Here is a 56,436-nt window from a genome sequence, read left to right as displayed (position 1 = left end):
CCTTCCCGTTCCCGTTCCAGATGATGCCGCAGCAGCAGCGCCGCACGGTGGAGGCCCGGGGCTCGGGCTTCATCATCTCGGCGGACGGGTTCGTCGTGACCAACAACCATGTGGTCAAGGGCGCGACCAAGGTGACGGTGACGCTCGATGACGGCACCACACTGCCCGCCAAGATCATCGGCCGCGACCCCAAGACCGACCTGGCGCTGCTGAAGGTTTCGACCCAGAGCAAGCTGCGCTTCATCGAACTGGGCGATTCCGACAAGGTGGAGCCCGGCGAATGGGTGGTCGCGGTCGGCAATCCGTTCGGGCTGGGCGGCACGGTGACGGCGGGCATCGTCTCGGCACGGGGCCGCGATATCGGCGACGGGCCCTATGATTCGTTCATCCAGGTCGATGCGCCGATCAATCGCGGCAATTCGGGTGGGCCGCTCTTTACCCAGGACGGCAAGGTGGTGGGCGTGAACACCGCCATCCTGTCGCCCTCGGGCGGGTCGATCGGCATCGGGTTCGCCATTCCCTCCGACGTGGTCAAGAATGTCGTCTTCCAGTTGCAGAAGACCGGTCATGTCACGCGCGGCTATCTGGGCGTTGTCGCGCAGGTGATCACGCCGGCCATGGCCAAGGCGCTGGGCCTGAAGCCGGCCACCGACGGCGCCCCGCCCAGCGGCGCGCTGGTGGCCAGCGTCAGCAACAGCAGCCCGGCCGAGAAGGCGGGGCTGAAGGCAGGCGACGTGATCACCACCCTGAACGGCCAGAAGATCGACAGCCCGCATGATTTGGCGGTCAAGGTTGCGTCTCTGCCGCCGGGCACGTCGGCGACGATCGCGTATCTGCGCGGCAATGCGGCGCAGACCGCCACGGTGAAGATCGCCAACCTGTCCAGCGCGTCGTCGCCCGACGGCTCGGTGGGCGACAAGAGCGATGTCGGCGGGCCGCGGCTGGGGGTTTCGCTGTCGCCGCTGACCTCTGACCTGCGCCAGCAGCTTGGGCTGGGGGCTTCGGTGCGCGGTGTCGTCGTCAGCGATGTCCAGGCGGGTTCGGTGGCCGAGCAGGCGGGGATTCACGCCGGCGACGTGATCCAGGCCGTCGGCAACAGCCCGGTCGATAATCCCGGTGCCACGGTCACGGCCGTTCGCGCGGCCCTGAAAGCCAACCAGTCGGTGCTGCTGCGCGTGCTGCGCAACGGGCAGAGCATCTTCGTGGCCGTGACCCCGGGGGCGCCGGATGACAGCGGCGCGTCGGGTGGTGACGACGATAACGATTGACGGGTGAGTGGCGCCGTTCCTTTTTGGGGCGGCGCCATGTCTTCTTTTGTCTTACGAAAAAGAAGCAAGAAGACTTTTGATCCGTAAACGCCTGAACGAATCAAGGTTTTTTGGTTCTTTTTTTCAAAAAAGAACGGAAACGCTTCCTACACTTCCGACAATGTCTCCAGCAGCGCATCGACATCCGCGATGCGGGTATAATAGCTGGTGACCAGCCGGATGACGGTGCCGTCCACGCCGTGCGGCGTGTGCCAGTCGTGGAAGGCGAAGCCTGCGGCGCGCAGGTGGGCGATGGCCCGGTCGGGCAGGACGACGAAGATCTCGTTGGCCTGGGTTTCGTAGAGCAGTCGCGCGCCGGGGTGGCGGAACAGGCCGCCGGCCAGGCGTTGCGCCATGGCGTTGGCGTGGCGGGCGTTGTTCAGCCACAGATCGTCTTCCAGGCATGCCAGGACCTGCGCGCTGAGGAATCGCTGCTTGGACCAGTCATGGCCGGCGCGCTTGCGGCGGCGGGCGAACTGTTCGGCCTGGGCGGGGTTGAAGAAGACCACCGCCTCGGCGGCCATGGCGCCGTTCTTGGTCATGCCCAGCGACAGCACGTCGATGCCGGCCTTCCATGTCGCCTCGGCCGGGGTGCAGCCCAGATGGGCGATGGCGTTGGCCAGGCGGGCGCCGTCCATATGCACCGCGAGGCTGCGGCTGCGGGCCCGGGTCGTCAGGTCCGCGATGCGGGCGGGTGTGTAGACGGTGCCCCATTCGGTGGCCTGCGTCAGGCTGAGTGCCGTCGGCAGCGGGTTGTGCACGTCGTCGGCGGGCAGGCGGTCGAGCATGTAGGACAGGGCGTCCGGCGCCATGCGCCCGTCCTCGGACGGGATGGTGACGAGGCGGGCGCCGCCGGTGAAGAAATCGGGCGCGCCGCATTCGGACTGGACGATATGCGCGCTGTCGTCGCACAGGATCGCGGCGTAGGGCGGGGCGATGGCGGCCAGGGCCAGCGCGTTGGCCGCCGTACCGGTGGCGACGGGAAAGACCTTGACCGGGCGTTCGAAAATATCGGACGCCACGTTGCCCAGGCGGGCCGTCCAGGCGTCGGCGCCATAGGCGGGGGCGGCGTCGGCGTTGGCGGCGACCAGGGCCGACATCACGGCGGGACAGGCCGGAACGACGTTGTCGCTGCTGAAGTTCTTGCGTATCTGCTCTACCACGCTATTCCCCTGCTTTTTTCCGTTCCAATTGTCCGGAGTGCCGCATGACCGAGCCAGCTTCCGCCGAAACCGCGTCCGTTCGCAACCCGTCCGCGCGCCTGATCGACGGCAAGGCGTTCGCGGCGAACCTGACGCAGACGATCGCACACGAGGTCCGGGCGTTCCATGACCGCCATCAGGTCACGCCCGGCCTGGCGGTGGTGCTGGTGGGCAACGATCCGGCCAGCGAGGTCTATGTGCGCAACAAGGCGTTGCAGACCCATCGCGCGGGCATGCGCTCGTTCATGCACATGCTGCCCGAAACCACGTCGCAGGCCGAGTTGCTGGCGCTGATCGGGCGGCTGAATCACGACCCGGAAATCCACGGCATCCTGGTGCAGCTGCCGCTGCCGGCCGGGCTGGACCCGGTGGCGATCACCAATGCCATCCATCCCGACAAGGATGTGGACGGGCTGGGCGAGGTCAATGCCGGCCGGCTGGCGCTGGGCCAGCCGGGCATCGTGCCCTGCACGCCGCTGGGCTGCCTGATGCTGCTGAAGGCGGAGCTGGGCGAACTGCGCGGGCTGCATGCGGTGATCATCGGCGCGTCGAACCTGGTGGGGCGGCCGATGGCGCGCCTGCTGCTGGCGGAAGGCTGCACGGTGACGATCGCGCATATCGACACGCGCGACCCCGCCGCCCTGGCGCGGCAGGGGGATATTCTGGTGGTGGCGACCGGGTGCAACGGGCTGGTGCGCGGCGACTGGATCAAGCCCGGTGCCGCCGTGATCGACGTGGGCATCACGCGGATCGCGCTGCCCAACGGCAAGACGCGCCTGGTGGGCGACGTGGCGTTCGACGAGGCGGTGACCCGGGCCGGGCGGATTACGCCGGTGCCGGGGGGCGTGGGGCCGATGACGATTGCCTGCCTGCTGAACAATACCCTGGCGGCCGCCCGGCGCATCGTCGGCGCGGCCTGAGGGCGGCGGGGCGATGACGACGCGCCTGTCGGTCGAGCTGATTCCGCGCGATGCGGAGGCCCTGCTGCGCGATGCGGGGCAGGTTCGCGACCATTTCCCGCTGGCCGACACGCTGAACGTGCCCAGCCTGATGCGCTTTCCGATGCAGGGGTGGGACGCGGTGCCGCTGCTCCAGCCCATCGTGCCGCGCGTGGTGCCGCATATCCGGGCCATCGACATCGACCCGGACGGCCCGCTGCCGGGGGCGGATGTGGCGGGGCTGACGGAAATCCTGGTGGTGCGGGGCGATCCGCCGGCCGATCTCAGCCGCCGGACCTTTCCCAATTCCTCGGAAAGCGTGATCCGCCGCTATCGGCGCGAGGCCCCGCACCTGACGGTCTATGCGGCCTTCGACCCATGGCGCCATGCGCCCTGGCGCGAGATGGAGGCGGTGGCGCGCAAGAAGGAGGCCGGGGCCGCCGGCTTCTTTACCCAGCCGGTATTCGACATGCGGATGCTGGACCTGTGCATGGGCTGGCTGGAGGGCGAGACCGTGTTCTGGGGGATTTCGCCGGTCATCGGCCCGAAATCGCGCTCGTACTGGGAGACGACGAACCATGTCGTCTTTCCCCGTGGGTTCGACCTGACGCTGGAGGCCAACATCGCCTTCGCGGTGCGGGCGATCCGCGCCGTGCGGGCGGCCGGCGGGCATGTGTACCTGATGCCGCTGCGGGTGAACCTGGCCGCCTATCTGGGGCCGATCCAGCAGGCGCTGGGCTGATACGGCACGGGTGGGGACGGGTTACGTCGGCCCCGCAATTCCGTTAGCCTTGGGGAAAGAGTCCGTTTCCCCGAGAGGTTATGATCGTGCCTTATCATCGTCCATGTCCACGCCAGCCCGTCGGGCCAGGGTTTCAGTCGGGGATCGCCGGCTCCATGACCGCGATCGGGCTTGTGCTGGGCGCTGCCATGCTGGTCGTGGGCGGCACGACGCCCGCGCGCGCCGAAGAGGGCACGGCTGCCCCCGCGCCCGTCGCGGCCCCCGCCATGCCGGCGCCCGATCCGGCCCGTATCTTCGCCCCGCTGGCCTATCCGATGCCGGCGGGCGCGACCCGTTCGGCCGGTGGCGTGCCGGGTGGCGCGTACTGGCAGAACAGTGTCGATTACGAGATCAAGGCGGCGATCGACCCCACCAACCGCCTGCTTTCGGGCAGCGAAATCATCACCTATGCCAATAACAGCCCCGATGCGCTGGACGTGCTGTGGGTGCAGCTGGACCAGAATATCTATCGCGACGGCTCGCGCGGGAATTTCGTCTATCCGCTGCGCCATGCCGAGCACACGGATGGCGATGTGATCGAGAGCGTGTCGATCGAGCAGGACGGCAAGAGCATCCCGGTCACGCCCGTCATTTCCGACGCGCGGATGCAGGTGCCGCTGCCGACGGCGCTGGAGGGCAAGGGCGGCAAGATCCGGCTGAAGATCGTCTGGCACTACACGATCCCCGGGACCTGGGGCGGGCGCACCGCCGTCAGCTCCACCCGCAACGGCGATGTCTACGAGGTCGCGCAATGGTTTCCGCGCATGGCCGTCTATGACGATGTGCGCGGGTGGGATACCGCGCCCTATCTGGGGCAGGAATTCTTCCTGGATTACGGCGACATCGATTACAGCGTGACGGTGCCGTGGAACTTCACCGTGGTCGGGTCGGGCGCGCTGATCAACCAGGCCGAGGTCCTGACCCAGACCGAGCGCGACCGGCTGGCCCAGGCGGCGAAGAGCGACGAGCGGGTGATGATCCGCACCGAGGTCGATATCCACGACCCCAAGAGCCATGTGGCCCAGACCGGCACCAAGACCTGGCATTTCCGCATGAACAACACGCGCGACGTGGCGTTTGCGGCCTCGCCGGCCTTTCTGTGGGATGCGGCGCGGCTGGACCTGCCGCCGGTGGTGGTGGAACCGGGCCGTGCGCCGGTGCCGCGCCTGGCGATGTCGGCCTATCCGGTGGAAGCGGTGGGGCCGCATCAGTGGGACCGGTCCACGTCGTATGTGAAATACGCGATCGAGTATTTCTCGCGCCGCTGGTACCCCTATCCGTGGCCGAACGCGATCAACCTGGGCGGGTATGGCGCGGCGATGGAATATCCGGGCATCGTCTTCGACGGCATGCACGACAAGGACCCCGAACTGTTCTGGATCACGGCGCATGAGCTGGGCCATGGCTGGTTCCCGATGATCGTGGGCTCCAACGAGCGGCGGCATGCCTTCATGGATGAAGGGTTCAATACCTTCATCGATACCTATGCCTCGGACGATTTCAATTCCGGCGAGTTCGCGCCCAAGCGCGACAGCGAGTTCGCCCCCGAGACCGGAAAGCCGGCCGACGATATCCTGTCGGTGCTGCGCGACCCGGCGGCGCCGCGCCTGATGACGCCTTCGGACCTGATTTCGGAGCGTTACCGGCATCCGGTGAGCTACTTCAAGGCGGCCTACGGGCTGAAACTGCTGCGCGAGCAGATCCTGGGCCCGGAGCGGTTCGACCGCGCCTTCCGCCACTACATCGCGACGTGGGCCTTTCGCCACCCGACGCCCTCGGACTTCTTCCGCCTGATGGACAGCGAGGCGGGCGAGGATCTGTCATGGTTCTGGCGGGGCTGGTATTTCAACAACTGGGCGCCGGACTATGCGGTGAAATCCGCCACCCCGACCGGCGAGGGCGCGGAGCACGGGCTGCTGGTGACGGTCGACAACAAGGGCTGGCTGCCGCTGCCGGTGACGTTGCAGGTGAGCTACACCGACGGCACCAGTTCGCGCCTGACCATCCCGACCGAGGCCTGGTACCTGCGCAACGAGATCGAGCTGACGATCCCGGGCTCGCGCACGCCGCAGGCGGTGACGCTGGACCCCGGGCACGACATCCCGGACCTGAACCGCGCCGACAACACGCTGACCCTGGCCCCGGCCGCCCAGCCGGCGGCATCGCCGGCGCATTGAGGGACGGCTGTCCGGGAAGGGGGCCGCCGGCCGCCATTCCCGGACCGGCCTCTATAGCCAGCCGCGCGCGCGGATCAGGGCCAGCGCGGCCAGCGTGACCATGCAGGTGATCTCGCCCTCGCGGATCATCCGCTCCATTTCGGCCAGAGGCATCGTGTGACTGGTCAGGTCCGCCTCGGTCGCCTCGGGCCGGGGGGTGCCCTGCGTCAGGCCGGTTGCCAGGTAGACATGGCCGCGCTGGGTCGAATAGCCGGCCCCCTGGTAGAGGGCGCCGGCATGGCGCAGATGCTCGGCGCGAAGGCCGGTTTCCTCCTCCAGCTCGCCCCGCGCCACCGTTTCGGGGGCTGCGTCGGGCCGGTGTTCCCACATGCCCATCGGCAGTTCCCACAGCCGTGCGCGTATCGGGTAGCGGTACTGGCGCACCAGCGTGACGGTGGGGCCGTCCGGGCCCTGGCCCAGCGGCAGGATGACAACGAATTCCCCGCGTTCCACCACGCCGTAGAGCCCTTCGCCGCCATCGGGACGGCGGATGATGTCCTCGCGCACGCGGGTCCATGGGTTTTCGTAGGTGATCCGCGAGGAGAGGGTGACGAAACCGCCCGAATCCTCGGGGCCGGATGCTGGGGAGTCGGGGGACATGGGGGAGTCCTTCTCGTAGTGTGGCTTTTGTCATCATGGCGCATGGTCCGCATGCTTGGCGAAGGGCGGGGTGCGCCCCTATGCTGTGCGGATAACGGAGTGTGCGCCTCGTCATGACTGTCTTACGGAGCGGGCCGGCCAACCCGACGCTGCGAATCCTCGCCGTCGTTCTGTTCAACCTGATCTGTTACGTCGATATCGGCCTGCCGCTGGCGGTGATCCCGCTCTTCGTGCACGGCACGCTCGGCTATAACACGGTCATGGCCGGGCTGGCGGTGTCGCTGCAATATCTGGCTACCTTTGCCTCGCGGGCCCAGGCGGGCCGGTTCGTGGACGAGCGGGGCGCGAAGCCGGCGGTGGTGATCGGGCTTGCGATCTGCGTGCTGGCGGGGCTGGCGCTGATGCTGTCCGGGCTGTTCGCGCACCGGGCGGGGCTGGCGGTGCTGCTGCTGGTCGCGAGCCGCATCCTGATGGGGGTGGGCGAAAGCTGGACCGCGACCGGGGCCATCCTGTGGAATATCGGCCGGGTGGGGGCGGAGCGCACGGCGCAGGTGATTTCGTGGAACGGCATTACCTCCTATGGCGGCATCGCCTTCGGGGCGCCGGTGGGTGCGCTGCTGGCGCAGGCCCATGGCGCGCTGGGCGGGCTGGCCGGGGTCGGGCTGCTCTCGGCGCTGCTGCCCGCGCTGGGGCTGGGGCTGGCCGTGCGCTATGCCGCCGTGCCGCCGATCGCCAAGGGGGGCGAGGTCATGCCGTTCTCGCAGGTTTTCTGGCGCGTGCTGCCCTATGGCATCGTGCTGGCCTGCGGGTCGGTGGGATTCGGGGCCATTTCGGCCTGCCTGTCGCTGTATTTCGCCGACCGCCACTGGGATGGCGCGGCGCTGGGGCTGATGGTGTTCGGCCTGGTCTTCGTGCTGGTGCGGCTGCTGTTCTCGCGCCAGATCGGCCTGCGGGGCGGGATGAAGGTGGCGGTGGTGTCGCTGCTGGTCGAGGTCGGGGGGTTGCTGCTGCTGTGGCGGAGTGCCGACGTGCCGTCGGCCGACCTGGGGGCGGCGCTGACGGGGGCGGGGTTCTCGCTGGTCTTTCCCGCGCTGGGGGTGGAGGCGGTGTCGCGCGCCGGGCCGCAGAACCGGGGGGCGGCGCTGGGGGCCTTCAGCGTCTTTCTGGATATTGGGATCGGGCTTTCCGGCCCGATGCTGGGGCTGGTGATCCACAGCCTGGGCTATGGTCCGATGTTTCTGGTCTCGGCCCTGTTTACCGGGGCGGGGGTCGGTGCCACCCTGCTGCTGCGGGAGCAGTCCCGCCCGGATGCCGCCTGACGGCAGCCGCCTTCGCGGGGTCGGGCGGGCCCGGCCGCGCGCATGACCCATCTTCAGGAGGATAATGATCCATGTCCGTTGCTGCCGTCGCTGTATTCTGCGGGTCGCGTTTCGGGGCCCGGCCCGTGTTCCACGAGGCCGCGCGCGAGATGGGGCACCGGCTTGGCCAGGCGGGCATGCGGCTGGTCTATGGCGGTGGGGATGTCGGGCTGATGGGTGCGGTGGCGGATGCGACGCTGGCGGCCGGCGGCACCGTGTCGGGGGTGATTCCCACCTTTCTGCAAGCGCGGGAGGTGATGCACCAGGGCGTGACCGACCTGACGGTGACGGACTCCATGCACAGTCGCAAACAGTTGATGTTCGCGCGGGCCGATGCGTTCGTCGTGCTGCCCGGCGGGCTGGGCACGTTCGACGAGACCATGGAGATCATCACCTGGCGGCAGCTGAAGCTGCATGACAAGCCGATCTTCATCGTCAACGTCGCCGGCTGGGCGGACCCGATGCTGGGCATGTTGCGGGCGGCGGTGGAGAACGGCTTCGCGGAGCCTGCGGCGCTGGACCTGTTCGAGGTCGTGCCCGACGTGGCCGCCACGATGGCGCGGCTGGGCAGCGTGATCCGCACCCCGGTCGTGGCGGATTCCAGCCGGTTGTAGGATCGGCGCGGGGGCGGGATAGGACGGCGGCATGACAAAAAAGGGCGGCTCGGGCGAATAGTTGGCGCGGGGACCCTTGCGGAGAGGCAGGAGGGGATGTATAGCCCCCACACGAGTTCGGAGTGTAGCTCAGCCTGGTAGAGCACTGTGTTCGGGACGCAGGGGCCGGAGGTTCGAATCCTCTCACTCCGACCAGATTTTCCCCGATGTCGGGCGGTATAGGCCGCCGCGGGGCGGTGATATGACCGCCTTGTTCCGGTGCCGTACCGCGCCGGGATGCCGCTTTTTCCGTGCCCGTCGGGGCCCGGCCATCGTGATGTTTCATGATCCCCGATCGCGCCGGCTGGCTGTTCCGGCGAGGGCGATGTCCCTGCCTGCGATGCGCATCTCTGCGCCGCTGGGCGGCGGGGACCTTATTTTATCCCCAGATCGTATTTGATCCGGTCGAGGCGGGAGAGTTTGTTCTCGTCTCCCCTCTTGCGCAGGATGGTCAGATATTCGTCGGCGTCGTCTGTGCTCATGAGGTCGGAGATCCAGGTTTCCACCTCCCAGAAATCGAACCGGTGCCGGTAGACGAGGTCTTTCTTGAAAAGGGGCGAGCCCAGCGCCGCGGGGAAATAATAGGCCCCCGCATGGATGGGTGACGTGACGTTTATCAGTTCGACGGCTTTGGTCGCCACGGATTCGTAGGGTTCCTTCTCGTCGATTTCGAAGATCAGGTCGCGCCAGGGGCGGGGAAGCTGGAACGGTTTTTCGCGAATGGGCAGGTGCGTGTTCAGCAGTTCCTTATAAAGCGCGGAGACGGAATATATGACGTGGGTGTCGCGTGCCGCGTTCAACATGGCCTGGGACAGTTTTTTCTCGCCATATTCGATGGCGTAGATCCGGTTGTTGATCGGGATATAGTCTTTCCAGAATTGCCGGAAGCTTCGGGAGTTGAAGACATGGCCGGAGACGGAGAGGCAGAAGGACTGGAGATGGTGATGTTCGGAGCCGCTCCAGTTTTCATAGGCCGCGATGACGTCCTCGGGGCCGAGCAGCCTGCGGATCATCTGCTTCAGGCCGGCGGGTGAGAAGAACACGCTGTCGTTCATGATGATCAGCCGGGATACCGGTTTCCGCAGAGACTGTATCGCGTCCTTGTAGGCGCCGAAATCGAAACCCTGATTGCCCCTGAAGACGATCGTGGCGCAGTTGTTTTGGAAAAAATCCTTTTGTTCTGGCGTCATTTCATGGTTGCACACCAGAATTGTGTTTATGTTGTTTTCCCTGAGTTCAAGAATGACCCGTTTTACGCTGGCGGATACGTCTTCCCGCTGCTCGTAATAAACGAATATGCAATAGACATCGGATTCCAGCGGCGCGGCGTCGACGATGTCCTTTATGTTCGTGGTGTATGATTTCAGGCGGTCCTTTTGCGCCATGACGTTCAGATCCAGGAAGATCCTGCGGAAAAGGAACCGCGAAACAAAATTCGCCGCATGGTAATATTCTTCATATATCGATCTGAGCAATGGCATTGTTTGTTCCGTTTTCTTATGGAAATGATTGTGTCTGAACAAAGCAATGACACAACGCATGAATATGGTTCCGGTGCGGAAAAAAGACGGATCGATTTCGTTAAAATTTCGTTATTGGAACCCGTGGGCAGTGCAACGAGAAATCATATTCACCTATCTGTATTGGGTGCAAAGCGAATTACACTTTCATAGATTGGGTTACGTTTCGGCAGCCCCGGATACAATTGCCGAAAGTTCCACTCATCCCCGAATTCTCTGATAACGAACGGTTTTCCAAAGGGCTTCGCCTTTTGGTGGGTCAAGGGCAAAGCCCTTGAAAGGCGCCGGCGAGGGCGGCGCCCCTTAAGGGCTGATCAACCTCTTGCCCTCATGCTGGTGCCTGTCCTGCATGCGGTTTCCGGCACGATCATGGTTTTTTCGCTGCTGCGGCATCTGCGCCGCCCCCGACATCCGCCCGGCCGCGTGCTGCTGGCGGACATTGCCGAATCTTCGGTGCTGCTGGAATCCTGCCCGGCGCGAGCCGCGCGCTTTGCGCCGGCGGACGCGCGGCGCGAGGGCGCGGCCAACCCGTTTCTGGACTGGGTCAGCACGCCCGTCGGACTGACGGCCCATATCCTGCGCGATGTCGTGTACGACGTGGACAGTCGGGTGCTGTTGAAGGGGGGGAAGCTGGTCGTGGAGACCTGTTACCTCCAGCCGCCCGAGATGCTGGCGGAATTGCGGGTCGATTCCGCGCGCCTGATCGGTCATGCGGGGCCGGGGATGGCGGTGCCATGCAGCGACCATTGGCCGGGCAATTACTATCACTGGATGACGCATGCGCTGCCGGTGATGGCGGCGCTGTCGGACCGGCCCGACATCCGGCGCCGGGGGCGGCTGCGCTGGCTGCTGCCCGAGCTGCTGCCGTGGCAGCGCCAGACGCTGGACCTGCTGGGGACGGAGCGGGGCGGGGGGCCGGCCCTGGCGGCCGGGCGGCAGTATCGGCTGGATCGGGCCGTCTATTGCACGATCGTGGCCGGGGCGGCCGATTTTGCGCTGTCGCGGCTGAGCCAGTCGGTCTTTCCGCGCATGGCGGCGCGGGTGCCGGTCATGCGCCGGCGCGGGCTGCGGCTGTATGTCGATCGGGGCGGGGCGGGCAATCGGGCGATTCCGAACGAGGCGGCGCTGGCGGCGGCGCTGGCGGCGGAAGGGTTCTGCGTGGTGCGGCCCGAGCGGATGGGGGTCGCCGAGCAGATCGACCTGTTTCGGGCGGCGGCGATGGTGGTGGGGCCGCTGGGGGCCGGAATGACCAATATCGGGTTCTGCCGGCCCGGTACGCTGGTCTACGAGCTGGTGCCCGACCACCATGCCAATCCGTGCTTCCTGGCAATGGCGATGCGCGGGCATCTGAACTACTGGGCGGATGTCTATCCGACCGGGGCGACGGGACAGGACCATGTCGCCCGCTGGGAGGTGGGGATCGATGTGGCGCGGGTGCTGCGCCGGGTGTCGGGCCTGTGGTCGCGCGGGACGCGGCCCGTGCTGGTGTCGGACGGCGCCGCGTAGGCCGCGCCGCCCGACGGCCGGGTCAGGCGGCGGTGGCGCCCTTGCGGCTGCGGCCGGGGACCAGCAGGCTGACGATGACCACGGTGCCGATATTGACCAGCAGCGCCAGCAGGCCGGTGGAGACGAGCTGGTGCATGCCGCCGATCGACAGCATGTGGGTGGGCTTGAGCCCGTCATGGAAGCAGACATAGGTGCCGTAGAGCGTGCCCACGGCCCAGCCCGTCAGCATCGCCGCGGCGGAGAAGCGCAGCTTCGTGATGCCCAGCACCAGTGCCGGGAAGGTCTGCAGGATCCACAGGCCGCCCAGCAGTTGCAGGTCGATGGCGAAATGGGCGTTGAGGAACAGCACGCAGGCCAGCGCGCCCAGCTTGACCACGAGGGCGACGAGGCGCGAGGCGCGGACATTGTTGCGCAGGCCGGGGGAGATGTTGCTGGTCACGAGGTTTGCGGCGCCGATCGCCATGACGGCGGCGGGGACCAGCGCGCCCACGGCGATGGCCGCGAAGCAGAAGCCGGTGAACCAGTCGGGGAATATCGCCAGGAACAGGTTGGGGACGATCGACGAGGTGTTGGTGGTCACGACCCCGGCGGCGTGGGCCATCAGGCCCAGCATCGCGATCAGGCCCAGCAGCAGCGTATAGGCCGGCAGCATGACCGCGTTCTTGCGGATGGTGTCGGCCGAGCGGGCGGCCAGCACGCCGGTGAGCGTATGCGGGTAGAGGAAGGCCGCCAGTGCCGACGACAGGGCGAGCGTGGCATAGGGCACGCTCTGGCCCGGCATCAGCGCATGGCCTTCGGGCGGGTGGGGCAGGTGCTGCGCCGCCGTGGCGAACATGGCGCCGTAGCCGCCCAGGTGCAGCGGAATGACCGTGACCGCGGCCAGGACCGCGATATAGATCATGATGTCCTTGATGAAGGCGGTGAGCGCCGGCGCGTGCAGGCCGCCCAGCCAGGTGTAGGCGGCCAGCGAGAGGAAGGCGACGATCAGCGGGATTTCGCCCGGCAGGCCCAGGGCCTCGATGACGGTGCGGATGCCGATGAGCTGCAGCGCGATATAGGGCATGACCGCGATCAGCCCGCTGGCGGCGATGGCCAGTTCCAGCGCGCGGCTGCCGAAGCGGGCGCGGACGATGTCGGCCGCCGTCGCGTGCCTGCCGTCATGGGCGATCTGCCACAGGATGGGCATGACCAGGAACACGAACGGATAGACGATGATGGTATAGGGCAGTGCGAAGAAGCCGAACGCGCCGGTCGCGTAGACCAGGGCGGGCACCGCGATGACGGTATAGGCGGTATAGAAGTCGCCGCCGACCAGGAACCACGTGACCCAGGTGCCGAACTGGCGGCCGCCCAGGCCCCAGTCCTCGGACCCGTGGGCGTCGGGCTGTGCGGCCCGGCTGCGCCCGCGCCCGCGCCACCACGATACCGTGCTGCCCAGCAGGATGGTCATGGCGAAGAACAGGATGAAGACGACCAGTGCGGGGGCGGAAGGAACGTGCGATGTCATCAGCGTGCGTCCCGCTTCCAGACGACCCACACCAGCAGGGACGTCGCCGGCACCCAGGCGAGCTGGTACCAGTAAAAGAAAGGGAAACCCAGCAGGGTCGGTTCCGTTCGGTCATAGAACGGAAGCCAGAGCAACCCGACAAAGGGCAGCAGCAGAGCCAGGTACAGCTTTTTCATCCCGATTGTGGCCTTATTTTCTTGATTGATTGCGGGCATCGAACGATGAGGTTGCCTATCCCGGTGGGCATGTCAACCGGCAGCTTTCGTGGGGCTTGGGTGGATCGGCTGCGTGAAAAAGGATCGTAATTGATGCGCCTTCCGGCTAGAAGGGCCCGGTGGGGGCCGGACTGACTACACCAAGAACAAACAAGATGAGTATGCGGCGTCGGGCCAGGAGATGTTCACGTTCCACAGTAGAATGGGCGGGACAGAGGAGAGAGCTATGACAAAGTGGGTCTATAGTTTCGGTGGCAGCGCGAATGAAGGCGGTGCCGGCATGCGCGACTTGCTCGGTGGCAAGGGAGCCAATCTGGCGGAAATGGCGGCGATCGGCCTGCCCGTGCCGCCCGGCTTTACCATCACCACCGAGGTGTGTACCGCGTTCTACGACAATGGCCGCGCCTATCCCGAGGACCTGCGCACGCAGGTCGCGGCGGCGCTGGCCGGGATCGAGGGTGCGCTGGACCTGCGCTTCGGCGATCCGGCGGCACCGCTGCTGGTCTCGGTCCGCTCGGGCGCGCGGGTGTCGATGCCGGGCATGATGGATACCGTGCTGAACCTGGGCCTGAACGACGAGACGGTCGAGGGCCTGGCAGCCAATTCCGGCGATGCGCGCTTCGCCTGGGACAGCTATCGCCGCTTTATCCAGATGTATGGCTCGGTCGTGCTGGGCGTGTCCCACCACCGCTTCGAGGACCTGATCGAGGAGACCAAGCGCGGCGCCGGCGTGCAGGACGACACCCAGCTGACCGACCAGGACTGGCGGGACGTGGTGACGGGCTACAAGGAGATCGTGCAGCGCGAGACCGGCGCGCCGTTCCCCATGGACCCGCACGAGCAGCTGTGGGGCGCCATCGGCGCGGTGTTCGGGTCGTGGATGAACCCGCGCGCCAATACCTATCGCCGCCTGCATGACATTCCCGCGAGCTGGGGCACCGCCGTCAACGTGCAGGCGATGGTCTTCGGCAACATGGGCCAGGATTGCGCCACCGGCGTCTGCTTTACCCGCGACCCCTCGACCGGCGAGAATGTCTTCTACGGCGAATACCTGATCAACGCGCAGGGCGAGGACGTGGTGGCGGGCATCCGCACGCCGCAGCCGATGTCCCAGCAGCGGGCCCGCGAGGGCGAGCTGTCGATGGAGCGCGCGCTGCCCGAGGCCTATGCCGAGCTGCTGTCGGTGCGCGATATCCTGGAGCGTCACTATCGTGACATGCAGGACATCGAATTCACCGTCCAGAACAACCGCCTGTACATGCTGCAGACCCGCACCGGCAAGCGCACGGCGGCCGCCGCCCTGCGCATCGCCATCGCGATGGCCGAGGAAGGGCTGATCTCGCACGAGGCGGCGATCCGCCGCGTGCCGCCCTCGTCGCTCGACCAGCTTCTGCACCCGACGCTGGACCCGAACGCGCCGCGCACGATGCTGAGCCGGGGCCTGCCGGCCTCGCCGGGTGCCGCGGCCGGGGCGATCGTCTTCAGTGCCGAAGAGGTCGAGATCCGCGCCGCGCGGGGCGAGGACGTGATCCTGGTCCGTATCGAGACCTCGCCCGAGGACGTGCACGGCATGCACGCCGCCCGTGGCGTGCTGACCACCCGTGGCGGCATGACCTCGCACGCCGCCGTGGTGGCGCGCGGCATGGGGCGCGTGTGCGTGGCCGGTGCCGGCGGCATCCATGTCGACTACAAGGCCAAGACGCTGTCGGTCGGCGCCACGGTGCTGCACGAGGGCGAGTGGATCACCCTGGATGGCGGCACGGGCGAGGTCTTCGCCGGCCGGGTGGCGACCATCGAGCCGACCCTGTCGGGCGATTTCTCCACCCTGATGGGCTGGGCCGACAATGTGCGCCGGATGAAGATCCGCGCCAATGCCGAGACGCCGGAGGACGCGCAGACCGCGCGCCATTTCGGGGCCGAGGGCATCGGCCTGTGCCGGACCGAGCACATGTTCTTCGCGCCGGACCGGATCGGGTTCGTGCGGCAGATGATCATGGCCGGCGACGCGGCGACGCGCGTGCGCGCCATCGACGCGCTGCTGCCCTTCCAGCGCCAGGATTTCCAGGACCTGTTCCGCATCATGGCGGGGCTGCCGGTGACGATCCGCCTGCTGGATCCGCCGCTGCACGAGTTCCTGCCGCATGGCGAGGCGGAGCTGGCCGAAGTCGCGGCCGCCATGGGCGAGAGCCTGGAAGCGGTGGCGATGCGCAAGGCGGCGCTGTCGGAATCCAACCCGATGCTGGGCCATCGCGGGTGCCGGCTGGGGCTGACCTATCCGGAACTCTACGCCATGCAGACCCGGGCGATCATCGAGGCGGCGATTGCCGTGTCGGCCGAAACCGGCCAGGCGGTGGTGCCGGAGATCATGATCCCGCTGGTGGGCATGGAAAGCGAGCTGCGCCGGACCCGGACCATCGTCGAACAGGCGGCGACCGAGGTGCTGGCCGCGACGGGCGCCACGCTGGAATACAGCATCGGCACCATGATCGAGCTGCCGCGCGCGGCGCTGACGGCCGACAAGATCGCGCAGCAGGCCGATTTCTTCTCGTTCGGGACCAACGACCTGACGCAGACGACCTTCGGCTTCTCGCGCGACGATGTGGGCACGTTCCTGCCGTTCTATCTGGAGCATGACCTGATCCCCCGCGATCCGTTCATTTCGATCGACCAGGAAGGGGTGGGCCAGCTTGTCTCCCTGGGGGCCGAGAAGGGGCGCAGCGTCAAGCCGGGCCTGAAGCTGGGCGTGTGCGGCGAGCATGGCGGCGATCCGGCGTCGATCGGGTTCTTCGAAACCGTCGGGCTCGACTACGTGTCCTGCTCGCCGTTCCGGGTGCCGATCGCCCGTCTGGCGGCGGCGCAGGCCGCGCTGGCGGCGCGCGAGGCCCTGGCACCGGCCGCGCAGGTGCGCTGACCACGGCATCGGTCCCGCCCTGCCCGCATCGCGCGGGCAGGGCGGGGCTGTCTGCCTGACTTGTCTTGTTTCCTCGGATTTTATTCCCCCGGGTGGCTCGTGCCGCCCGGGGCGATGGCGGAGCCCGGTTGCGCCCATGTCGCCTCACATCGTGCTGCATCTGGTGTCGGATGCGACGGGACAGACGTTGGATTCCGTCGTCCGGGCCTCGATCGCCCAGTTCAGCCATGCCGAAGTTACCTGCCATCGCTGGAACCTGATCCGTACCCGGTCGCAGTTGCGGCGGGTGCTGGAGGCCATCGAGCAGGATCGGGGGCCGGTCCTGTCCTCGGTGGTCGACCAGCGGTTGCAGCATGAGCTCACGATCGGCTGTGCGCATATGAAGGTGCGGCTGATCAACGTGCTGGACCCGGTGACGGCCGTGTTGCAGGACGAGTTGGGCGAGAAGGCGATCGGCCGGCCGGGCGGCCAGTATGTGATGGACGATGCCTATTTCCGCCGGATCGACGCCATGCATTTCGTGCTGGCGCATGATGACGGGCAGGAGATTGGCGGCCTGTCGCACGCCGATGTCGTGCTGGTGGGCATCTCGCGTGCCTCGAAGACGCCGACATCGTTCTATCTGGCCAATTGCGGGGTCAAGGCGGCGAACGTGCCGCTGATTCCCGACCTGCCGCTGCCCGACGAGCTGCTGCATGTGCAGCGCCCGATCGTGGGGCTGACCATCGACCCCGACGTGCTGATCAGCATCCGCCGCCATCGCCTGGACGTGATGGGCGACCGCCGTTCCGAGATGCTGCTGCTGGCGGACAATCCCTATATCGATCCCGAGCGGGTCGAGGAGGAAGTGCGCTGGGCCCGGCGCCTGTGCGCCCGGCATGGCTGGCCGCTGGTCGATGTCAGCCGGCGTTCGATCGAGGAGACGTCGGCCGCGATCATGGGCCTGATGGCCGACTGGGAAGAGCGCCGCGCTACCGCCCATCCGGCCTGAGGAGCATCGGGCCGCCCGTTTCGTGCCTTGCCGGACCCGATCGTGGCCGTGCGGGAGCGTTTTCCGAGTGGTATGAAGGCGTTACACATCGATACGTCCCCCCTCTGAAAAAGACCATCTTTCATGCCTATATGGGCTGGAAACGCGGGAGAGTTCGGCACATGCGGCGATTTCTGATGTTAGGGGCGGCCACGGTCATGCTGGGCGTGGCGATGGCGCCGGCCGGAGCCCTGGCTCAGCATGGCGGCGGTGGCGGCGGCGGCCATGGGGGCGGCGGTGGTGGCGGCCACGGGTTCGGCGGCGGTGGCGGTGGTTACCGTGGCGGCGGTGGTGGTGGCTGGCACGGTGGCGGGTATGGAGGCGGCTACCGGGGCGGCGGTGGTTATTATCGCGGCGGTGGCGGCTATTATCGTGGGTATGGCGGTTACGGCGGTTGGGGTGGCGGCTGGGGTGGCTGGGGCTATCCGGGCTGGGGTGGATATTACGGCGGCTGGGGCTGGCCGCTGGCGTTCGGCACGATGTTCGGCATGGCTGCCGGGGCGGCGGCCTATGGCGCGTATGACGATGGGTACGCGGATGACGGGTACGGGGCGGATTACGACGATTATCCGCCGCCGGCCTATCAGGGAGGCGCCTATCCGCCCGCGGGATATGGCTATCCCGCCCAGCCTTATCCGACACAGCCCTACCCGGCGCAGCCTTATCCCAATCAGGCCTATGTGCCGCAGCCTTATGTGCAGCCCACGCCTCCCCAGCAGGCGCCCTCGCCTACCGTGGCCTGCACCGGCGGACGGTTCTTCAATCCGCTGACCGAAAGCTGCGACAGCCCGTAAGCGCTGACGTCACGGGAATGACATAGTATGTCTGAAGACTGATGTCGGCGGGGGCGGATGGGTGTTTCCATCCGCTACCCGCCATTGGAGCATGGACAGGACTGATGAAGAAGATCCAGACGCGCGGCATGGCGATGCTGCTGACTGCCGGCCTGATGTCGGCCGGCCTGGTGGCCGGAGCGCATGCGGAACCGGGCGGATGCCTGAAATATGGCGCGGTCGGTGCGGTCGGCGGGCATGTGGCCAACCATCATGCCGTGCTGGGGGCGGTCGGGGGCTGTGCCGCCGGCATGTATACCCGCCACGAATACCGCAAGACATTGCGGGAGAAGGCGGCCCTGTACGACAAGGAACATCCGGTCGACCCGCATCTGAGCATGCTGGAGCGGTATCGCCAGAGCAAGACGGACGAGCAGAAGGCCACGCTGTGGGATGCGGAACATCCGCAGGCCCCCAACACGCATTGAACCGGGCCGCAGAGGCCCGTGCGGCATCGGGGTCGCCCATTGGGCGACCCCGATCCGTGGTCAGGCCGGCTGGGCCGGCAGCCAGCCGGCGAGTTCCTGCCGGGTCAGGGCCTCCAGCAGGTCGATGGCGGCCGGGGCGGCATTCAGGCACGGGATGAGGGCGAAATCGGTGCCGCCGGCGGCGAGGAATTCCGACCGGACCTCGTTGCCGATTTCGTCCAGCGTTTCGATGCAGTCGGCCATGAAGCCGGGCATGATGACCGCGACGCGCGTGACGCCCTGGGCCGGCAGGCCGGCGATCAGCGGCGCGGTATAGGGTTCCAGCCAACGGGCGGGGCCGAAGCGGGACTGGTAGGTCAGCGGCATGGTCGTTTCGTCCATGTCCAAGGCCTGCCGCAGCGCCGCCATGGTGCGGGTGCATTCCTCGGCATAGGTGTCGCCGCGCTCGACATAGGCGCGGGGCAGGCCGTGGAACGAGGCCACGATCCGCTGGGGGGCGAAGGGCAGGCCGGCCAGCGTCTCCCGCACCGAGCGGGCCAGGGCCGCGATATAGAGCGGATGATCGGGGAAGGGCGGTACGGTGCGCACGGCCGGCTGGTTGCGCAGGCGCATCAGGGCGCGGAAGGCCTGGTCGTTGGCGGTCGCGGTCGTGGTGGCGCTGTATTGCGGGTAGAGCGGCAGCAGCAGCACCCGGTCGCAGCCCCGGCGCAGCAGGGCGGCGATGCCCGACGCGATCGAGGGCGTGCCGTAGCGCATGGCCCATTCCACCGCCACGCCGTCGGGCTCCAGGCGCTCGGCCAGGGCTTCGCCCTGCGCGCGGGTGTAGGTGCGCAGGGGGCTCTCGTCGCGCTCCCGGTTCCAGATGCGGCGATAGGCGCTGCCGGTGCGGCGGGGGCGCAGGGTCAGGATCGGCCCGCGCAGGATGGGCTGCCAGAGGGCCGGATGGGCTTCGATGATCCGCCGGTCGGACAGGAATTCGGCCAGATAGCGCCGCACCGCGCCATAGCCGGTGTCATCGGGCGTGCCGAGATTGGTCAGCAGGACGCCGATACGGGACGGGGCGAGGGAATCGCCCGGACGGACGGTAAGGAAGGTCATCGGTCCGGGATGCTACAGGACCCGCCGGAGACTGGCAAAACGGGCAGGCCGGCAAAACGGATCGGGGCGGAACCGGACGCGACGGGGCGCGTATTCAGCGGCGGCGCGAACGGACGCGGACGGGAACCGGCTGGGGCGCAGGGGCGTTGCGCCATGCGGCCAGCGCGGCACAGCCCATGGCGAGGCACAGGCCCAGAACCGGCAGGGATGACGACAGAAACGCGGTAATGACGGTCATCATGCTCTCCATCCCCTCCGGAAACGACGGGCCGCCGAGGGATTCTGGCGGTTTTCGCTTGCAGGAAGGCATTCGCGGCGGGACCGGACCTGGGAAGCAGGCCATCCGGACCGCGCAATCAGTCAAGCTTGTCGCTTTACGAATCGTCAAGAAAAAATGACGGAAGCATGACGGAACGGCGTGCGACCGAGCCCTGCGCCCCGTTCAGGGCTCGGGCCATGCCATGGCCACGCATTTGCGCATCAGCGACGGCAGGGCCAGCGTGTCGAGGTCGGCGTGCGTCACAGCCATTCCGCCGATGCGGGCCACGCTGTTGGGGAAATGCGCGACCTGGGCGGCGTAGACATCCACATGCAATGTGAAATGGGTGAAGACGTGGGTGACGCGGCCCGCCGGGCGCCAGTCGGCGTGGGCCGGGGCGTGGGGCAGGGCCTCGGCCTCGGGCCAGGGGGTGGTGCGCCATTCGGTGCCCGGCAGTTCCAGCATGCCGCCCAGCAGCCCTTTTTCCGGCCGGCGGCGGAGCAGGATATGGCCGGCGGCATCGGCCAGCAGGAAATGCGCGCCGTGGCGCACCGGGCGGGCGGTGCGGGGCGCCTTGGCCGGCAGGCCGGCGGCGATGCCCTGGCGGAGGCCGGCGCAGGGCTCGCGCCATGGGCACAGGGCGCAGGCCGGCTGGCGCGGCGTGCAGATGCCCGCCCCGAGATCGAACAGCGCCTGCGCGAAATCGGAGGGGCGGGCCTGGGCTTCGGGCGAGGCGTTCAGGGTGGCGGCGTGGCGGGCGATGGCCTTGCGGGCGCCGGGCAGCGGGTCGGTCAGGGCGAAGAGCCGGCTGGTCACGCGCTCCACATTGCCGTCGACCGGCACCACCGGCAGGCCGAACGCGATGGCGGCGATGGCGGCGGCGGTGTAGGTGCCCACGCCGGGCAGCGCCAGCAGGCCTGCCACGTCGCGCGGAAAGCCGCCGGCGGCCGCCACGGCCTGCGCGCAGGCGTGCAGGTTGCGGGCCCGCGCATAGTAGCCGAGGCCCGCCCATGCGGCCATAACCGTGTCGGATTCGGCCCGTGCCAGGTCGCCCACCGTGGGAAACAGGTCGAGGAAACGATGGTAATAGGGGATGACCGCCGCCACCGTCGTCTGTTGCAGCATGATTTCGCTGAGCCAGACGTGATAGGGATCGGCTGTCCGGCCGGGCAGGGCCCGCCAGGGCAGGGTCCGGCGATGGCGGTCGTACCAGCGCAGCAGGGCGGCGGAAGAAGGAGGCACGGGGCGCTTATGGCGAAGGATCGGACCGACGGCAAGCGCGTGGGCCTTGCCGCGCCCCCGCCCGAACCGCGGCGCGCATTGACGATGCGCAGCCTCGGGGCGTTGATCCCGGCTGTCTCCCGCCCCGCCTTCCGCCGGCATCCGGCGGCGCTGGCGCAGGTGATGACCGACTGGGCGGAGATCGTGGGGCCCGACCTGGCCCGCTGCACCGTGCCGCGCCGGCTGTCGGCCGGAGTGCTGACGCTGGGCTGCGCCGGGCCGGTGGCGATGGAGTTGCAGCATCTGGCGCCGGAACTGATCGCGCGCGTCAACCGGTCCTGCGGGCCCGGCACCGTGCGGTCGCTGAAGCTGGTGCAGGACATGGTGGCCGGTGCCGCCCCGCCGCCCCGCCCGGTGCGGCGCGACCCGCCCCCGCCGGTGCCGATTGCCGACATGCAGGACGGGCCGCTGAAGGATGCGCTGGCGGCCCTGGGTGCGCGCATCCGCGAGCGTGACGGTCGGCGGTGAGAGGTGGCGCGATTGCCACAAAAAGGCCGGGATCGGGGTGCCGGATGGGCTGTGTACCGACAGGAAGGCGGACTGCGATCCCGTGATCGTGCATGCCGGACGGGTTTACCATCCCGCCTGTTCTGCCGACATGATGACGTGACGATGTGTTCCTGCTGGGAAGGGAGAATTCCGATGCGCAAGATGGCTTTCCTGCTGGCGGCGGCGTTGGCTGCGGCGGGGCCGCTATCCTCGAGTGCGGCCATGGCCCGGGGTGGCTGGGGCTGGGGCGGCGGCGGCGGATGGGGACGCGGCGGCTGGGGCGGCGGTTGGGGCCGCGGAGGCTGGGGTGGCGGCTGGGGGCCGCGCTGGGGCTGGGGCTGGGGCGGCTTCGGGGTCGGCGCGCTGGCCGGCGCGGCGCTGGCGGCGCCCTATTACGGATACGGATACCGGTATCGCTATTATCCGCCGGCCTATCCGGGATACGCCTACCCGGTCTATGCCTATCCCGGTTATGCCTATCCGTATCCCGTGTACGGCTACCCGTACGGTTATCGGCGCTGGTGAGGGCCCTGCCGGGCCGCCTGGATGAAGCGTGCGATCAGGCGCGCATCCTTGCGGCCCGGTGCGCTTTCCACGCCCGATGACACATCGACCGCCGGCGCGCCGCTGAGCGCGATGGCCTGGGCCACGGTCTCGGGCGTCAGGCCGCCCGCCAGCATCCACGGGACGGGGGATTGCCAGCCCTTGGTCATCGCCCAGTCGATCGGCTGCGCGTTGCCGCCCGGCCGGTCGGCGCCCGCCGGGGGGCGGGATTCGATCACCAGCCCGTCCAGCGTGCTTGCCGTGGGCAGGTCGCCGGCCGTGGCGACGCCGTGGGCCTGCCAGACCGGCAGGCCGAAGGTCTGGCGGATTTCCAGCGCGCGCGCCGGGGGGGCGTAGATCTGCAATCCGTCCAGCGCGACCGCATCGAGGGTTGCCGCGATCGTGTCGTCGTCCGGAGCGACGAACAGGCCGATGCGGCGTGGGCCACCGGGCGGCACGCGGGCTGCCAGCGGCGCGGCCTGGGCCGGGGTGACGGCGCGGGGCGAGCGGGCAAAGAAGACGAAGCCCACCCAGTCGGCGCCATGGGCGATTGCGGCGTCCAGCCCTTCGGGCTCGGTCAGGCCGCAGATCTTGATGGCGACGGGGTGGGTCACGGGGTCAGTCGGCCAGTTCCGCCGCCACGGCGGCGGCGGCGGCGGCAGGGTCGGCGGCGGTGGTGATCGGGCGGCCGACCACGATCCAGTCGGCGCCGGCGCGGCGGGCCTGGGCCGGGGTCATGACCCGCTTCTGGTCCCCAGTCTCGGCGCCGGCGGGGCGGATGCCGGGCACCACCAGCACCGGCGCGTCGCCCAGCCGGTCGCGCAGGGGGATGATTTCGTGCGGCGAGCAGATCAGCCCGTCGGCGCCGGCCGCGATGGCCAGCGCGCCCAGGCGCAGCACCTGCTGGCATGGGTCGTCGTTGACGCCGATTTCGCGCAGGGCCTCGGCATCCATGCTGGTCAGCACCGTGACCGCCAGCAGCAGGGGGCGGGCGTCGGGCGGAAAGGCGCGGTCGACGGCGGTGCGGGCCGCCGCGATCATGGCGCTGCCGCCCTGGGCGTGGATCGTCAGCATCGCGGGCCGGGTTTCAGCCAGGCTGCCGACGGCCGAGCCGACGGTGTTGGGGATGTCGTGCAGCTTGAGGTCCAGGAACAGCCCGTGCCCGTCCGCCACCCGGCGCACCGCGTCCAGCCCCCGTGCGTAGGTGAATTCCAGCCCCAGCTTGATCGCGTCGGCGCTGCCGGCGGTCTGGTCGCGCCAGCGGGTGGCCTGGGCCTCGTCCTTGGTGTCCAGCGCCACGATCAGGCGCGTGCGGCGGGTGGTCATGGCAGGGGGGCCTCGTGCGATGCCGGCAGGGCGGCGGGCACCGGCGCGGGGGGTGGGTTAAAGGTTTCGGCCTGCTGGCGGCGCAGGTCGGCCACCTGTTCCTCCAGCGCGCGGACCTGCTGTTCTGCCCGGCGGGCGCGGCCGCGCTGGCGCAGTTCCGCGAACCATACCGCGACCGCGCCGAGGAGGAAGAACGCGGCGGCGACGACCAGCGTCAGCACGCCGACCGAGGATTTCCACCCCCAGTCCAGGAACCACATCTGGATCGGGTCCTGGTTGCAGGCGCTGAAGACGATCAGTCCCAGCAGGAAAGGCAAGGTGACGAGTAGACGCAGCATGGGCAGCCTCCTACCGTTTCGCGCGATGTCCGGCAAGGAACGCGGGACAGAGCGGTGCGGCGAGCCGACGCCCGCAGATCGGCCTTGATTCCCACCGCGCCGGCATGGTGTCGTTGCCGGATCGGGGCGGAGCGGGCTCTTGAGTGAAATCATCGCGTTTCAGCGCACCGGGCGCAAGGATGACATGGTCTGGGCCGTTGTCGCGACCGTCGGCCGGGCCCTGCGGATCGCGGAGATCTATCCCGCCCGCCCGGCCGCGATGGCCGACCGCGACTGGCGGGAGCAGCAGGTCCGGGCCTATGCGGCCTTCCTGCGCCAGAGCCGCCAGCCTGTCCCCCGCTATAGCGTGCAGCCCATCCGCCGGGCCGACCTGCCGCGGGCTTGGCGGCCGCTGCCGGCGCTGGGATTCCTGCGTGGACAGTTCATCTGAGAGCCTCGCTGGTTCCGGGCCGATAAAAATGGCGTCGCATAAACGCCGCGTTCACTTTGCCTGCTGCACAATCGGGTTTCACGATCCGGAGTACGCGAGCGCGATGCATGATGGAGACGCCACCGCCACGGTTGCCGGGGCGGCGGAAGGAGTGGCCGCGCCGCACGCCGAGATCGTCAGCCAGTATGTCAAGTCGGTGCGTCTGGCGGTGCCCGGTGCGCCGGCTGTCCATGCCGCGCCGAAGGAGCGGCCGCGCCTGCATCTGGACCTGGATGTGGATGCGCGGCAGGTCGCGGACGGGGCGCCGCTGTTCGAGGTCGCGCTGGTGGTGCGCTGCCAGGGAAGGACGCCGGACGAGCAGGTGCTGTTCGAGGCCGAGCTGGCCTATGCCGCGCTGGTCAGCCTGCGCGCTGCCGGGGGGATGGCCGCGCCTTCGGTGCTGGAGCCGCTGTTGCTGGTGGAGGTCCCGGCGCTGATGTTTCCGGCCGCGCGCAACCTGCTGGCGGACCTGACGCGGGATGCCGGGTTTCCGCCGGTCTGGATGCAGGCGGTGGATTTTGCTGCCTTGCAGCGGAGCCGGAGGGCGGCGGCTTGATGTTCTTTTTTGCAAAAAAGAACCAAAAAACTCTGATTCGGTCGGGAGCCTTGGGCTGGGGGCGGACGAGGTTCCTGAACGGATAGACGTCTTTCTGCTGCCTTTTCTTCAGAAAAAGAAGAACCTTCGCCGCGCATTGCATTTCCCGCGTCCTGTTCGCACATTCCCGACTGACTCGCGGCGCCTGCCGCATTCGATCGAGGATGGATGAGATGACGAACGGACGTGACCTGGCGCCGGTGCTGGACAGGGTGGACCGCACGCTGGAGGCCAGCCTGGAGCGGCTGTTCGATTTCCTGCGCATTCCCAGCATTTCCGCCCAGCCTGCCCATGCCGGCGATTGCCGCCGTGCGGCGGAGTGGCTGCGTGACGAGCTGGCGGCGATCGGGCTGGAGGCCTCGGTGCGCGAGACGGCGGGCCATCCGATGGTGGTGGCGCATGACCGGACCGCCGATAAGTCGGCTGGGCGGCTGCCGCATGTGCTGTTCTATGGCCATTACGACGTGCAGCCGGTCGATCCGCTGGAATTGTGGGAGACGTCGCCCTTCGATCCGCGCGTGGTCCGCGACGAGGCGGGGGCGCGGATCGTTGCGCGCGGTGCGTCGGACGACAAGGGGCAGGTGATGACCTTTGTCGAGGCGCTGCGCGCGCTGAAGGCCGAATATGGCGCGCTGCCGCTGCGCGTGTCGCTGGTGATCGAGGGCGAGGAGGAGAGCGGGGGGGCCAACCTGCTGCCGTTCCTGAAGGCAAATCGGGACGAATTGCGTGCCGATGTCGCGTTGATCTGCGATACCGGGATGCTGGATGGGGGCGTGCCCGCCATCACCACCGCGCTGCGCGGCATGGTCGGCGAGGAAATTACGATCCATTGCGCCAATCGCGACCTGCATTCCGGCATCTATGGCAATGCCGCGCGTAACCCGCTGGAATTGCTGAGCTGGATCCTGGCCTCGGTGCGCGACCATGACAGCGGGCGGGTGGTGCTGCCCGGTTTCTATGACGGGGTACAGGACCCGCCGGCCGAGGTGCGCGACCAGTGGCGGGCCATTGCGCCCTCCGACGCCGAATTCCTGGGGCCGGTCGGCCTGTCGGTGCCGGCGGGCGAGCGCGGCTATACCGCCGTGGAGCAGACCTGGTGCCGGCCGACCTTCGAGATCAACGGCATCAGCGGCGGCTATGCCGGCGACGGGTTCAAGACCGTGCTGCCGGCCCAGGCCTCGGCCAAGGTGTCGTTCCGGCTGGTGTCGGGGCAGGATCCGGTGCGCATCCGCGAGGCGTTCCGCGCCCATGTGCGGGCCATGCTGCCGGCCGACTGCACGGTGGAGTTTGTCGGCCATGGCGGGTCGTCGGCCAGTGTGGTGCCGGCGGACGGGCCGGGGCTGGGGGCCACGCTGGCGGCGCTGGGCGAGGAATGGGGCCGCCCGGCGGTGACGATCGGCAGCGGCGGGTCGATCCCGGTCGTGTCGGAAGTGCGGCAGGCGCTGGACATGGATTCGCTGCTGGTCGGCTTTGCGCGGGATGACGACCGCATCCATTCGCCCAACGAGAAATACGACCTGGTCTCGTTCCACAAGGGCATCCGCTCCTGGGTTCGGGTGCTGGAGGCGCTGGCGCGCGACCGCCGGTTCGCCGGCTGACATGGCGGCCGGGGTGGGGCGGGTGCTGGCCCTGACCATGGGCGATCCGGCCGGGATCGGGCCGGAGCTGACGGTGGCGGCGTGGCGCGCGCTGCGCGCGGACGGGCCCGCCTTTGTCGTGCTGGGGGACCCGGCGCTGTATCCCGGCGTGCCGGTGCGGGTGGTGGCGGATGCTGCGCAGGCGGCGGCGGTTTTTGCCGAGGCGCTGCCTGTGCTGCCGGTCGGGCTGGCGGGTCCGGCGCGGGCCGGGCAGCCCGACATGGCCAATGCGCCGGCGGTGATCGGCAGTATTGCCCGCGCGGTGGAACTGGCGCTGGCGGGGCAGGTCGGGGCGGTGGTGACCAACCCGATCAGCAAGCTGGTGCTGAAGCAGGCGGGCTTCGCCCACCCGGGCCATACCGAATATCTGGCCGAACTCTGCGCCGTGCCGGGCCGGGAAGTGATGATGCTGGCCTGCCCCGAGCTGCGGGTGGTGCCGGTGACGATCCATGTGTCGCTGCGGCGCGCGCTGGACAGCCTGACGACGGACGGGATCGTGCGGTGCGGACGGACGACGGCGGCCGCCCTGCGGCGCGATTTCGGGATTGCGGCGCCCCGCCTGGCCGTGGCCGGGCTGAACCCGCATGCGGGTGAGGGCGGGGTGATGGGGGGGGAGGAGGAGGTTGTCATCGCCCCCGCCATTGCCGCGTTGCGGGGTGAGGGGATCGACGTGACGGGGCCCTGGCCGCCGGACACGATGTTTACCCCGCCGGCGCGGGCCCGATACGACGCGGCGCTGTGCATGTATCACGACCAGGCGCTGATTCCGCTGAAGACGATCGACATGGCGGGCGGGGTCAATGTCACGCTCGGGCTGCCGATCGTGCGGACTTCGCCGGACCATGGCACCGCCTTCGATATCGCCGGGCGGGGCGTGGCCGATCCGTCCAGCCTGATCGCCGCCCTGAGACTGGCCCGCGACATGACCCGCAACCGGAGCGCCGCATGACCCTCTCCCCCGCTTTCCCCGTGCGGGCCCTGCGCCTGGGGGTGAATATCGACCATGTCGCCACCGTGCGGAATGCGCGCGGGGGCACGCATCCGGACCCGGTGGCGGCCGCCATGGCCGCCGTCGCGGCCGGGGCGGACGGGATTACCGCGCATCTGCGCGAGGATCGGCGCCATATCCGCGATGCCGACCTGGCGCGGCTGCGTGCCGAGATCGCGGCGCCGCTGAACATGGAAATGGCCGCGACGGACGAGATGGTGGCCATTGCGCTGGACCTGCGCCCGCATGCCTGCTGCATCGTGCCCGAGCGGCGGGCCGAGGTTACGACCGAGGGCGGGCTGGACGTGGCCGGGCAGGCGGCGGCGCTGGCGCCGCGCGTGCGCGCGCTGCGCGAGGCGGGGATCCGGGTTTCGCTGTTCGTCGACCCGGACCCGGCGCAGATCGCGGCGTCGGCCGAGATCGGCGCGGCGGTGGTGGAACTGCATACCGGTGCCTATGCCGAGGGGCGCGTTGGGGAATATGAGCGCCTGCGCCGGGCCGCCGCCCAGGCCGATGCGGCCGGGCTGGAAGTGCATGCCGGCCATGGGCTGACCTACGGCAATGTGGGGCCAATTGCGGCCCTGCCGCAGGTGGTGGAGCTGAATATCGGACATTTCCTGATCGGGCAGGCAATTTTCGACGGGCTGGCCGCGACCATCGGGCGGATGCGCGCCTGCATGGACGCGGCCAGGAACGGGGCGGATTGATTTTTCCCTAGAAGGACACGCCGGTTTCGAAATCCAGGATCAGCGGGTTCTTGTAGCGGTTGGTGCCGCCGGTGCTCCAGATATATTGCGCGCCGGGGCGGATCAGCAGCCAGGGGGCGGGGTGCCAGCCGTAATTGAGTTCGATCGCGTGTTCCTGCGTGGGTTTGTACAGGCCAGTATCTCCCTCTTTTTGTAGTTGTGCCACGTAGTTTGTCAGTTTGGCGTTGACCCACAGATATTTCATGCCGAGGCTGACCGTGTCGTCGGGGCGGCTGGCGAAGGTGCCCTTGCGCGTGATGCCCCAGTCCACGAAATAGGGGAAGACGGCCGTCCTGGGGTCGCCCCAGGTGAAGGATGCGAAGAAGGATGTGCCCCGGTGGGGGGCGTAGGTGTCGCGCTGGAGCAGGCGGTCGAACTGGAGCCAGCCGCCGAAGCGGCCCCGGACGGTGGAGGTGGGGGCGCCCACGAGATATTGCGACGGGATCTGGAACATGCCCAGTTTGGAATAGACGTCGCTGACCTGCGACGTGTCCCAGTAGCCGCCGACCTTGACGTTGGTTTGCAGGGGGCCGCTGTAATCGTCCTTGCCGCCCTGGTGCCAGACGAGCTGGAAGGGCAGGAAGGTGCCGGTGGCGCCGTGGAGGTTCAGCTTCCATCCGTTATGCGTGTTGGCGATCGTGGGGTCGACGGAATAGGCACCGAACTGGATGGAATAATGGTTGTTGCCGGCAGGGTAGAACTTGACCCATGCGCCGGGATGGGCCGTGGGGTAGTAGCTGTAGCCGGAATTGTAGGCGATGGATTGCGGCATGCCGCAGATGGCGTTGGTCTGGAACTGGCAGTAATTGTTCATGCCCCAGTAATAGGACCAGGTTTCGAAATCGGTCTCGGCGTTGATCTCGCCGACCGTGGTGGCGACGTATTTGTTCCACGGCATTTCCCACGACAGCAGCGAGAGGCGCACGGTGGGCGAGCCATAGATTTCCTGCGGGCTGTCCAGCGCCGGCAGCTTGGCCCCCAGCCCCTGGCCGGCGCGGGAGGTGACGATGAAATGGAACAGGCCGATATTCATGCTGGTGAGTTTCTTGAGATCGAAATCGACGTTGATGCCGATTTCATGCGCGTAGCGGACGTTCTGCGACTGTCCGCCCATCGGGTTTCCCGCACTGTCCTGGAAATAATGGCCGGTGATGGTGACGCCGCGATCGACCAGCCATGTCCGCCTGCCGCCCCAGTTGCCGGTCAGGGTCGCCTGGGTCATCCAGTCGTGAAAACTGGCGGGGAAGAAAGCGTGTTCGGTGGTATCGGACAGTTCCTGCCTTTTGGTGTTTCCGAGATCCTCCGCTTCCGGCGGGAGGAGGACGGGTTGCGGCTGGACCGACACGATGGGCGTGTGGATGCTCTTTGCCGCCGGGTGCGGGGGCGTGGGGGCCGGCACCGTATGCGGCTTGGGGGTGATGCGGGAAACGGACTGGGCCAGCCCCTGGGACAGCCCGCCGGGCAGGCAGGAGAGGAGGGTGAAGCCGGCTGCGAGGGAATGGGTCCATCTTGTTGCATGGATCTTCATTTTTCTGTTTCTCCCTGCACGCGTGCCCGCATTGTTTTCCTTGCCCGAACGAAGGCTCATGCTTGCGGCACAGTGGCGTTGGTCGATTTGTTACACGTTCACATTTCTGGTTTCGCGTGATCCGTTACTGGTACGGGCATGATGATATTTTAACGTTCGGCAGTCCGTACACGCCGATCCGCCTTCAGCATTTACCTGCTCTGGCGGATCGGTGATTCGTCTTCGGTAAAGCCGGCGCGAATATTGGTCGTCTATCGCGCCGGTTTGTCCGGGGCGCCGTTGCTAGGCGTTGCCCCGGATCAGGTCGGCTGCCCGCTCGGCGATCATGATGGTCGGGGCGTTGGTGTTGGAGCCGATGATGGAGGGCATGATCGAACTGTCGCAGATCCGGATACCTTCCAGACCGTGGATGCGCAGTTGCGGATCGACCACCGACATGGCGTCGCGGCCCATCTTGCAGGTGCAGGTGGGGTGGTAGGAGGTGCGGCCGTGCTGGCGGGCATAGGCTTCGAACCCCGAGCGGGTGGTGGGGGTGCGGTCGAAACCGGCGACCCGGCGGACATATTTGCGCAGCGACGGGCGCGAGAAGAGATCGACGCTGAGGCGCACGCCTTCCGCCGAAATGCGCAGGTCGTCGGGGTCGGCCAGGAAGTTGGGATCGACCAGCGGGGCCTCGCGCGGGTCGGAGGAGCGCAGGGTGACGGAGCCGCGCGACTTGGGGCGCAACGCGTAGCTGTTGAGCGTCACGCCCGACATGCCCTTGTCCACCGAGGCCACGCCGGCCTCGGCCCCCGCGCCGGCCAGGAAATGGAATTGCAGGTCGGGGCAGGGGGCCTGGCGGTCGGAATACCAGAAGGCCCCGGCCTCGACCACGTTCGACGTCACCGGGCCGGATTTGAACAGGGCGTATTGCAGGCCCGCATAGAGCATCCAGTGGGGCTTGCGGTATTTGTCGAGACTGTCGTGCGTGTTGAGTTCCGCCACCACGTCGACGCCGAAATGATCCTGCAGGTTCTGGCCCACGCCGGGCAGGTCCTGCACCACGGAGATGTCGTGCTGGCGCAGGTGGGCGGCGGGGCCCACGCCGGAGAGCATCAGCAGCTTGGGCGTGCCGATGGCGCCCGAGGTGACGATGACCTCGCGGTCGGCGCGGGCGATGCGGCTTGTGCCGTCGCGCGTGAGATATTCCACGCCGGCGGCATGGCGGCCCTCGAAGACGATGCGCTGCACCTGCACGCCGGTGACGACATGCAGGTTGGGCCGCCCCAGCGCCGGGCGCAGATAGCCGACGGCGGCGGAGCAGCGGCGGTTGTTGCGGATGGTCATCTGGTAGATGCCCGCGCCCTCCTGCACCGCGCCGTTGAAATCGGGGTTGTAGGGCATGCCCATCTCCTGGCAGCTCTGCACGAAGGCGCGGCTGACCGGATTGGGCTCGGACAGGTTGGACACGCCCAGCGGGCCGTCGGTGCCGTGCCAGGGGCCCGAGAGCATCGTATTGCCCTCGGAGCGGATCATGTATTTCTGGATATCACGAAAACCCCAGCCCTCGGCGCCTTCCTCGACCCAGCGGTCGTAGTCGGAAGGGTGGCCGCGGGTGAAGACTTCGGCATTGATCGACGAGCCGCCGCCCAGCACCCGGGCCTGCACATAGGGGATCTGCCGGTTGTTGGCGTGTTTCTGCGGCGTGGTGGTCAGGCCCCATGTCATGGGGCCCGTCGTCATCCTGGCGAAGCCGATCGGCATGTGGATCAGCGGGTTGGTGTCGCGCTTGCCGGCTTCGAAAAGACAGACGCGGGAGGACGGGTTTTCGGACAGCAGCGCCGCCAGGACGCAGCCGGCCGAGCCGCCGCCGACGATGATATAGTCGAATCCCTGCGTCATGATGCGATCCAGTGCGTGCGGCCGCCGGTTTCGATATGCACCGATTTGACTTGGGTATATTCCTCGACGCCCAGCAGGCCGGATTCCCGACCCCAGCCCGACTGCTTGAAGCCGCCGATGGGGGTTTCCGGCCCGCCGGCCATGATGGTGTTGACCCAGAAGCGGCCGGCGCGCACGCGGCGGGTGACGGTCAGCGCCCTGTCGATGTCGCGCGTCCACAGCGAGGCCGCGAGGCCGTAGACCGTGTCGTTGGCCAGCGCGATCGCCTGCTCCGTCGTGTCGAAATGGAAGGAGGACAGAACGGGGCCGAAGATTTCCTCCCGCCCGACCGCCATGGAGGGGGTGAGGTCGGAGAAGAGGGTCGGCTGGATGAAATGGCCGCGCCCCAGATCCAGCGCCCGGCCGCCGAACAGCAGCTTCGCACCCTCTTTCTGGCCCTGGGCGATATAGCCCATGATGGTGTCGTTCTGGGCCTGGGTGGTTATGGCGCCGATCTGGGTTTGCGGATCGAACGGGTCGCCGACACGGATCTTCGCCATCTTGTCGGCCAGGATGGTTTCGAATTCGCGCGCCACCGACCGTTCCACGATCAGGCGGCTGGAGGAGACGCAGCACTGGCCGGTGTTGAAGCCGATGCCGAAGGCCACGGCATCGGCGGCGTCGTGCAGGTTGGCGTCGGCGAAGACGACGATCGGGTTCTTGCCGCCGAGTTCCAGCCCCAGCTTCTTGAGGTTGCTGTCGGCCGAGGCGTGGACGCAGGAGCGGCCGACGGCGGTGGAGCCGGTGAAGGACAGCATGTCCACGTCCGGATGGTCCGCCAGTGCCTGGCCGATGGTGCGGCCCGCGCCCGTGACCACGTTGTAGACGCCGCCCGGCAGGCCGGCCTCGGCAAGGATATCGGCCAGGATCAGGGTGGTGGCGCTGGTGACTTCGGCGGGCTTGACGACCAGCGTGCAGCCCGAGGCGAGGATGAAGGGCACGCGCTCGCACAGGATCAGGAACGGAAAGTTCCATGGCGTGATCAGGCCGACGACGCCGATGGGCTCGCGCAGCGTCAGGCCCAGCAGGCTATCGCCCAGATTGTTGAAACTGTCGCCGTGCATCAGGCGGGCCGCGCCGGCCGCGACCTCGAAACACGCGATGCAATGGTCGATCTCGCCGCGTGCCTGGGTCAGGGGCTTGCCGTTTTCCAGCACTTCCCAATAGGCGATTTCGTCGCGGCGACGGCGCAGGCCCTCGGCGGTGCGCAGCAGGATGCCGGCGCGCTCGGCGCCGGGCAGGCCGGCCCAGCTCCGGTTCTCGAACGCGCGGCGGGCGGCGGCGACGGCGGCATCCAGATCGTCCGTCGTGCAGCGGGCGATGCGCGTGACCGGAATGTCGTGGCTGGGGGATGTGCGCGTGAACCAGTCATGGCCGGCGCGCCATGCACCATCGACGAAAAAACCGAATTCACGCGGGGTTTCAGGCAGGAGCGCCCCATATGCCATGTCGTTCATCGACGAACTGTCCTCCCTGGTTGGGTGGTCGGGCGTGGTTGGGTGGTCGGGCGCATGTCGCGAAGTCGCGAGGCGATGCGTGAAACGGTGTGACGCGACGCGGGCGCGGGTGCGCCCGTGGGTCGGTCAACCGTTGGAAGGCCGGTTGGTTCGTTTGCGCGCAGGCGGCGACTGGGGGCGCGCGGAGGTGGCGCCTGCCTTGCCTGTCGGTTGCCTGGTTCCGGCTTTCATCATCTTTCGGCGTCCTGTTTTTATTATGCCTGGTGTCGCATTTTTGCGACGGCACCTGTTTTTCTAGAACGACTTCGCCCAAACGCACCGTCTGGTTACATACTGATAGACCGGCGGCTCGGGCGGGGTAACTCAATTTGCCGTGATAGGCGGGGGAGCCGGCGGGAAGGGGTTTGTGCCGGGTTCGTGAAAAATGCTGTTGAAAACAACAGGGATTCGGATGTTCCATGCCGTGTGCGATCGGGGCCGGCGGGTCGCTGGGGCCTGCGATTGCGATCCTTTGCGTGGAATCGGGGGAATGTGACGGGGGTGGCGGCTGCTTTGTCCTTGATCGGGCCTCTGCCCGGATGTATGTAACCAGTTAGTTCATATTTGAGCGGGAATGCCGGAATGTATCTGAACGAGACACAGGAACAGGTGCGCGAGACAGTCCAGGCCTTCGCCGACGAGGTGATTCGCCCCGCTGCCGAGGCGCTGGACCGCGAGGAGCGGTTCCCTTCCGAAATTTACGACCAGATGGCGGAACTGGGCCTGTTCGGCATCGGCGTTCCCGAGGCGCTGGGCGGGCCGGGATTCGACACGCTGACCTATGCCGTGGTGATGGAGGAGCTTTCGCGCGGGTACGCCAGCGTGGCGGACCAGTGCGGGCTGGTGGAGCTGATCTCGACCCTGCTGGTGCGGCATGGCACCGGGCGGCAGCAGGCGATGCTGCCCGATATCCTGGGCATGCGGCGCAAGGTGGCGTACTGCATCACCGAGCCCGAGGCCGGGACCGATGTATCGGGGATCCGCACCACCGCCGAGAAGGATGGCGATGGCTGGGTGCTGAATGGCGGGAAGATCTGGATCCATAATGCCCCGGTCGCGGATACCGGCTTCGTGCTGGCGCGGACCGACAGGGAAGCGGGCACCCGGGGCATGTCGATCTTTATCGTCGACCTGCATGCGCAGGGGGTGGAGCGCGGGCCCAAGGAACACAAGATGGGGCAGCGGGCCAGCCAGGTGGGGGGACTGAACTTCTCGGACGTGCGGCTGGGGCGCGATGCGCTGCTGGGCGAGGCCGGGCGCGGGTTCCACATGATGATGAGCGTGCTGGACAAGGGGCGCGTGGGCATTGCGGCGCTGGCCGTGGGCATTGCCCAGGCGGGGCTGGAAGCCGCCGTGGATTATGCGGGCACCCGCAAGCAGTTCGGCAAGCATATCGCGGAATTCCAGGGCGTGCAGTGGCTGCTGGCCGACATGGCGAAGGATATCGAGGCGGCGCGGCTGCTGGTGCATTCCGCCGCCGTGAAGATCGACCGGGGGCTGGACGCCACGCGTGCGTGCTCGATGGCCAAATGCTTCGCCGGGGATGCCGCCGTCGCCCGGACGGCGGATGCGGTGCAGGTGTTCGGGGGCTCGGGCTATATCCGGGGTTTCGAGGTCGAGCGGCTGTATCGCGATGCCAAGATCACGCAGATCTATGAAGGGACCAACCAGATCCAGCGCATGATCATCGCCCGCGAGCTGATGAAGAAGGGCGCGCGGGCATGAGACAGGTTGCGCTGGTCACCGGGTCCTCGCGCGGGATCGGGCTGGCGGCCGCCGAGGCGCTGGCGCGGGCCGGCTTTGCGGTGGCGATCAACGGGCCCGTCGCGGACGCCGAACTGCACGCGGCGGTGGCGCGGGTGGAGGCGCTGGGCGTGCCGGTGATGGCGGCACCCTTCGACGTGGGCGACACCGCCGCGCACGCGCCCTGGCTGGCGCGGATCGAGGACACGCTGGGGCCGCTGACGACGCTGGTGAACAATGCCGGCGTCGGCGTGCTGCACCGGGGCGACCTGCTGGATGTCAGCGAGGAAAGCTGGGACCGCTGCCTGACGGTCAATGCACGGGCGGCGTTCTTTCTGTCGCAGGCCTTTGCGCGGCGGCTGCTGGCGCGGGCGCGGCCGGAGGCGCTGTTTCATGCGGTGGTGAACGTGACCTCGTCCAACGCCGTGGCCGTGGCGGTGCAGCGGGCGGAATATTGCGTGTCGAAGGCGGCGGCCGCGATGGTGTCGAAGGCGCTGGCCGTGCGGCTGGGGCCGGAGAATATCGCCGTTTACGACGTGCAGCCCGGGTTGGTGGCCACCGACATGACGGCGCCGGTGATCGAGGCCTATCGCAAACGCGCCGCCGACGGGCTGACGCTGATGCCGCGCGTGGGGGAGCCCGGGGAGATCGGGACCATCATCGCGACGCTTGCCTGCGGAAAGCTTCCTTATACCACCGGGCAGGTCATTTCGGCCGATGCCGGCATGCTCGTGCCCCGTTTTTGAGAATGGCCATGAAAATCGCACTTCCCGACGAAACGGGCCGGATGACGGATCATGTCATGACCGGCACGCCCCTGCCGCATGCGGTATTGCCGCGCGACCCTGCGCGGATCGTTTATTCGGCCGCGCATGTGGTGGCCGATCCGTTCACCGCCGCCGATCCTTCCGGACCGGCCGCCGTGGACTGGGAGAAGACACTCGAGTTCCGCCGGTATCTGGCCGGGCTGGGGCTGGGCATTGCCGAGGCCATGGATACGGCGCAGCGCGGCATGGGGATGGACTGGCCGCGCTCGCTGGAGCTGATCCGGCGCACGCGGGCGGAACTGCCCGATGCGCTGATCGGCAATGGCTGCGGGACGGACCAGTTGGACCCGCTTCATGCCCGCTCGGTCGACCAGGTGATCGGCGCCTATTTGGAACAGGTGGAGGCGATCCAGGCCGTCGGCGGCCGGCTGATCCTGATGGCCAGCCGGGCGCTGGTGCGCGTGGCGCAGAGCGGCAAGGATTACGAGCGCGTCTATCGCACGGTACTGGCGCAGTGCGAGCAGCCGGTGATCCTGCACTGGCTGGGCGAGATGTTCGACCCGGAACTGGCGGGATATTGGGGCAGCCGCGATTTCGACGGGGCGCTGGAGACGGTGCTGGCGATCATCGAGGAGAACCGGTCGCGCATCGACGGGATCAAGATCTCGCTGCTGGACAAGGAGAAGGAGATCATCCTGCGGCGCCGCCTGCCGGAAGGCGTGCGGATGTATACGGGGGACGATTTCAACTATCCCGAACTGATCGCGGGGGATGGGCAGGGGTTCAGCCACGCGCTGCTGGGGATCTTCGACCCGCTGGCCGCCGCTGCGTCCTACGCCGTGGCGAAGCTGGGGGAGGGGGATGTGGCGGCCTTCCATGCCGTGCTGGACCCGACCGTGCCGCTGGCGCGGCTGATCTTTCGCGCGCCGACGCGGTTCTACAAGACGGGTGTGGTCTTTCTGGCGTGGCTGAATGGTTTTCAGGACCATTTCGTCATGGTCAACGGGGCGCAGGCGATGCGGCCATTGCCTTATTTTACCGGGATCTTTCGCCTTGCCGACGGGTGCGGGCTGCTGCGCGACCCCGAGCGCGCGGCCAGCCGCATGAAATCGCTGCTTGCGCTCTACGGGGCATGAGATGCGCGATTTTCGTCACGACCTTACGGCGCTGGCGCTGAATACCGCGACGCTGGGCCATAATGTCCCCGGTGCCGGGGCAGGGTGGTCGCCGGAGCGGACCATCGATGCCTGCGCGGAGCGCGGGATCGGCGGGATCGTGTTCTGGCGGCGGGAGATTGCGGGCCGGGCTGCGGTCATCGGTGCCCATGCGCGTGCCGCCGGGGTGAGCGTGGCGGGGCTGTGCCGCGCGCCCTTTCTGGTCGGCCCGCTGGCGCCGCGCGGGACGGTGGAAATCCGGGACGATTTCCGGCTGGCGATCGACGAGGCCGCGGCCCTGGGCGCGCCGGTGCTGACGATCGTGACCGGCGGGGTGGAGGCCGGGACGAAGGGGGTGGCCGAGAGCCTGAAGATCGTGGCCGAGCGGGTGGCCGCGGTGCTGCCCCATGCTGCCGCCTGTGGCGTGCAGCTGGCGCTGGAGCCGCTGCACCCGGTCTATGCCGGGGACCGGTCCTGCCTGACCACGGCGCGGGATGCGCTGGATCTGTGCGACCTGATCGGCGCCGAAGGTCTGGGGGTGGCGATCGATGTCTATCATGTGTGGTGGGATACCGACCTGCCGCGCCAGCTTGTGCGGGCGGGGCGGCGCATTCTGGGGTTTCATCTGTGCGACTGGCTGGTGCCGACGACGGATGTGCTGCTGGATCGCGGCATGATGGGCGATGGGGTGGCCGATCTGCGGGGCCTGCGCGCGGCCGTGGAGGCTGCCGGGTACCGGGGATTCTGCGAGGTGGAAATCTTCTCCGCGAATAATTGGTGGAAGCGCGACCCGGCGGAGGTCCTGGACACGATGGTCGAGCGCTTTCGGTCCGTCTGTTGAACATGCCGAGGAAATCATGAAGATTCTTGTCCCTGTCAAACGGGTGGTCGACTACAACGTGAAGGTCCGTGTCCGCACGGATGGGAGCGGGGTCGAGCTGGCGAACGTCAAGATGTCGATGAATCCGTTCGACGAGATCGCGGTGGAGGAAGCCGTGCGCCTGAAGGAGCGCGGCGTGGCCTCGGAGATCGTCGTCGTGTCGATCGGGGTGCAGCAGGCGAAGGATACGCTGCGCACGGCGCTGGCCATGGGGGCCGACCGGGCGATCCTGGTCGATGCCACGTCGGACGTGAACCGGGATATCGAGCCGCTTGCCGTGGCGCGGCTGCTGTCGCGGATCGTGGAGGCGGAGCGGCCCGACCTGGTGATTGCCGGCAAGCAGGCCATCGACAACGACATGAACGCCACCGGCCAGATGCTGGCGGGGCTGCTGGGCTGGGGGCAGGCGACCTTTGCCTCCAAGATCGAGATCGCCGATGGCCGTGCCGTGGTGACGCGGGAGGTCGATGGCGGGTTGCAGACCATCGGTGTGAAACTGCCGGCCGTCGTGACCGTGGACCTGCGCCTGAACGAGCCGCGCTATGTCTCGCTGCCCAGCATCATGAAGGCCAAGAAGAAGCCGCTGGAGGACCGCACGGCGGCGGAGCTGGATGTGGATGTGACGCCACGCTTGAAGATCGTGCGCACGGTCGAGCCCGCGCAGCGTGTCGCGGGCGTGCGGGTGGCGTCGGTGGATGAACTGGTCGACAAACTCAAGACCCAGGCGGGAGTACTCTGATGACTGTTCTGCTGCTGGCCGAAACCCATCAGGGCCGTCTGGCCACCGATGCGGTTGCGCGGACGCTCTCCGCCCTTGCCCCGCTGGGGGAGGTGCATGTGCTGGTTGCCGCCGGCGACGGTGCCGAGGCGGCGCGGGAGGCGGCGTCGCTGAAAGGGGTCGCGAAAGTGCTGCTGGCCGAGGGCGAGAGCCTGCGCCACGGGCTGGCGGAGCCGGCGGCGGCGCTGGTCGCGTCGCTGGCATCGGAGTATCGCCATATCGCGGCCCCCGCGACCGCCTTTGCCCGCAATATCCTGCCGCGTGTTGCCGCCCTGCTGAACGTGATGGTGCTGTCGGACGTGATTGCCGTGCATGGCGCGGATTCGTTCGACCGGCCTGTCTATGCCGGCAATGCGGTGCAGACGGTGGAGTCCACCGACCCGGTCGTGGTCCTGACCGTGCGGACCTCGGTCTTCGGCGCGGTGGGGCGGCAGGAGCCGGCACCGGTCGAGACCGTGGCGGCGGTGGCGGACCCGGGCCTGTCGGTGTGGATCGAGGATGCGGCAGTGGTTTCGGAACGGCCGGAACTGGCATCGGCCCGCATCGTTGTCTCCGGCGGCCGGGGCGTGGGGTCGAAGGAGAATTTCGATGCCATCATCCGGCTGGCCGACAAGATGGGGGCGGCCGTGGGGGCCAGCCGCGCGGCGGTGGATCTGGGATATGCGCCCAATGACTGGCAGGTGGGGCAGACGGGCAAGGTGGTGGCACCGGATCTGTATCTCGCAGTTGGGATTTCGGGGGCGATCCAGCATCTGGCGGGGATGAAGGATTCGAAAGTGATTGTGGCCATCAACAAGGATGAGGATGCGCCGATCTTCAAGGTTGCGGATTATGCGCTGGTGGGGGATCTGTTTTCCATCGTGCCGGAGTTGATGGGGAAGTTGTGAGGAAGGGTCTTCTTTTTCTGAAGAAAAAGAAGAAAAAAGACTTTTATTCGGTCGGGAGCCATGTGCCTGAGCGATACGATGTCCCTGACCGAATCAAAGTTTTTTGGTTCTTTTTTTCAAAAAAGAACGAAGAGAAAGCCGATGCAAAAAAGAACATCGGACCAAAAAAGGATGACCAACGATGCAACCATCGGAAAAGCGCAAGTTTGGCCGGACCGGCCTGGATGTGACGGCCTTTGCCTTCGGCACGGCGCCGATCGGGAATTTCCTCCGGGAGATGGAGGATGATGTTGCCGATGGCATGATCCGGCACGCTTGGGATGCGGGCGTGCGGTTTTACGACACCGCGCCGATGTATGGGCATGGGCTGGCGGAATTGCGGCTGGGCCATGCGCTGCGGTGGAAGGCGCGGGACGAATTCGTGCTGGCGTCGAAGGTGGGGCGGGTGCTGCATGCCGCGCGGCGGTCGGAGATCGATTTCGCGCCGTGGAACAATGCCGCGCCGAACCGGATGGTCTTCGATTACAGCTATGACGGGACGATGCGGTCGTTCGAGGATTCGTTGCAGCGGCTGGGGCTGGAGCGGATCGACATGATGTTCATCCACGATGTCGATCGGTTTACGCAGGGGGATGCGCAGCCCGAGCTGTTCGCGCAGGCGATGGACGGGTGCTGGCGGGCGCTGGAGCGGCTGCGCGACGAAGGCGTGGTGAAGGCCATCGGCGTGGGGGTGAATGAATGGGAGGTCTGCCACCAGGCGTTGCAGATGCGGGATTTCGACTGTTTTCTGCTGGCGGGGCGCTACACGCTGCTGGAGCAGGAGGCGCTGGACGAATTCCTGCCGCTGTGCGAGGCGCGGGGGGCGGCGGTGCTGGTGGGCGGGGGGTTCAATTCCGGCATTCTGGCGACCGGGGCGGTGCCGGGGGCGAAGTATAATTATGCGCCCGCGCCACGGGAGATCATGGAGCGGGTGGCGCGGATCGAGGCCGTCTGCCGCGACCATGACGTGCCGCTGCCGGCGGCGGCGCTTCAGTTTGTGGTGGCGCATCCGGCCATTCCGTCCTTCTGCGCCGGGACGCGCACGGTGGAGCAGCTGGAGCAGAACCTGGCATGGTTCAGCCATCCGATCCCGGCGGCATTCTGGGCCGACCTGAAGCGGCAGGGGCTGCTGCGCGAGAACGCGCCGACGCCGTGAGGTGCCTTGTCCGGCCGGGGGCCGGACTTCACGCGGCTGTGCGATCGGGCGCGTTGATTCGCGGCCGCGTTTAGGTAACTATCTAGTTCGATAATAAGAGCGCCGCATCGTCGCGAAAACGGGCCACGAAGCCCGCGACATGCCGGAATGCAGGCGCCCCGGAGACAGACATGTCCTTCATAAGACAATATATCGAGCAGCAGACGATCAATCGCCGCAACCTGCTTCTGCTTTCGGCCTACGGGCTGGGCGGACTGGCGGCCTCGGCCGGGTTGCGGCCCGGCCCGGCCCGCGCGGCGGGGGCGAATCCGAAGATCGCGTGGAGCTATCGCGACCGGACCAATCCGTACTGGAATTCCATCGTCTCGGGCGGCGAGGCGTTCGTGGAAAGCCTCGGCCTGCCGAAGAGCGCGCTGCTGAACCTGATCAATGGCGGGTCCAGCGAGAAATCGCTGGCCGATATCAAGGCGCTGCTCTCGCGCTATGGCAGCGGGGTGGCGCTGGCCGCCGACCCCAACGACATGCCGAACTGCCGGCCGGTGGTGGAGGCCGTGGCGGGGGCGGGGGCTTATGTCTCGACGATCTGGAACAAGACCGACGACCTGCACCCCTGGGATTTCGGCGATAATTACGTGTCACACATGACATGGTCGGATGTGGGACCGTCGGAGCAGACGGCGCGCATCCTGATCGAGGCCATGGGCGGCAAGGGCGGGCTGGTGCATCTGGGCGGCATCGCGTCGAACAATCCGGCGATCGAGCGGCTGGCGGGGCTGAAGAATGCGCTGAAGAGCTACCCCAATGTCGAGCTGCTGGCCGAGCAGGCCGCCGACTGGGATACGCAGAAGGCCAACCAGGTGATGTCGGGGTTCCTGACCCGCTATGGCGATGCGATCAAGGGCGTGCATTGCGCCAGCGACACCATGGCCTATGGCGTGATCGAGGCGCTGCGGGCCGAGGGGATCGAGAACATGCCCGTCGTGTCCTATGACGGCAACCCGCAGGCGGTGGACCTGGTGGCGCAGGGCAAGCTGCTGGCGACGGTGTTCACCAACCCCTATTGGGGCGGGGGCATTACGGCGTCGCTGGCCTATTACGCGGCGACGGGGGTTTTCAAACCCTCCAAGGAGCCCAAGGAACATCGGGAATTCTATGGGCCCACCGTGCTGGTGACGACGAAGGATGCCCGTGATTTCAAGGCGAAATACATCGACAGCAACCCGAAATACGACTGGAAGGATTTCTGGGGGCTGAGCAAGGGCCAGATCCAGTATCGCTCGTAACGGTCACGGATTTTCCCGGACGGTCCGATGCGTCGGTTCATGAGGCGAGTGGCGACCATGACACATGGTTCTATGATGGACAGTATCAGGAAATGGGTGCCGTTTCTGGTATTGCTGGTGCTTGTCCTGTTCTTTTCGGCGGTGAATCCGCATTTCCTGTCCCTGCGCAATTTTGCCCGGATCGCGGTGTCGTCATCGCCGGCGCTGATGGTGGCGGTGGGGGCGACGTTCGTGATTTTGATGGGGTCGATCGACCTGTCGATGGAAGGCACGGTGGCGGTGTGCGCGGTGGTGTTCGCGATGCTGCTGAACCGGCTGGGCGGGTCGCTGGCGCATGTCGGGTGGGTGGCGATTCCGGGCGCGCTGCTGGCGGGGGGCGTGCTGGGGGCGGTGAACGGGCTGATCCATGTGCGACTGCGGATCCCCTCGTTCATGGCCAGCCTGTCGATGGGGTTTGTCGGCGTGGGCCTGTCGCTGCTGATGACGGGGGGCAACCGCATCCTGATCGACGATCCGCTGTTCCGCTCGCTGCTGACGGTGCGGGTGCTGAACTTTCCGCTGATGGCCTATGCGGCGCTGGGCGGGTTGGTGGTGGCCTGGTTCATCCAGGACAACACCACCATCGGGCGCAATTTCTATGCGGTCGGCGGGGGGGAGGAACTGGCGCGGGCCTCGGGGCTGAATGTCGGGCGGGTGCGGGTGATCGGCTTTGTCCTGGCCGGCATCTTCTTCGCACTGGGGGCGATCCTGGCGGTGGCGCGGCTGGGGATTGCGGAGACCGAGACCGGGCAGGGATTCATGTTCCTGTCCATCACGTCGGTCGTGGTCGGCGGGACGGGGCTGGCCGGCGGGTCGGGCGGCGTGTGGAACACGCTGGTCGGGGTGCTGATCGTGAACGTCATCGGCAACGGCATGGTGGTGGTGGGGCTGCCCGACTACCTCCAGGACGGGGTGCTCGGGCTGCTTGTGATCTCGGCGGTGTATCTGTCGATGGATCGCCGGTCGCTCTCCTTCGCGAGGTAATAGGCCATGTTCGAATTGCGGAATGTCGAGAAACGCTATCCGGGTGTCCATGTGCTCAAGGGGGTCGACCTGGAGATCGCGCCCGGCGAGATCATCGGGCTGGTGGGCGAGAACGGGGCGGGCAAGTCCACCCTGATGAAGATCATCTACGGTGCCGTGCAGCCGGATGCCGGTACCGTGCTGATCGACGGTACGCCGGTCCATTTTCGCAGTCCGCGCGACGCGATGAAGATGGGCATCGGGATGGTGTACCAGGAGCAGTCGCTGATTCCGAACCTCAGTGTGATGGAAAACATCTTCCTGGGGTTCGAGCAGCAGTTCGTGGATATGGGCGTCATCCGGTGGAAGAAGATGGCCCGGGCCGCCGCCGTGCAGTTGCGCAAGGTGAAGCTGGATATCGATCCGGCGACGATCACCTCGCGCCTGACCTTTGCCCAGCGCCAGCTTGTGGAACTGGCGAAGGTGCTGGCGCTGGAGGAGCGGGTCGAGGGGCATCTGGTGATCCTGCTGGACGAGCCGACATCGGTGCTGTCGAAGGATGAGATCGAGCTGCTGTTCGGACTGGTGCGGGAATTGCGGCGGCGGGCCTCGTTCATCTTCGTGTCGCATCGGCTGGACGAGATCATCGCGCTGTCCGACCGGATCTATGTGCTGAAGGACGGGACGGTCGTCGATGTTCTCGCGGCCCGGGAGGCGCGGGTGGAGACCATCCAGAAGAAGATGGTCGGGCGCGATATCGCGCTGGAATATTATCGCGAGAACCGGCAGGTGCCCTACGATGCGGGCAAGGTGCTGCTGGAGCTGGACCATGTGGTGCCGGCCGGCCGGCACCACGATGTGTCGCTGACGCTGCATGCGGGCGAGGTGCTGGCGCTGGTGGGCGTGGAAGGGTCGGGGCGGGAGGGCATCCTGCGCGCGATCTTCGGCCTGAAGAAGCCGGACCGGGGGACGATCCGCATCCGGGGCGAGGCCATGCGCGCGTTCAGCGCGGCGCACAGTGTCGCCCGGGGCGTGGGTTATATTCCGCGCGAACGGAAGATCGAGGGCATCGCCGGCGGCATGAGCGTGTACGAGAACATGACGCTGTCGCAGATGGGGCATTATTCCCGAGCCGGCGTGCTGGACATTCCCGCCGAGCGGGCGCTGGCGCGCGACTGGATCGGGCGGCTGTCGATCAAGGTGCCGTCGGAAGAATCGGATTGCGGAAACCTGTCGGGCGGGAACCAGCAGAAGGTCGTCCTGGCCAAATGGCGCAGCGGCGGCTCGGACATCATCCTGCTCGATCATCCGACGCGGGGCCTCGATATCGGCGCGAAGGAGGACGTGTACGACATGGTACGCGACATGTCCGCCGATGGGGTCGGGGTGATTCTGGTCGCGGATACATTGGAAGAGGCGATCGGCCTCAGTCACACCATTGCCGTCATCAAGGATGGAGAGATCGGGACATGGTTCACTTGTCAGCCGGGCGCAAAGCCTTCGCTCTACGACCTGATCCATCACATGGTATGACCGACCGGGTGGCCTGGACCGAACGGCTGCGGCGGCATTTTCCGTGGATCACGCTGACCACGCTGGTGGTGCTGGTCGGCATGACGGACATCAATTTTCTCCGCCCGGAGAACCTGCTGAACCTGGCGGCCGATATCGTGCCGCTGCTGATCATGGCGATCGGCATGACGCTGGTGATCTATATCGGCAGCATCGACCTGTCGTCGCAGTCGATCGCCAACATGGCGACGGTGCTGACGACGATCGCGCTGCCTTCGGCGGGAGGATCGGCCGGGCTGCTGGTCATTGTCGCGGGGCTGGCGTTCGGGGCGGTGTCGGGGGTGGTGACGACGCGGCTGAAGGTGCCGTCCTTCATTTCCACGCTGGCTGTGGGCGGCATTGCGCTGTCGGTGGGGCAGTTTGCCTCGGGCCAGCAGGCGCTGCACATGGATGCGGAGCAGCGGCGGCATGCGTTTGGCTGGATGGTGGGCCGTACGGCGGGGATTCCGCACGAGCTGATCGTGGCGCTGCTGCTGGTGGTGGTGGCGTGGTTCATCCAGGGCCGGATGACCGCCGGGCGGACGTTCAAGGCCATCGGGGCCGGCGAGCCGGTGGCCGTGGCCTCGGGCATTCGGGTCGAGCGCTACAAGATCCTGGCCTTTGCGCTGTCGGGCATGTTCGCGGCGATTGCGGGGCTGGTCTTTTCCGTCAAGCTGTCGGGCGGGTCGCCCACGCTGGCGGAAGGGTTCCTGCTGCCGGCCATCGTCGCGGTGCTGGTGGGTGGCACGCCGCTGACCGGGGGCGTGGGGGGCGTGGTGAATACCGTGATCGGGACGATGATCGTCGCCGTCATCCGCTCCAGCATGCTCTATCTGAATATTCCCGCCATGGGACAGCAGATCTTCTTCGGCCTTGTGCTGATCGTGGCGATCGCCACGACGATCGATCGCTCGAAAATGCGGATCGTCAAATAGGCGGTTCGGGGAGGACGGACATGGATACGATGGACGCGGCGGTGCTGATGGCGCCGGGACGGTTCGAGGTGACGCGGGTGCCGATCCCGGCCGTGGGGCCGGACGATGTGCTGGTGCGGGTGGACCGGTGCGGCATCTGCGGGACGGATGTGCATATCTTCCACGGCCATTACGCGGCGGACCGGTTGCCCTTCATTCCCGGGCATGAATTTACCGGGACGCTGGCGCGGCTGGGGGAGCGGGTGAGCGGCCTGGCGGTGGGGCAGCGGGTGGTGGCCGATATCAATATCGGGTGCGGGCATTGCTATTTCTGCCGCCGGAACGAGATCCTGAACTGCGCGGAGATGCGGCAGGTGGGCATCCATCGCGATGGGGCCTTTGCCGAATATGTGGCGGTGCCGGCGCGCCAGATCATTCCCGCGCCCGAGGACGTGGCGCCGGAAGTGCTGGCGCTGACCGAGCCGGTGGCCTGCGTCGTGCGGGCCGCGCGCAAGGCGGGGGCGGGGTTCGCGCAGTCGGTGGTGGTGCTCGGGGCCGGGCCGATCGGCAACCTGCATATCCAGATGATGCGGCTGGTGGGGGCGGCGCCGATCATTGCCGTCGAACTGTCGCCCGAGCGGGCGGAACTGGCGGCGCAGGCGGGGGCGGACGCGGTGATAACCCGCCCCGAGCAGGTGCTGGAGACGGTGCGGCGCATGACCGGGAGGCGGGGGGCGGATATCGTGATCGAAAGCATCGGCTCGCCCGCGCTGTATGCGCAGGCGTTCGAGCTGATCCGGCCCGGGGGGCATGTCGCGGCGTTCGGGATTACCGGGCCGGACGATACGATCCCGCTGCGGCTGCTGGACATGGTGCTGAAGGAAAATTCGATCAAGGGATCGGTCGCGGGCATGGGCGAGGACATGCACGACGCGCTGACCCTGCTGACGCATGGACGCTTTCGGGTCGAGCCCTTTACCGGCAGCGTGGTGCCGCTGCATGCGATCCAGTCGGCGTTCGATACGTTGCGGGATCGGCCGGGGGTTTTGAAGGTGCAGATCAGTCCTGTGGGGTAGTTTCTGTTCTTTTTTGAAAAAAAGAACCAAAAAACCTTGATTCGTTCGGGAGTTTTTTGCTGGGCTGCGCGACGCAGCTGGACGGATCGAAAGTCTTTTTGCTTCTTTTTCGGAAGGCAAAAGAAGAGAAGAAAGTGGGGGGCGGAAAGACCGCCCCCCTTTTTTGCGACTATGCCGCCAGCCGGCCTTCGGGGCGGAACAGGGTGGGGTCCATGATGCGCAGGGTGGGGGAGACCAGGAGCGGGGCCTGGGCCTGGTCGAGGATCTGGGTCTGGAGGTCGATGCCCGGCGCGATTTCGGTGACCATCAGCCCGTCCGGCGTGAGCTGCATGACGCAGCGTTCGGTGATGTAGAGGACTTCCTGGCCCTGTGCCACGGCGCGGGGGCCGGAGAAGGAAATCTGTTCCAGCTCGTCGACGATTTTCGCGATCTTGCCTTCGCGCTCGATGATCAGGCGGCCGTCGGCGATGGCGAATTTGGCGCCGGCGTTGAAATAGCCGGAGAAGATGATCCGCCGGGCGCGGGAGGTGATGTCGACGAAGCCGCCGGAGCCCGCGGTGACGTGGGGCTGGGCCGAGAGTTTTGAGACGTTGACCGAGCCGTTAGGGTGGATCTGGAGGAAGGAGAGCAGGGAGACGTCGAAGCCGCCGGCCTGGAAATAGGTGAACTGGTGCGGCGAGGCGACGAAGGCCTCGGCATTGGCGGAGCAGCCGAACTTGAAGTCGAGCAGCGGGATGCCGCCCACGGCGCCTTGCTCGATCACCCAGGTGACCTCGCCATGGCGGCCTTCCTCCAGCAGGATGCGCGGCACGTTGGCCGAGATGCCGAAGCCGATATTGACCGCCCAGCCGGGCCGCAATTCCTGCGCCACGCGGCGGGCCATGATTTTCGCCACGCTGAATTCGGGCAGGGCGAAACTGTCGAGGGGCTTGAAGACTTCGCCGGAAATGGCGGGGTCGTATGGGGTGGCGGTGGTCTGGAGCTGGTCGGGGGTTTCGACGACGTAATCGACCAGGATGCCGGGCACGCGCACGTCGTGCGGGCGCAGGGTGCCGGACTGGGCGACGCGGCGGACCTGGGCGATGACGATGCCGCCGTTATTGTGGCCGGCCAGGGCCAGTTCCATGGCGCCCAGATAGGCGCCCTCGTCCTCGAAGGTCAGGTTGCCGCGTTCGTCGCCGGTGGTGGCGCGGATGATCGCGACCGTGGGGCGGATGGCGGGGAAATAGAGCCATTCCTCGCCCATGAAGTCGATCCGGCTGACGACCGGCTCGGCGCGGGCGGCGTCGTTCATCGCGCAGCCTTCCTGCGCCGGGTCGACGAACGTATCCATCCCGACCTTCGTCATCACGCCCGGCCGTTTGGCAGCGCCCTCGCGCAGCATGTCGAAGATGATGCCGCTGGGGACGTTATAGGCCGCGACCTCGTTGCGCTTGACCATCTGGCGGATCGCCGGCGGTTCGGCCGAGGAGGGGCCGGACGGGTAGGAGCCGCCGATGATGCGGCTGATCATGCCCGGCTGGGCCAGATGGTCCACCCCCTTGGTGCCGAACATGTCGCCGGCGGCGATGGGGTGGATGGTCGTGAGGTTGCGCGGTGCGCCCTCGGCACGGAAGCGCGCGCCCAGCGCCGCGAGGATGGCATCGGGGCAGCACAGGCCGCTCGATGAATTCACGGCGACGATGGCGCCGTCCTGCACCAGCGATGCGACGTCCGCGGCCGTTCTGATTTTCGACATGCCGGATTCTCTTCTGGCTAAATGTAACTATATGGTTAGATATATTATCGGGCCGCGCGGCCGCAAGGGAAGATGGCGGGGCGGCCATCACACTGGCGTTTGATGGGTGGCGCCCGGCGCCCGGCTGTGACGGAATGGCGGCCGGGATCGGGAGGGCGGACGCATGGAACCGGTTGGGGATACGGTCTTTTTCGTGCCGAGGGTCTGGGGGCGGCCTGCCGGGTGCCCCCTGCCCGCCGGGGCGGCAAAAGCCTTGTGACCGGTCCTGCCCGGGGTTACCTTGCGGCCATATCTGGTCGCATCCATTCGACGGCCGCATGCTGGTCGCCGCCGCGACGAGGATATCGTATGTCAAGAACACCCAATGCCGTCAGACGAGGCGAACCGCGCAAAAAGGTGGCCGAGCCCGAAGCGGCCTTGCCGAACCCAGCGCCGTCGCGCACCCGCGATGCCGAGGCGACGCAGAAGCGCATCCTGGCCGCCGCCAAGCGGGAATTCGCCATGAACGGCCTGGCGGGGGCGCGCGTCGATGTCATCGCTGAGAAGGCCGAAGCCAACAAGCGCATGATCTACCATTATTTCGGGGGCAAGGAGGCGCTGTTTACCCGGGTTCTGGAAGATGCCTACACGGACCTCTACCAGGCGGAGCAGTCGCTGAAGCTCGATCATCTGGAGCCGGTGCCGGCGCTGGAGACGCTGGTGCGGTTTACCTGGACCTACTATCTGGAGAACCCGGAATTCCTGACGCTGGTCAACAGCGCGAACCTCTACAAGGCCGTGCATCTGCGCGATTCCCGGATCATTCCCGTCATCAGCCAGAGCCGGTTGAAGCGGCTGCAATCGCTGCTGGACCGGGGGGAGAAGGCGGGCGTGTTCCGGAGCGGTGTCGATGCCATGCAGCTGAACATCACCATCGCGGCGATCGGCTATTATTACCTGACCAACCGGTTTACGGGCTCCATCATCTTCAACTGCGATTTCATGGCGCCGCAATCGCTGAAGAAGAGAATCGCATTCAATATCGAGACGATCCACAATATCGTGTGCAAATAACCGCATTTGCGCGCGGCCGCGGGCATTGGGCTTCGCGCCGCCTGGGGGACAGGCGGCGCGGCGCGGTCATTCCATGGCCGACAGGGCCGCGCCTTCGTCCGGGCGGGTTCCGCCCTTCTTCCTCGGCAGGAAGAGGGCGGGGCAGATCGCCAGCAGGATGATGCCGAACGACCACAGGAATGTGTGGCTGAAGGCCGTGTCGAGGGACGCGGTGGCCGGCGTGGCCGCCGGGCCGCCCTGGGCGGTGGGGGTGAGGGCTGCGATCTGGTGGCTCAGCACCACCGCGAACAGGGCGGTGCCCATGGAACCGCCGACGCGTTGCACCACGTTCAGCCCGCTGGTGGTCCGGGCGATCTGATGACGCTGCACCGAGCCCATCGCCGCGCTCATCGCCGGCATCATGGTTGCGCCCAGCCCCAGGCCGAGCAGGAACAGGATCGGCTCGACGGTCCAGAGGGGGGTGGTGCCTGAGATCCGGCTGAGGGCCAGCATGCCGGTGGCCACGCAGCCCAGGCCCGTCAGGACCACCCTGCCGGCCCCGACCCTGTCGGTCATGCGGGCCGCCAGCGGCATGGCGAGCATCGCGCCGATGCCCTGTGCGGCCAGCAGAAGCCCGGCCCCGAAGGCGGGCCTGCCCCTGACCATCTGGAAATAGAGCGGCAGGATCAGGGACATGCCGAAGAAGGCGGTGCCGAACAGGAAAGTGGTCAGCGCGGAGGCGCCGACGGTCCGGTGGGTGAACATCCGGACGTCGATCAGCGGATCGCGGTGCCGCAGCGCATGCAGGACGAAGGCGGAGACGAGCGCCAGGCCGGTCACGGACGCGATGTCGCCGGCCGGTGTGCTGAAATCGCCTGCCGCCGCGATGCGGGCGAGGCCGAAGACGAAGATCGCCAGCCCCGGGGAGAGCAGGAGCAGGCCCTGCCAGTCCAGCGCGTGGTGCGGCCTGGGTTCGTCGGGTGCCAGGACCCGCAGGGCGGCGTAGAGCGCGATGGCGCCCACGGGGAGGTTCACGAAGAAGATCCAGCGCCACGAGACGTCGTCGACCAGCCAGCCGCCCAGGATCGGGCCGCAGATCGGCCCCAGCAGCATCGGCACGCCGATGAGGCCCATCAGCCGGCCGATGCGCGCCGGGCCGGCGGCATGGCTGAGGATCGTCATCCCGGTCGGCATGATCATGCCGCCGCCCAGCCCTTGCAGCACGCGGAACAGGATCAGCGTGGGCATCGACCACGCCGCCCCCGACAGGGCGGACCCGCCGAGGAACAGGAGGATCGACGTCATGTACAGCCGCTTCGTGCCGTACCGGTCGGCCGCCCAGCCCGTCAGGGGGATGACGGTGGCCAGCGCCAGCATGTAGCCGGTCGAGATCCATTGCGTCGTGGCCAGCGACGCCCCGAAATCGCGCGACAGGTCGCGGACCGCCACGTTGATGATCGTGGTGTCCAGGATCGACATGAAGGTGCCCAGGACGACCACCGCCGCGATCCGCAGCAGGTGCGGGTCCAGCCTGGTCTGATCCGGTCGGGGTGTGCCGGTGGCGGTCATGATGCGGCTTTCGGTGAGGGTGCGGGAAGGGGTTCTTTTTTGAAAAAAAGAACCAAAAAACTTTGATTCGGTCAGGAGTTTTGTGCTGGGGCACGCGATGGCCCCGAATAGATCAAAAGTCTTTTTGCTTCTTTTTCTTCAGAAAAAGAAGAGAGAATGCGGATACGAAAAGGTTCAGGCCCGGGATGGATCTCTCTCGCCGATCTGCCGGGTTCGGCCGGCGGGCGATGCGTATCTTGTAGGCGATTCAATGCTACGCATAGCGTATGGATGCGCGTGTGCCCATGACGGGAAAGAGGCCGGTGCCGTGGGTTTGAAGAGCCATATGGCGGATGTGCTGCGCCTGGACAGGCAGGCGGCGTTGCGGTGGCGGGAGGTTGCGGCCTCCAGTGCCCTGATCGTGCTGCCGGTCGTGGCTGGTCTTCTGGCGGGGCGGGAGCGGGCGGGGCTGGCGGTTGGCATGGGGGCGCTGCTGGCCGGCAATGTCACGCGGCATGCGTCGCTGCGGGCGCAGGTGGAAGAGAGTGCCCTGCTCACGCTTTCTCTCTTTCTGGCCTGTCTGGTCGGGGTGGGGATTTCCGGCAGCGGGGGGTGGGGCGACCTGGCGTTGTGGGGGGTGACGACGCTGGCCGCGCTGTGCGGGAATTTCGACCGGATTGCCGCGATCGTCTCCGGCCGGTTCATCGTCTTTGTCGTGATCCTGGCCGAGATGGGGCGGCAGGCGCGCCATCCGCAGGCGCTGGTGGTGCTGGTGATGGCGGGCGGCGTGACGGCGGCGTGCGTGCTTCCGATGCTGGCGCAAGGGCCGGCTGTGGCCGGGGTGCCGCCGTCTGGCATCGGGTGGCGGGCGAAGGCGGGGTGGTGGGTGCGGTCGTTTCGCCGCCTGTCGTCCTGCCAGTTCCCGCTCAGGCTTTCCGTCCTGATGGCGGCGACGCTGGCGATGGATGCGGCCTGGCCGGAGCGGCATGTCCTGTGGGCGGCCCTGACCGTGGCGCTGCTGTGCCGGCGGCAGCTGGAGCCGGTGCCGATCCGGGCGTCGCAGCGTGCGCTCGGCGCGGTGCTGGGCGTGCTGCTGTCGTGTCTCTTCCTGTTTCATGCGCCGTCGGGCGGCGCGTTCATCCTGTTCCTGGCGGGGCTCGGCATTGCCAGCATGGTGGCCCGGAAACGGAACTACATGCTCTACAGTGTCGTCGCGACACCGCTGATCATGATGCTGGCCGGAGGGGGGCGCATCGGCGGGGCGATCCTGGTCGATCGGCTGGTCTCGACGCTTGTCGGGGCGGGCCTGGCGGTGGTGGTGAATATCGTCGTTGCAAGACTGGCTGGGCATCGGGAGGATAGCGGGGCCGCGCGGACCCTGGCGGACGGATTTTCGCCACAGGAAGGGACCATGCGGTAGGGGGCAGGCGGCCGGGGGTCGTTCTGCTGCGTGTGGGAGCATGTCATGCAGCCTTTCGGTGTCGTCAACAGGTTCGGGTGGGGGGCGCGTGGCGATGCGCCGCCGCAGGAGGTCTCGCGCGACTGGCTGGCCGGGCAGATCCAGGGGCCGGATGCGGCGCGCTTCATCGGGGTGGGCGATACGGCGGACGGGCTGATCGCGCTGCGCACGCAGCGGAAGGAGAAGATGAAGGGGGATCCGCTGGTCAAGCCGATCCTGCACGCCGAAATCGCGACGCAACTGGATAACTTGCTGCTGACCGAACAGCCGTTTCGCGAGCGGCTGGTGTGGTTCTGGTTCAATCATTTCACCATCAGCCTGCGCCAGGGCAACACGCATGGCGTGATCGGCGCCTATATGCGCGAGGCGATCCGCCCGCATGTGACCGGGTGCTTTGCCGACATGCTGCTGGCCGTCATGCGGCATCCGGCCATGCTGATGTATCTGGACAATGCGGGCTCGATCGGGCCGGACAGCCCGGCCGGGCGGAAAAGCCACAGGGGGTTGAACGAGAATCTGGCCCGCGAATGTCTGGAACTGCATACGCTCTCGCCCGCCGGCGGATACAGCCAGGCCGACGTGACGAGTTTCGCGGCCATCCTGACCGGCTGGAGCATCGACATGCAGGCCGACAGGCCGGGCTTCGTCTTCCATGCGCGCGCGCACGAGCCGGGCAGGAAGACCCTGATGGGGCAGGTGTTTCCCGAGGGCGAGGAAGGGGGCGTGGAGGCGCTGCATTTCCTGGGCGCGCATCCGGCGACCTATCGCCACATCGCCACGCAGCTGGTCGGCCATTTCATCTCCGACACGCCGGCGCCGCGCGATGTCGCGCGGATTGCCGCCGTCCTGCAGGAGAGCGATGGCAACCTGGGCGCGGCGTCCCTGGCGCTGGTCGACCTGCCCGATGCCGGGCGGCCCGGCGGCAAGTTCCGCGCGCCCATGGATTATGCCACGGCCGTCATGCGCGCGCTGTCGATGGGCGGTCCGCCGAGCGGCCCGGAGGATTCGCATGCTCCGGCGCATATTCTGCTGGGGGCGTTCGCCGGGCTGGGCCAGCCGCTCTGGACGGCGCCCTTGCCGAACGGATGGAGCGACCGGGCGGCGGACTGGTCCGCCCCGGCCGACCTGCTGGCGCGGACCGACTGGGCGTGGCGCATCGCCGCGCATGTCCGGTCGGGCGACCCGCTGGATGTTGCCCATGCCGCGCTTGGCCCCGCCCTGCGCCGGCAGACCGTGCTGGCGATGCGCCAGGCGGGCTCGCGGCAGGATGCGCTGGCCCTGCTGTTCTCCTCCCCTGAATTTCAGAGGCGTTGACTCATGATGATCCGTCGTCGTTCCGCCCTGCTGGGGCTTGCCGCAAGCTGGACACTCGGGCGTTCGTCGCTGGCGCTCGCCGGATCGGGCGGCGGGCCGGACGATCCGCGCTTCGTCGCCATCGTCCTGCGCGGGGCGCTCGACGGGCTTGCCGCCGTCACGCCCTATGGCGATCCGGACATCGCGGCGCATCGGTCCGGGCTGCTGCTGCCGCAGCCGGGGCAGGAGGGCGGGCTGCTGGATCTGGGCGGCTTCTACGGCCTGCATCCCGCGCTGGCGGGGCTGCACGCGCTGTATGGCGCGGGGCAGATGCTGCCGATCCATGCCGTGGCCGGGCATTATCGCAGCCGGTCGCATTTCGAGGCCCAGGATTATCTGGAATGCGGCGCGGACCAGCGGATGGACAGCGGGTGGCTGAACCGTGCCGTCGCCGCCCTGCCGGGGCGTGGCCGCCGTCCGGACGGGTATGGGCTGGCCCTGGGACTGTCCGTGCCGCTTCTGCTGCGGGGTTCGGCGCCTGTCGGCACCTTCGCCCCGGCCGGGAGCCAGCATCCGGACCCGGCTTTATACAGCCGGATCGCGGCGCTGAATGCCTCCGACCCCGTGACGGGGCCGGCCTTTCGCGACGGGCTGAAGGCGCGGGGTTTCTCCGATTCCGTCATGGATGCGGCTGCGCCTGCGCCGGGCAGTGGGCACCGGCCGGAGCCGTTTTCGGCCCTGTGCGCGGCTGCGGGGCGCATGTTGACGGCGCCCGATGGGCCCCGGGTCGCGGCGCTGGAGATCGGCGGGTGGGATACCCATGAGGCGCAGGTGGGTCGCCTCAAGGGGCCGCTGGGCCAGCTCGATCGCGGCGTGCAGGCGTTGCGCGGGGCGCTGGGGGCGGACTGGAACCGGACAGTGGTGCTCGCCATGACCGAATTCGGCCGCACCGTGCGCATGAACGGCACCGGGGGCACCGACCACGGTACGGCCACCGTCGCCTTCCTGATGGGCGGGGCCGTCGCCGGGGGGCGGGTCGGGGGCACATGGCCCGGCCTGCGGCAGGACCAGCTTTTCGAAAACCGGGACCTGGCGCCGACGACCGATCTGCGCGCCGTCGCGGCCGGTGTGCTGCACGATCATCTGGGCGTCGCGCGGGGCGCGCTGGCACGGATTTTCCCGGGGCCGCAGGTTCAGCCCATTCATGGGCTGGTGCGTGTGGCGTAGTCGGGGTGGCACTGGACCCAAAGGCGCTGTGGTCGTCGGGGGGTGACGAAGGTTTGGAAACCCGTTCGTAATCCGGTGATTGGGGTGCAGGGCCTCAGGCCCTGCCGGGTCTGGGCAGAGCCTGGATTCTCGCCCGCCATCTTTCCGCCCGTCATGGGAAGGTGTAAAATGGTTATTTCTTCTTGATATTGAGAGAATACGGCACTCTCGAATTCAGGTAATTTTTTATACAATTAAGGAACGGCATTTATATTATTTCATTGGAACTATATGTGCGACTTTTGTCGGACTCGTGAACGGGCGAAGGGAGATTTTTCAGGAACTGATGGTATTTTTGATATGTTTTTGAATGAAACGAAAGTATATCCGCAAATATGAAATGAAGTTCGTGTATAAAGGTGAGGCGGTGTGGTGTAAAAGTCTTTTCTGTTCCATTTTACGATGAATGACGTTCTGGGTTTCATCCGATATTTTCACCTGTTGGAATTCATTGTGCTTTTTAAATGACCGCCGTGGGCGTCTGGCAGGAATGTCTTCCCGTTCCTTGACATGCGGAAACGGAGCATGAATCGTGGCGCAGTGTTATGATGGGGATGTTTTTTGATGCTCGCACGGTTCATGCCGCAGGTCGAGATTGTGGAGCGTATTTCAGATCACGTCCTGGAACCGGCGCACGCGGCATATTATTCGGCCCCCCCGGGGCAGTATCTTCGTCTTTTCATGCAGGCCAGGAAGGATTTCCTGTCGATCTGGCGGCGGGGGGATTATCGGGAGCGGGTCTCGCAGATCCAGCTTCTGGGGCGGCAGGTCGTGCTGGTGAACTCCCCCGACGTGATCCGCGACATTCTGGTGAAGCGGCGCGACAATTACGAGCGCAAGAGCCCGCAGATGCGCCGGGCGCTGGAATATCTGCTGGGGGACGGGCTGTTCATCTCCGACGGGCCGACCTGGCGGCAGCGCCGGGCGCTGGTGTCCGACATCGTGCACAAGGACCGCGTTCCGGCCTTCAGCCCCATCATCGAGCAGACCGCGCTGGAAATGGCGCACCGCTGGCAGCGCATCCCCGACCGCACCACCATAGATGTCCTGCCCGAAATGGCGGCGCTGACGGCGGAAATCATCTCGCGCAGCGTGTTCGGGCGCGAGCTGGGCGATGCGAGCACGACCGAGGTTTCGGATAGTTTTACGCAA

General features: G+C 67.3%; 51 protein-coding genes and 1 tRNA gene (2 of these 52 only partly in view). 36 read left to right on the top strand and 16 right to left on the bottom strand.

The window, feature by feature from the left end; translation table 11 throughout:
* Positions 1-1,268, top strand: the 3' portion of a protein-coding gene (locus HLH27_RS03620; protein ID WP_182947863.1) for a Do family serine endopeptidase. 298 nt of this gene lie to the left of the window's left edge; 1,268 of the gene's 1,566 nt are visible here — the last part of the coding sequence; the start codon falls outside the window, past its left edge; it ends in the stop codon at positions 1,266-1,268.
* Between the two features lie 146 nt (positions 1,269-1,414).
* On the opposite strand, the gene HLH27_RS03615 is transcribed toward HLH27_RS03620, so the two are convergent.
* Entirely contained in the window at positions 1,415-2,470 is a 1,056-nt protein-coding gene (locus HLH27_RS03615) for a beta-eliminating lyase-related protein (RefSeq protein ID WP_182947862.1), read from the bottom strand.
* A gap of 44 nt (positions 2,471-2,514) precedes the next feature.
* Between HLH27_RS03615 and folD the strand changes: the two genes are divergently transcribed.
* The 3 genes from folD to HLH27_RS03600 all read left to right on the top strand — a co-directional run bounded on the left by folD (position 2,515) and on the right by HLH27_RS03600 (position 6,405).
* Complete coding sequence (gene folD / locus HLH27_RS03610; RefSeq protein ID WP_182947860.1) at positions 2,515-3,429, top strand: bifunctional methylenetetrahydrofolate dehydrogenase/methenyltetrahydrofolate cyclohydrolase FolD; 915 nt, start codon at positions 2,515-2,517, stop codon at positions 3,427-3,429.
* Between the two features lie 13 nt (positions 3,430-3,442).
* Positions 3,443-4,189 carry a methylenetetrahydrofolate reductase gene (locus tag HLH27_RS03605; RefSeq protein ID WP_182947858.1) on the top strand — a complete coding sequence of 249 codons (747 nt, stop codon included), beginning with the start codon at positions 3,443-3,445 and terminating at the stop codon, positions 4,187-4,189.
* A 266-nt stretch (positions 4,190-4,455) separates the two neighbouring features.
* Entirely contained in the window at positions 4,456-6,405 is a 1,950-nt protein-coding gene (locus HLH27_RS03600) for a M1 family metallopeptidase (RefSeq protein WP_246375445.1), read from the top strand.
* 51 nt (positions 6,406-6,456) lie between these two features.
* On the opposite strand, the gene HLH27_RS03595 is transcribed toward HLH27_RS03600, so the two are convergent.
* Positions 6,457-7,044: an NUDIX domain-containing protein gene (locus HLH27_RS03595; protein WP_182947856.1), complete on the bottom strand. Its 588-nt coding sequence runs from the start codon at positions 7,042-7,044 to the stop codon at positions 6,457-6,459.
* A 113-nt stretch (positions 7,045-7,157) separates the two neighbouring features.
* On the opposite strand from HLH27_RS03595, the gene HLH27_RS03590 reads away from it, so the two are divergent.
* The 3 genes from HLH27_RS03590 to HLH27_RS03580 all read left to right on the top strand — a co-directional run bounded on the left by HLH27_RS03590 (position 7,158) and on the right by HLH27_RS03580 (position 9,211).
* Complete coding sequence (locus HLH27_RS03590) at positions 7,158-8,363, top strand: MFS transporter (protein ID WP_182947854.1); 1,206 nt, start codon at positions 7,158-7,160, stop codon at positions 8,361-8,363.
* Between the two features lie 71 nt (positions 8,364-8,434).
* The gene (locus HLH27_RS03585; protein ID WP_182947852.1) at positions 8,435-9,016 is read left to right on the top strand and encodes an LOG family protein; all 582 of its coding nucleotides are present in this window, start codon (positions 8,435-8,437) and stop codon (positions 9,014-9,016) included.
* A gap of 118 nt (positions 9,017-9,134) precedes the next feature.
* Positions 9,135-9,211: transfer RNA gene (locus HLH27_RS03580), tRNA-Pro, on the top strand.
* A 218-nt stretch (positions 9,212-9,429) separates the two neighbouring features.
* On the opposite strand, the gene HLH27_RS03575 is transcribed toward HLH27_RS03580, so the two are convergent.
* Complete coding sequence (locus tag HLH27_RS03575) at positions 9,430-10,440, bottom strand: rhamnan synthesis F family protein (RefSeq protein ID WP_182947851.1); 1,011 nt, start codon at positions 10,438-10,440, stop codon at positions 9,430-9,432.
* Positions 10,441-10,905: 465 nt separating this feature from the next.
* Between HLH27_RS03575 and HLH27_RS03570 the strand changes: the two genes are divergently transcribed.
* Positions 10,906-12,081, top strand: coding sequence for a glycosyltransferase family 61 protein (locus HLH27_RS03570; RefSeq protein WP_246375403.1), 1,176 nt, complete (start codon positions 10,906-10,908; stop codon positions 12,079-12,081).
* 22 nt (positions 12,082-12,103) lie between these two features.
* Here HLH27_RS03570 and HLH27_RS03565 read toward each other — a convergent pair whose 3' ends face one another.
* Together HLH27_RS03565 and HLH27_RS03560 are read right to left on the bottom strand one after the other, a co-directional pair.
* Positions 12,104-13,588: a sodium:solute symporter family protein gene (locus HLH27_RS03565; RefSeq protein ID WP_182947850.1), complete on the bottom strand. Its 1,485-nt coding sequence runs from the start codon at positions 13,586-13,588 to the stop codon at positions 12,104-12,106.
* On the bottom strand, positions 13,588-13,764 hold the full coding sequence (locus tag HLH27_RS03560; protein ID WP_114725972.1) for a DUF3311 domain-containing protein: 177 nt from the start codon (positions 13,762-13,764) through the stop codon (positions 13,588-13,590). Before HLH27_RS03560 ends, HLH27_RS03565 begins: the two co-directional genes overlap by 1 nt.
* 265 nt (positions 13,765-14,029) lie before the next feature.
* Here HLH27_RS03560 and ppdK point away from each other — a divergent pair, with 265 nt between their 5' ends.
* The 4 genes from ppdK to HLH27_RS03540 all read left to right on the top strand — a co-directional run bounded on the left by ppdK (position 14,030) and on the right by HLH27_RS03540 (position 19,005).
* Positions 14,030-16,714: a pyruvate, phosphate dikinase gene (gene ppdK / locus HLH27_RS03555; RefSeq protein ID WP_182947849.1), complete on the top strand. Its 2,685-nt coding sequence runs from the start codon at positions 14,030-14,032 to the stop codon at positions 16,712-16,714.
* A gap of 136 nt (positions 16,715-16,850) precedes the next feature.
* Positions 16,851-17,705 carry a pyruvate, water dikinase regulatory protein gene (locus tag HLH27_RS03550; protein WP_182947843.1) on the top strand — a complete coding sequence of 285 codons (855 nt, stop codon included), beginning with the start codon at positions 16,851-16,853 and terminating at the stop codon, positions 17,703-17,705.
* 176 nt (positions 17,706-17,881) lie between these two features.
* Entirely contained in the window at positions 17,882-18,538 is a 657-nt protein-coding gene (locus HLH27_RS03545) for a hypothetical protein (RefSeq protein ID WP_182948172.1), read from the top strand.
* Between the two features lie 104 nt (positions 18,539-18,642).
* Positions 18,643-19,005, top strand: coding sequence for a hypothetical protein (locus HLH27_RS03540; protein ID WP_182947841.1), 363 nt, complete (start codon positions 18,643-18,645; stop codon positions 19,003-19,005).
* Positions 19,006-19,065: 60 nt separating this feature from the next.
* On the opposite strand, the gene hemH is transcribed toward HLH27_RS03540, so the two are convergent.
* The 3 genes from hemH to HLH27_RS03525 all read right to left on the bottom strand — a co-directional run bounded on the left by hemH (position 19,066) and on the right by HLH27_RS03525 (position 21,604).
* Positions 19,066-20,103: a ferrochelatase gene (hemH, locus tag HLH27_RS03535; RefSeq protein ID WP_182947839.1), complete on the bottom strand. Its 1,038-nt coding sequence runs from the start codon at positions 20,101-20,103 to the stop codon at positions 19,066-19,068.
* A 94-nt stretch (positions 20,104-20,197) separates the two neighbouring features.
* Positions 20,198-20,344, bottom strand: a complete 147-nt coding sequence (locus HLH27_RS03530) for a hypothetical protein (RefSeq protein ID WP_182948171.1) — start codon at positions 20,342-20,344, stop codon at positions 20,198-20,200.
* 201 nt (positions 20,345-20,545) lie between these two features.
* Entirely contained in the window at positions 20,546-21,604 is a 1,059-nt protein-coding gene (locus HLH27_RS03525) for an A/G-specific adenine glycosylase (protein WP_338029831.1), read from the bottom strand.
* Between the two features lie 9 nt (positions 21,605-21,613).
* Between HLH27_RS03525 and HLH27_RS03520 the strand changes: the two genes are divergently transcribed.
* Complete coding sequence (locus HLH27_RS03520; RefSeq protein WP_408870778.1) at positions 21,614-22,111, top strand: DciA family protein; 498 nt, start codon at positions 21,614-21,616, stop codon at positions 22,109-22,111.
* 174 nt (positions 22,112-22,285) lie between these two features.
* A complete protein-coding gene (locus HLH27_RS03515; protein ID WP_182947834.1) occupies positions 22,286-22,657 on the top strand; it encodes a hypothetical protein in 372 nt (123 codons plus the stop codon).
* Here HLH27_RS03515 and HLH27_RS03510 read toward each other — a convergent pair.
* The 3 genes from HLH27_RS03510 to HLH27_RS03500 are packed head-to-tail and all read right to left on the bottom strand — an operon-like array spanning position 22,642 to position 24,339.
* Positions 22,642-23,289, bottom strand: a complete 648-nt coding sequence (locus tag HLH27_RS03510) for a phosphoribosylanthranilate isomerase (RefSeq protein ID WP_182947832.1) — start codon at positions 23,287-23,289, stop codon at positions 22,642-22,644. The genes HLH27_RS03515 and HLH27_RS03510 overlap by 16 nt on opposite strands.
* 4 nt (positions 23,290-23,293) lie before the next feature.
* The gene (pyrF, locus tag HLH27_RS03505; RefSeq protein WP_182947831.1) at positions 23,294-24,001 is read right to left on the bottom strand and encodes an orotidine-5'-phosphate decarboxylase; all 708 of its coding nucleotides are present in this window, start codon (positions 23,999-24,001) and stop codon (positions 23,294-23,296) included.
* Positions 23,998-24,339 carry a lipopolysaccharide assembly protein LapA domain-containing protein gene (locus HLH27_RS03500; RefSeq protein ID WP_182947830.1) on the bottom strand — a complete coding sequence of 114 codons (342 nt, stop codon included), beginning with the start codon at positions 24,337-24,339 and terminating at the stop codon, positions 23,998-24,000. Before HLH27_RS03500 ends, pyrF begins: the two co-directional genes overlap by 4 nt.
* Before the next feature lie 139 nt (positions 24,340-24,478).
* Between HLH27_RS03500 and HLH27_RS03495 the strand changes: the two genes are divergently transcribed.
* The 5 genes from HLH27_RS03495 to HLH27_RS03475 all read left to right on the top strand — a co-directional run bounded on the left by HLH27_RS03495 (position 24,479) and on the right by HLH27_RS03475 (position 28,735).
* A complete protein-coding gene (locus HLH27_RS03495; protein ID WP_182947829.1) occupies positions 24,479-24,769 on the top strand; it encodes a hypothetical protein in 291 nt (96 codons plus the stop codon).
* 103 nt (positions 24,770-24,872) lie between these two features.
* Positions 24,873-25,364, top strand: a complete 492-nt coding sequence (locus HLH27_RS03490; protein ID WP_182947828.1) for a protein-export chaperone SecB — start codon at positions 24,873-24,875, stop codon at positions 25,362-25,364.
* A gap of 212 nt (positions 25,365-25,576) precedes the next feature.
* Positions 25,577-27,001 carry a dipeptidase gene (locus tag HLH27_RS03485; protein WP_408870777.1) on the top strand — a complete coding sequence of 475 codons (1,425 nt, stop codon included), beginning with the start codon at positions 25,577-25,579 and terminating at the stop codon, positions 26,999-27,001.
* A 1-nt stretch (position 27,002) separates the two neighbouring features.
* The gene (gene pdxA / locus HLH27_RS03480; RefSeq protein ID WP_182947826.1) at positions 27,003-27,989 is read left to right on the top strand and encodes a 4-hydroxythreonine-4-phosphate dehydrogenase PdxA; all 987 of its coding nucleotides are present in this window, start codon (positions 27,003-27,005) and stop codon (positions 27,987-27,989) included.
* Positions 27,986-28,735 (top strand): pyridoxine 5'-phosphate synthase, encoded by a 750-nt coding sequence (locus HLH27_RS03475; RefSeq protein ID WP_182947825.1) that lies wholly within the window; start codon positions 27,986-27,988, stop codon positions 28,733-28,735. Before pdxA ends, HLH27_RS03475 begins: the two co-directional genes overlap by 4 nt.
* A 7-nt stretch (positions 28,736-28,742) precedes the next feature.
* Here HLH27_RS03475 and HLH27_RS03470 read toward each other — a convergent pair whose 3' ends face one another.
* From HLH27_RS03470 to HLH27_RS03460, 3 genes are all read right to left on the bottom strand, one after another.
* Entirely contained in the window at positions 28,743-30,302 is a 1,560-nt protein-coding gene (locus tag HLH27_RS03470; protein WP_182947823.1) for a carbohydrate porin, read from the bottom strand.
* Positions 30,303-30,584: 282 nt separating this feature from the next.
* The gene (locus tag HLH27_RS03465; RefSeq protein WP_182947821.1) at positions 30,585-32,183 is read right to left on the bottom strand and encodes a GMC family oxidoreductase; all 1,599 of its coding nucleotides are present in this window, start codon (positions 32,181-32,183) and stop codon (positions 30,585-30,587) included.
* On the bottom strand, positions 32,180-33,679 hold the full coding sequence (locus HLH27_RS03460) for an aldehyde dehydrogenase family protein (protein WP_182947819.1): 1,500 nt from the start codon (positions 33,677-33,679) through the stop codon (positions 32,180-32,182). The genes HLH27_RS03465 and HLH27_RS03460 overlap by 4 nt, the downstream gene beginning before the upstream one ends.
* Positions 33,680-34,300: 621 nt before the next feature.
* On the opposite strand from HLH27_RS03460, the gene HLH27_RS03455 reads away from it, so the two are divergent.
* The 12 genes from HLH27_RS03455 to HLH27_RS03400 all read left to right on the top strand — a co-directional run bounded on the left by HLH27_RS03455 (position 34,301) and on the right by HLH27_RS03400 (position 46,948).
* Entirely contained in the window at positions 34,301-35,443 is a 1,143-nt protein-coding gene (locus HLH27_RS03455) for an acyl-CoA dehydrogenase family protein (RefSeq protein WP_182947818.1), read from the top strand.
* Positions 35,440-36,207, top strand: a complete 768-nt coding sequence (locus HLH27_RS03450; RefSeq protein ID WP_182947817.1) for a 3-ketoacyl-ACP reductase — start codon at positions 35,440-35,442, stop codon at positions 36,205-36,207. The genes HLH27_RS03455 and HLH27_RS03450 overlap by 4 nt, the downstream gene beginning before the upstream one ends.
* A gap of 2 nt (positions 36,208-36,209) precedes the next feature.
* Positions 36,210-37,364 (top strand): dihydrodipicolinate synthase family protein, encoded by a 1,155-nt coding sequence (locus HLH27_RS03445; RefSeq protein WP_220790264.1) that lies wholly within the window; start codon positions 36,210-36,212, stop codon positions 37,362-37,364.
* A gap of 1 nt (position 37,365) precedes the next feature.
* Positions 37,366-38,223, top strand: a complete 858-nt coding sequence (locus HLH27_RS03440; RefSeq protein WP_182947815.1) for a sugar phosphate isomerase/epimerase family protein — start codon at positions 37,366-37,368, stop codon at positions 38,221-38,223.
* 16 nt (positions 38,224-38,239) lie between these two features.
* Entirely contained in the window at positions 38,240-39,001 is a 762-nt protein-coding gene (locus HLH27_RS03435) for an electron transfer flavoprotein subunit beta/FixA family protein (RefSeq protein ID WP_182947814.1), read from the top strand.
* Positions 39,001-39,927 (top strand): electron transfer flavoprotein subunit alpha/FixB family protein, encoded by a 927-nt coding sequence (locus tag HLH27_RS03430; protein WP_182947813.1) that lies wholly within the window; start codon positions 39,001-39,003, stop codon positions 39,925-39,927. Before HLH27_RS03435 ends, HLH27_RS03430 begins: the two co-directional genes overlap by 1 nt.
* Before the next feature lie 181 nt (positions 39,928-40,108).
* Positions 40,109-41,122 (top strand): aldo/keto reductase, encoded by a 1,014-nt coding sequence (locus tag HLH27_RS03425; protein ID WP_182947811.1) that lies wholly within the window; start codon positions 40,109-40,111, stop codon positions 41,120-41,122.
* A gap of 170 nt (positions 41,123-41,292) precedes the next feature.
* Positions 41,293-42,405 (top strand): sugar ABC transporter substrate-binding protein, encoded by a 1,113-nt coding sequence (locus HLH27_RS03420; protein ID WP_182947808.1) that lies wholly within the window; start codon positions 41,293-41,295, stop codon positions 42,403-42,405.
* Positions 42,406-42,462: 57 nt separating this feature from the next.
* On the top strand, positions 42,463-43,428 hold the full coding sequence (locus HLH27_RS03415) for an ABC transporter permease (protein WP_182947805.1): 966 nt from the start codon (positions 42,463-42,465) through the stop codon (positions 43,426-43,428).
* 6 nt (positions 43,429-43,434) lie between these two features.
* Positions 43,435-44,940 carry a sugar ABC transporter ATP-binding protein gene (locus HLH27_RS17175; protein ID WP_182947802.1) on the top strand — a complete coding sequence of 502 codons (1,506 nt, stop codon included), beginning with the start codon at positions 43,435-43,437 and terminating at the stop codon, positions 44,938-44,940.
* Entirely contained in the window at positions 44,937-45,893 is a 957-nt protein-coding gene (locus tag HLH27_RS03405; RefSeq protein ID WP_182947799.1) for an ABC transporter permease, read from the top strand. The genes HLH27_RS17175 and HLH27_RS03405 overlap by 4 nt, the downstream gene beginning before the upstream one ends.
* Positions 45,894-45,913: 20 nt before the next feature.
* A complete protein-coding gene (locus tag HLH27_RS03400; protein ID WP_182947796.1) occupies positions 45,914-46,948 on the top strand; it encodes a zinc-dependent alcohol dehydrogenase in 1,035 nt (344 codons plus the stop codon).
* Between the two features lie 169 nt (positions 46,949-47,117).
* On the opposite strand, the gene HLH27_RS03395 is transcribed toward HLH27_RS03400, so the two are convergent.
* Entirely contained in the window at positions 47,118-48,686 is a 1,569-nt protein-coding gene (locus tag HLH27_RS03395) for an acyl CoA:acetate/3-ketoacid CoA transferase (RefSeq protein WP_182947793.1), read from the bottom strand.
* Between the two features lie 396 nt (positions 48,687-49,082).
* On the opposite strand from HLH27_RS03395, the gene HLH27_RS03390 reads away from it, so the two are divergent.
* On the top strand, positions 49,083-49,739 hold the full coding sequence (locus HLH27_RS03390) for a TetR/AcrR family transcriptional regulator (RefSeq protein WP_338029830.1): 657 nt from the start codon (positions 49,083-49,085) through the stop codon (positions 49,737-49,739).
* A 66-nt stretch (positions 49,740-49,805) separates the two neighbouring features.
* Here HLH27_RS03390 and HLH27_RS03385 read toward each other — a convergent pair whose 3' ends face one another.
* Positions 49,806-51,287 carry a DHA2 family efflux MFS transporter permease subunit gene (locus HLH27_RS03385; protein ID WP_182947789.1) on the bottom strand — a complete coding sequence of 494 codons (1,482 nt, stop codon included), beginning with the start codon at positions 51,285-51,287 and terminating at the stop codon, positions 49,806-49,808.
* A gap of 307 nt (positions 51,288-51,594) precedes the next feature.
* Here HLH27_RS03385 and HLH27_RS03380 point away from each other — a divergent pair, with 307 nt between their 5' ends.
* The 4 genes from HLH27_RS03380 to HLH27_RS03365 form a co-directional block, all read left to right on the top strand.
* Positions 51,595-52,686 (top strand): FUSC family protein, encoded by a 1,092-nt coding sequence (locus HLH27_RS03380; protein ID WP_182947787.1) that lies wholly within the window; start codon positions 51,595-51,597, stop codon positions 52,684-52,686.
* A gap of 45 nt (positions 52,687-52,731) precedes the next feature.
* Complete coding sequence (locus tag HLH27_RS03375; protein ID WP_182947785.1) at positions 52,732-54,039, top strand: DUF1800 domain-containing protein; 1,308 nt, start codon at positions 52,732-52,734, stop codon at positions 54,037-54,039.
* Positions 54,040-54,042: 3 nt separating this feature from the next.
* Positions 54,043-55,245: a DUF1501 domain-containing protein gene (locus HLH27_RS03370; RefSeq protein WP_182947784.1), complete on the top strand. Its 1,203-nt coding sequence runs from the start codon at positions 54,043-54,045 to the stop codon at positions 55,243-55,245.
* Between the two features lie 603 nt (positions 55,246-55,848).
* Positions 55,849-56,436: the 5' end (the start) of a cytochrome P450 gene (locus tag HLH27_RS03365; RefSeq protein WP_182947782.1), read on the top strand. 915 nt of this gene lie beyond the right edge of the window; the window shows 588 of its 1,503 coding nt (coding positions 1-588); its start codon is at positions 55,849-55,851; its stop codon lies off the right edge, out of view.

It is taken from the genome of Gluconacetobacter takamatsuzukensis (assembly GCF_014174275.1).
Lineage (GTDB): Bacteria > Pseudomonadota > Alphaproteobacteria > Acetobacterales > Acetobacteraceae > Gluconacetobacter > Gluconacetobacter takamatsuzukensis.
This window is presented reverse-complemented; position numbering and strand designations above follow the sequence as displayed.

Bases quoted from the DNA above. Each gene is read 5' to 3' on its own strand.
- HLH27_RS17175 (WP_182947802.1), top strand. From the start codon at position 43,435: ATGTTCGAATTGCGGAATGTCGAGAAACGCTATCCGGGTGTCCATGTG.
- HLH27_RS03405 (WP_182947799.1), top strand. From the start codon at position 44,937: ATGACCGACCGGGTGGCCTGGACCGAACGGCTGCGGCGGCATTTTCCG.
- HLH27_RS03595 (WP_182947856.1), bottom strand. From the start codon at position 7,044: ATGTCCCCCGACTCCCCAGCATCCGGCCCCGAGGATTCGGGCGGTTTC.
- HLH27_RS03450 (WP_182947817.1), top strand. From the start codon at position 35,440: ATGAGACAGGTTGCGCTGGTCACCGGGTCCTCGCGCGGGATCGGGCTG.
- HLH27_RS03395 (WP_182947793.1), bottom strand. From the start codon at position 48,686: ATGTCGAAAATCAGAACGGCCGCGGACGTCGCATCGCTGGTGCAGGAC.
- HLH27_RS03385 (WP_182947789.1), bottom strand. From the start codon at position 51,287: ATGACCGCCACCGGCACACCCCGACCGGATCAGACCAGGCTGGACCCG.
- HLH27_RS03415 (WP_182947805.1), top strand. From the start codon at position 42,463: ATGACACATGGTTCTATGATGGACAGTATCAGGAAATGGGTGCCGTTT.
- HLH27_RS03455 (WP_182947818.1), top strand. From the start codon at position 34,301: ATGTATCTGAACGAGACACAGGAACAGGTGCGCGAGACAGTCCAGGCC.
- HLH27_RS03475 (WP_182947825.1), top strand. From the start codon at position 27,986: ATGACCCTCTCCCCCGCTTTCCCCGTGCGGGCCCTGCGCCTGGGGGTG.
- HLH27_RS03425 (WP_182947811.1), top strand. From the start codon at position 40,109: ATGCAACCATCGGAAAAGCGCAAGTTTGGCCGGACCGGCCTGGATGTG.
- HLH27_RS03545 (WP_182948172.1), top strand. From the start codon at position 17,882: ATGTTAGGGGCGGCCACGGTCATGCTGGGCGTGGCGATGGCGCCGGCC.
- HLH27_RS03500 (WP_182947830.1), bottom strand. From the start codon at position 24,339: ATGCTGCGTCTACTCGTCACCTTGCCTTTCCTGCTGGGACTGATCGTC.
- HLH27_RS03520 (WP_408870778.1), top strand. From the start codon at position 21,614: ATGGCGAAGGATCGGACCGACGGCAAGCGCGTGGGCCTTGCCGCGCCC.
- HLH27_RS03570 (WP_246375403.1), top strand. From the start codon at position 10,906: ATGCTGGTGCCTGTCCTGCATGCGGTTTCCGGCACGATCATGGTTTTT.
- pyrF (WP_182947831.1), bottom strand. From the start codon at position 24,001: ATGACCACCCGCCGCACGCGCCTGATCGTGGCGCTGGACACCAAGGAC.
- HLH27_RS03470 (WP_182947823.1), bottom strand. From the start codon at position 30,302: ATGAAGATCCATGCAACAAGATGGACCCATTCCCTCGCAGCCGGCTTC.
- HLH27_RS03605 (WP_182947858.1), top strand. From the start codon at position 3,443: ATGACGACGCGCCTGTCGGTCGAGCTGATTCCGCGCGATGCGGAGGCC.
- HLH27_RS03550 (WP_182947843.1), top strand. From the start codon at position 16,851: ATGTCGCCTCACATCGTGCTGCATCTGGTGTCGGATGCGACGGGACAG.
- HLH27_RS03445 (WP_220790264.1), top strand. From the start codon at position 36,210: ATGGCCATGAAAATCGCACTTCCCGACGAAACGGGCCGGATGACGGAT.
- HLH27_RS03590 (WP_182947854.1), top strand. From the start codon at position 7,158: ATGACTGTCTTACGGAGCGGGCCGGCCAACCCGACGCTGCGAATCCTC.
- HLH27_RS03430 (WP_182947813.1), top strand. From the start codon at position 39,001: ATGACTGTTCTGCTGCTGGCCGAAACCCATCAGGGCCGTCTGGCCACC.
- HLH27_RS03565 (WP_182947850.1), bottom strand. From the start codon at position 13,588: ATGACATCGCACGTTCCTTCCGCCCCCGCACTGGTCGTCTTCATCCTG.
- folD (WP_182947860.1), top strand. From the start codon at position 2,515: ATGACCGAGCCAGCTTCCGCCGAAACCGCGTCCGTTCGCAACCCGTCC.
- HLH27_RS03575 (WP_182947851.1), bottom strand. From the start codon at position 10,440: ATGGCGCAAAAGGACCGCCTGAAATCATACACCACGAACATAAAGGAC.
- HLH27_RS03540 (WP_182947841.1), top strand. From the start codon at position 18,643: ATGAAGAAGATCCAGACGCGCGGCATGGCGATGCTGCTGACTGCCGGC.
- HLH27_RS03370 (WP_182947784.1), top strand. From the start codon at position 54,043: ATGATGATCCGTCGTCGTTCCGCCCTGCTGGGGCTTGCCGCAAGCTGG.
- HLH27_RS03400 (WP_182947796.1), top strand. From the start codon at position 45,914: ATGGATACGATGGACGCGGCGGTGCTGATGGCGCCGGGACGGTTCGAG.
- HLH27_RS03485 (WP_408870777.1), top strand. From the start codon at position 25,577: ATGACGAACGGACGTGACCTGGCGCCGGTGCTGGACAGGGTGGACCGC.
- pdxA (WP_182947826.1), top strand. From the start codon at position 27,003: ATGGCGGCCGGGGTGGGGCGGGTGCTGGCCCTGACCATGGGCGATCCG.
- HLH27_RS03560 (WP_114725972.1), bottom strand. From the start codon at position 13,764: ATGAAAAAGCTGTACCTGGCTCTGCTGCTGCCCTTTGTCGGGTTGCTC.
- HLH27_RS03375 (WP_182947785.1), top strand. From the start codon at position 52,732: ATGCAGCCTTTCGGTGTCGTCAACAGGTTCGGGTGGGGGGCGCGTGGC.
- HLH27_RS03530 (WP_182948171.1), bottom strand. From the start codon at position 20,344: ATGATGACCGTCATTACCGCGTTTCTGTCGTCATCCCTGCCGGTTCTG.
- HLH27_RS03435 (WP_182947814.1), top strand. From the start codon at position 38,240: ATGAAGATTCTTGTCCCTGTCAAACGGGTGGTCGACTACAACGTGAAG.
- HLH27_RS03515 (WP_182947834.1), top strand. From the start codon at position 22,286: ATGCGCAAGATGGCTTTCCTGCTGGCGGCGGCGTTGGCTGCGGCGGGG.
- ppdK (WP_182947849.1), top strand. From the start codon at position 14,030: ATGACAAAGTGGGTCTATAGTTTCGGTGGCAGCGCGAATGAAGGCGGT.
- HLH27_RS03585 (WP_182947852.1), top strand. From the start codon at position 8,435: ATGTCCGTTGCTGCCGTCGCTGTATTCTGCGGGTCGCGTTTCGGGGCC.
- HLH27_RS03490 (WP_182947828.1), top strand. From the start codon at position 24,873: ATGCATGATGGAGACGCCACCGCCACGGTTGCCGGGGCGGCGGAAGGA.
- HLH27_RS03440 (WP_182947815.1), top strand. From the start codon at position 37,366: ATGCGCGATTTTCGTCACGACCTTACGGCGCTGGCGCTGAATACCGCG.
- HLH27_RS03420 (WP_182947808.1), top strand. From the start codon at position 41,293: ATGTCCTTCATAAGACAATATATCGAGCAGCAGACGATCAATCGCCGC.
- HLH27_RS03600 (WP_246375445.1), top strand. From the start codon at position 4,456: ATGCCGGCGCCCGATCCGGCCCGTATCTTCGCCCCGCTGGCCTATCCG.
- HLH27_RS03460 (WP_182947819.1), bottom strand. From the start codon at position 33,679: ATGAACGACATGGCATATGGGGCGCTCCTGCCTGAAACCCCGCGTGAA.
- HLH27_RS03465 (WP_182947821.1), bottom strand. From the start codon at position 32,183: ATGACGCAGGGATTCGACTATATCATCGTCGGCGGCGGCTCGGCCGGC.
- hemH (WP_182947839.1), bottom strand. From the start codon at position 20,103: ATGACCTTCCTTACCGTCCGTCCGGGCGATTCCCTCGCCCCGTCCCGT.